Here is a 57,671-nt window from a genome sequence, read left to right on the forward strand (position 1 = left end):
ACAACCCGCCATATACCTTTACCATCAACGACGGGACCAATCCGCCGACCACACAGAACAGCAACCTGTTCACAGGTCTGGCAGCAGGTACATACAACATTACCGTTACCTCGGACAGGGGATGCTTTACCTTGCAAACCGTAACCATTGATGAACCTAATGCTTTAGATGTAAGCGCAACCGTTTCAAGTTTTGCTTGTAATGTCAATAACCAGGCATCTCAGGCCGTGATAACCGCAGTGGGAGCGGGAGGGACAGCTCCATATACTTATAGCATCAACGGAGTGAACTTCTTTAGCTCAAATACCTTTAACATAACCAATAACGGATCTGATAGGATGATAACGGTTACTATAAAGGATGATAACGGATGTACAGATGTTACCACCGTCAACATCAGCGCCCTTAACAAATTTACTGCTACATTGGCCCAGGATGCGGCCATATCTTGTGCAGGACCTGAAGAAGTAACAATAACTGTAAACGACAATGGCAATGCGGCCAATGTTTATACCTATCAGTTGTTACCTGTTGGCAATACCAATGCCACACTAACAGGAAATCCAACTTATAACAGTGCCACCTTTAATTTAACCGCTGTGGGAAGTTATACCTTTAGGGTTACCGATACCACAACCGGATGTTATGTGGATACTGCTGCCTATAATATTGCACCTTATGATTTGATCAAGGTAAGCGCTACAGCAATTACGCCTGTAACCTGTTTTGGAGATAATAATGGTGCGTTGCAAATAAATGTAAGCGGCTATTCCGGCCCTTATAACTATACCGTATATACCAGTGCAGGTGTAGCCACCGCAATTACGGGATCGGCCAACACATCCACTAACCCATTGACCATTAATGGACTAACAGGAGGAAACTATTATGTAAGGGTTACCCAGACCAATGTTCCATTGTGTTTTGAGAATTCCAATACAGTAAAAATAATTTCTCCTGATAGGGCACTGACTGCAATTGTTGATCCAATTGCCAATGTTACTTGCTCCAATGACCAAGGTGAAATAATAGTAGACCCAAGTGGAGGTTATGGTCCTTATGATATTGTACTGACCAATACCACAACCGCAGAGGTATACAATGCCACCGACGTTAACGTAATGGTATTCATCGAACTCTCAGCGGGGAACTACACCGTTCAGATTACGGATGCCAATGGCTGTATCCTAAACGATACCGAAACTTTGGTGCAACCAGCCCCGATTACTGCAGATATCACTCCTTTATCCACAACATTGGATTGCTACGGAGATAGTGATGGTGCATTGACCGCTATAAATATGGCCGGGGGAGAAGGTATATACCAATATCAATTAAATGTTTATGATTCAACAGGCAGCAATATTGTATATACTTCTGGTGGACAAGTTAGTCCAATATTCAACAACCTGAAGTCCGGTATCTATACCATTACTGTATCTGATGGTTGGGGATGTGATGTTGAAACCGTACAGGCCACTATAATAGATCCTACGGAAGTTTATGCCTCTTTGATAAGGACAAGTCCATTAACTTGCTTAAACGACGCAGAATTGTTGTTAACAGCCCATGGTGGAACAGGTCCTTATGAATATAGTTTGGACGATATTAATTATTTCCCAATGAGCGGTGGTAACACACATACTTTCACAGTGCCTGCAGGAACGTATAGATACTATGTTAGGGATTCATTCGGATGTAATTCCATTTTGTCCAATCAAATCAAAGAAGATGCCATTGAGCCATTAACGGTAACCATGGATACTTCTGCGGCAGTTATTAACTGTAACGGTGATAATACCGCTATATTGATTGCCAAGGCAGATGGAGGATTGGGTAATTACCGTTATGAATTGTTTACCGATGCCGCCTTGACCAATAGTATTGCAGGACCCCAAACAAACCGCGAATTCAGCAACCTTACAGTTGGCAGTTACTGGGTCAGGGTAACAAGTGATGATTGTGTAGTGGTATCCAACGAAAACAGAATAACGGAACCAACCCCGTTGGTGGTGGACGATTCCTTTATGAACGTCACCTGTAATGGGGCCAATGATGGTAGTATAACCGTTTCCTTGAGTGGTGGTTCCGGTGGATATCAATATTCCATTTCACCTAACTTGGACAAATTTGATACGGTAAATACATTCACCGATCTAGCTCCCGGTAACTATACTGTAATTGCACAGGATATAAATGGATGTTTTGAACAATTGAGATATACCATAACAGAACCGGCAATTATAACTGCAGTACCTACTACCACACCGGAAATATGTATTGGTAGTGAGGATGGAACCATTTCCTTGACCATTTCCGGAGGAACTGCACCCTATAGTACCAGTATAAACTCTACTGCAGATAGCGATTTTGTCCTGGACAGAACCATGTTCACCAATCTGGCTGCTGGAACTTATGCTGTATTCGTAAAGGATGCACAGGGTTGTATGATCAACTTGGCTGTAACCATTGATCCAGGAGTAAACTTAAATGCAACAGCTACCCCAATCTATGAATGTACGGGCAACATCCCTAACAATTCAATTGATCTGGTATTGGAAGATCCAACTGTTGGCCCGGATGTAATGTATGCCCTGGACTCCACCGATCCAAATGACATGGTCTTGGAGCCCAATTTTGCCAATATTGCTCCTGGAGCCCACTATATTGCCATTGCCCATGCCAATGGTTGTGTATTGACCATAGATTTTGAAATAGAGAACTTTGAACCCTTGGTTCTTACCTTGGCACCAGGGAACATCAATGAAATTTCGGCTGTTGCCACAGGTGGACAACAAGAATACACTTTCTATTTTAACGACAAGGATAATGGTACGGATAATACCCATTATATAACAGAAACAAAAACCCATATCGTTAGGGTTGTAGATGAGAACGGATGTGAAGCCATTGCGGAAATCTTTATGGAGTTCATTGATATAGAAATCCCAAATTTCTTTACCCCTGACGGTGATGGACAAAATGATTTCTGGAGACCTAGAAATCAAGAAGGATTCCCAAAGATACTAACCATAATATTTGACCGTTATGGTAGGGAGGTTTACAGAATGGGTCTCAATGACCAAGGATGGGATGGACTATACCATAACACCGAACTTCCAACCGGAGATTACTGGTATGTCATTAAACTCAAAGGAGAAGAAGATGATAGGGAATTTGTCGGACATTTTACATTATATAGATAAAAAACTTAACCATAAATACAATGCGCAGTAAACTATTAACTTTTGTGTTGCTTTTAAGTACCTTGATCACTAGTGCCCAAGAACTTAATTCACCCCAGCTTTCACAATATTTGGCAGACAATCCTTTTGTACTATCCCCAACATATGCGGGTATTGGTGACCATGTAAAAATTAGGTTGAACGGACTTGCGCAATGGGTTGGAATCAAGGATGCACCCAGGACCCAGTCCTTGGCCGCCGATATGAGGTTAGGGGAAAAATCGGGAATAGGATTATTTCTATACAACGATTCCAATGGCTATACTAAACAACAAGGTGCACGTATATCCTTTGCCCACCATTTAACTTTAGACCGCTATGAGGACGAATTTTTATCCTTCGGTATCTCCTATAATTTTAATCAATTTAGATTGGATGTAGAAGAATTTATAGATGCCGGTTTCGATCCAGGGGTAACTGATGATAGATCCACATCCAACCACAACTTTGATATAGGTCTTTTGTACCGAAAAAATTCCTTTTATTTCAGTGTAAACGCCTCCAACGTCATCAACAAGGATGTATATATTTTCGATCCCATCTATGAACCCAACAAACTTAGAAACTTCTATGCCTATACTGGATACCGATATAAAAAATCCAGAAACAGTAATATGGAAATAGAACCCTCCCTTTTGTACAAAATATTTGAAAGTGATGGTAGGTCAGAAGCGGATTTAAACCTAAAATTTAGATGGTATGATTTTGAAGATTACTATTATGCAGGTGTTACCTACCGTTTTTTAAATGATCAAATTGGACGGCCACTATACATAGCTCCTTTGGCCGGACTTAAAAAAAGTAATTTCTATTTCGGATATTCCTATCAGATCATTCTTAACGAAATATTAGGCTATAGTACAGGTACCCACGTGGTAACTATTGGCGTAGACCTATTCCAGGGTATCAGTAATTGTAGATGTACCTATTAACCCATTGTCCTTGGTATATATAAATGGGAATCTAAATTATTTGTAAAATGTATTCTTTTAAGCTTGGATTGATTTAATTTTGTACAAATTATTAATGTGTTGGGGAAAATAAGGGTAAGCAATATTAAAGTTTATGCCAATCATGGTTGTCTTAAGGAGGAGACTCTTATTGGAAGCGATTACCTAGTAAATGTTGAAGTAGATGCCGATTTAAAAAAAGCATCACAAACCGATGAACTTTCGGAAACGGTTGATTACGTTCATATAAATTATATTGTAAAGGAAGAAATGGCTATTCCTTCCAAACTATTGGAACATGTTGCAAAACGCATTCTAGATAGAATATTTGCCGAAATACCCATAGCAAAAAAAGTAAAAGTTGCGGTCTCAAAAATCAACCCCCCTATTGGTGGGGATGTCCAAGAAGTGACCATAATACTCAAATCCAAAAGATAAAGCTTTTAGTTTTTGAAACATAAAAAAAGTATTACCTTTGCACTGCAAAAAGGCATTGTGGCCGAGTGGCTAGGCAGAGCTCTGCAAAAGCTTGTACAGCGGTTCGAATCCGCTCGATGCCTCCAAAACCTTCATCTTAACAGATGAAGGTTTTTTTATGTTACTTACCTTTCTATTACAGCTTATTCTATTTAATAAGTTCTATTCCCTTTTCTATATTCAATTGATCTTTAGGGAGAAAACCTTTTATTATCAGAACAATTCCACAAATAACAAGTATTATTCCAATGACTTTTTTAACCAAAAGAATTCTTCTTTTGGTCAACTTTTTGCGCAATTGTTTGGCCAATAATATTTTAAAGATATCTGTAACAAAATAGGCCCCGATCATAGCCGAGAAGAAAAGTATTATTCTATTTGGATCATTATCCAAGCTAGGTCCTACGACAATAATAATACCCAACCAGAATACCAAAACACCAATATTTATAAAATTCAGCAAGAATCCCTTGATGCACAAGCTAAAATAATCTCCCTTGGTAATCCTAATTTTATTTTCTTGTTTAACGGACTCTTTCTTAAAGACATTGGTAAGCCCATAAACCAATAAAATGGTACCTCCAAAAACATAGAGACCAGGATGATTACTAAGATTTTCCAACAATTGAAAACTACTGAAATAGGCTAAGGAAATAAAAACAACATCGGCAACAATTACACCAACATCAAAACAAAGTGCAGCTCTAAACCCTTTAATTGCACTAGTTTCCAAAAGAACAAAAAAAACAGGCCCAATCATAAAGCTCAATAAAAAGCCCAATGGAATTGCCGCCTGAATATCCTCTATCATAAAATTTTATTACTTACATTCTGGTAATCTTTCCTCCAAAAACCGTTTTTTCTTCCATTTTGGTAGGATTGCCATATACCATAACCTCTCCACCGGCCTTTACTGCCGCCTTTACATAATCGCTTGCAAACACTTCTGCCCTAGAACCCGCATTTACATTAATAGTACTAAACTTCGTTTTGAAATCCTTACCCTTGTAAATACCTCCTGTATTTATTTGAACGTCTTGAATGTTGGAAGAACCGGAAGCTGAAATAATACCTCCAGTTACACTTTTTATCAGCATTTGATCTACTTGTGCACTGATTATCAACTCTCCACCTTCCTGAGCCTTCAATTCCAAAATGTCCTGCTTTATAGGTTCTTTGGACGAAATCCTGGCATCCTCGTTAGTATCAATAACAACAAGTTTTTCCGTGTAATGGACATCTACAAAAGTTCTATAGCCGCTGAATAGTTTAGTCACTTCCATTCTAATCTTAAGAATGCCATCATTGTTTACAATAGCAACATTGTTAGTATTGGCACCAGTAATTACGGCCTTGTTAACATCAGATTTTATAAGGTTCACGGACAATCCATCAAAAGCCTTAACTTCTTTGAACGGTTGTAAATTCTGAGTTACCTTTTCGTTTTGCGACCTTAGTGATTGGGTAGCAACCAGTAACAAAAGTATTACTATTAATTTTTGATCCATTATCTTAGAGCTATAGTTTATTGGCTAATTATTATTAACCAATAAACATATTTTCCGGAACAATTCCGTGACACATATTTATGCAATGGCAACCTTTCTTTTAACTTAACTTATCTAGTTACCCAGTATAGTTAAACAAATTCCGTTCCAAAACAAAAATTTAGGCGTTTTTTCCGATTAAGGAAAAATCCAAATGGCGTTTTATTAAATCTGTACTCTTAACCATCACAACAACTTCATCACCCAATTGATAGGTTTTCTTGGTTTTTTCACCAACTATAGCGTACTCCTTTTCATCAAAGGTATAATAATCATCCTTTATATCCCTAATTCTCACCATTCCTTCGCACTTATTCTCAATGATCTCTACATAAAGTCCCCATTCGGTAACCCCAGAAATTACACCTACAAACTCCCGATCCTGGTGATCTTCCATAAATTTAATCTGCATATATTTTATGGAATCGCGCTCAGCATTTGCAGCCAAACTCTCCATATCCGAAGAATGCTTACATTTTATTTCATAGGGTTCTGCCTTTGGAGTCTCCCCCCCATCCAAATAATGCTGTAATAATCGGTGCACCATTACATCCGGATACCTTCTAATTGGCGAAGTAAAATGCGTATAATAATCAAAGGCCAAACCATAATGACCAATATTTTCAACTGTGTAAATTGCCTTGCTCATACTACGTATAGCCAAAGTATCCACTAGGTTCTGTTCTTTCTTCCCTTTTACATCTTCCAATAGTTGGTTCAAGGAATTACTTATAGATTTTTTATCCTTGAAGTCGAGCTTATGACCAAAACGTGATATTATACCGTTAAGAGCCATTAATTTATCTTCATTGGGTTCATCATGTACCCTATAAACAAAGGTTTTAACAGGTTTTTGCTTTCCAATATACTGTGCTACCCGTCTATTGGCCAATAACATAAATTCCTCTATAAGCTTATTGGCATCCTTAGATTCCTTAAAATAAACTCCTTCGGGTTCCATTTTTTCGTTGAGATTAAAACGTACCTCAATTTTATCGAAAGAGATAGCTCCTTGCTGCATACGATTATCCCTCATGATCTTGGCAAGACGGTCCATGGTCAAGGTAGCATCAACAACCTCATCACCAACGGTATAAGCATCTTCCCTTATGGATATTTCCGAAGGAATAGATCCCTGCCCGGTCTCTATAATATGTTGTGCCTCTTCATAGGCAAATCTTTGATCGGAATTAATTACCGTACGGCCAAACCATTCATTTTTTATAACGGCTTTACCATCAATTTCAAAAATGGCAGAAAAAGTATATTTCTCCTCATTAGGACGAAGGGAACAGGCATTATTGGATAATACCTCTGGTAACATAGGTACGACCCTATCTACCAAATACACAGAAGTTGCCCTATCATAGGCTTCATCATCCAAGATGGTATCAGGTGTTAAATAATGGGACACATCGGCAATATGGATTCCAATTTCATAATTACCATTTTCCAATATTTTAAAGGAAAGGGCATCATCAAAATCCTTGGCATCCTTGGGATCAATAGTAAAAGTCAAAGTTTCCCTTAGATCCCTTCTTTTAGCTATTTCCTCCTCTTTTATGCTGGTATCCAATGTATTGGCAAACATATCCACCTCCACTGGAAATTCATAAGGCAAACCATATTGGGCTAAAATGGAATGTATTTCGGTATTATGTTCCCCTGGTTTCCCCAATACTTGGGTAATGGTTCCAAAAGGAGAATCCGCATTATCCGGCCATTCATTTATTTCTACAATTACTTTATCGCCATCCTCTGCAGTAGAAAACTTATTCTTTGGCACAAAAATATCCGTATACATTCTATAATCCGTAGGCCGCACAAAAGCAAAATCCTTTTGCATATCTACGATACCCACAAAGGAAGTCTTATCCCTGGAAACGACTTTTGTAATTTCTCCTTCCAATTTTTTTCCCTTTCTTCTAGGAAAAATATATACCTCTACAACATCTCTGTGAAAAGCTTTTTTTAATTTATTGAACGGAACAAAAACATCATCATCCAAACCTTCAACTACAATGTATGCATTTCCTCTTCCTGTAATATCAACGGTTCCAGTATGGTAAGTCTTATTGGAAGCTACAGCTTTGTATGAACCTCTTCCTTCTTCCAATATTCGTTTCTTTTCCTTTAATTCTACCAACCTTTTAATTAGAGTATTTCTATCATTAGCCTCTACAACTCCAATTTTAGCAGCAATTTGCTTATAATTAAAAGATTTTTCCGGCTCCTTTTCAAGAACCGTAAAAATACCTCTGGTTATTTCGTTTTTTCTTTGATTTTTGTTTCTCTTGTTATTCTTTGACATTAACACTTTTATTTTTGGAAAATTACGAATTATAATCCATTGTCCTTGGATTCCAATTTTAAGTTTCCTTCTTCTTTAATAAATATTGTTATCAACATTTATATTATATATATATTTTCTTTTTTCTAAAATTTAAAATAAAATGGTGATTATGATGGCTTGTTTATAGTGGATATAAAAATTTACCTTTAAACTTGCTTTAAACGAATAAATAAGTTTATTGACAATTTATACAGAGAGTAAAGATTATAAATCAAGCTTTTAAATGGGTTATTAATATTTGTTGACAACCCATATGAACATAAAAATATTGAAAAGTTAATGTTACGTGAGTGTTAATTACTTCTTTTAATTATTTAATATCTTTCTACAAGAATCTAAGAAGTAAATTATTCTTTTACGATAACATTTTGTAAAGCAAAATTAAGGCGGATAATAAAAATTTAATATTTACTTTTTATAAGTAGTTTGTTAACAATGTGTCATTATTAGTAAACGACTAAATAACAATGCTTTTGAGTTTTTTTAAAATTTATGTTGTTAATAACCCCATTTCTGTGGTGAAACCATAGGTATTTGTACATTTGTGTGAATAGAACTACTTGTTTTGTATACTTTTTATTTTACTTCATTCATTAATAACCATCCATAAACAATGAAAATAGCTATTGGTAATGATCATGCAGGTACAGAATATAAACTTGCCATAATTGGATTGTTGAAATCTATGGGTATAGAAGTAATAAATCATGGTACCGACGGGTCTGACAGTGTTGATTATGCAGATTTTGTACATCCTGTAGCCACTGAAGTGGAGGAAGGAAATGCAGATTTGGGTATTATTATTTGTGGCAGTGGCAATGGTGTTTCAATGACGGCCAACAAACATCAAAAAATAAGGGCCGCCCTGTGTTGGACAACTGAAATTGTACAATTGGCCAAGGAGCACAATGATGCCAATATATTAAGTTTGCCGGCCAGATTTATTTCTTTGCCTCAGGCATTGGAAATGGTGAAAACATTTTTGAATACTTCCTTTGAAGGTGGTCGTCATGAAAGAAGAATAGAGAAAATTCCCTGTAAGTAAAATAATTATTAATAAACCAATAGTTAAAGGGAGTATTATATAACATTCTTTGCCCAATAATGTGGCTGTATTACTTAAATTTCCCTGGTAAATAATCTATCGGATTTTGTAAAATTAAAGACTACTTATATTATTATAGATATATAAAGTATGAGAATTGAAATAAAAAAATTCCAAGAACTTGATTTACAGGAGTTATATGATGTTTTACAATTGCGTAGCGAAGTATTTGTAGTGGAACAAGATTGTGTTTACCAGGATATGGACTATAAAGATCAGCTTGCCCTTCATATAATTGGGTATAAGGACACAAAAATTGTAGCCTATACCAGAGTATTTAAAAAAGGAGACTATTTTAAGGAAGCAAGTATTGGTAGGGTAGTGGTACGGAAATCCGAACGTCAGTATGGATATGGATTGGAAATAATGAAGGCTTCCATTGAAACTATACACAAGAAATTTGGTCCTACCGCTATACATATTTCTGCCCAGAAATATTTGACCAAGTTCTATACTTCCCTTGGGTTTAAGATTGTTGGTGAGGAGTATTTGGAGGATGGTATTCCCCATGTTGGTATGATCAAGGATTAGCCTTTATATTCCGAAATTAATTTCATAAAAAAAGAGCTGCAAAATACAGCTCCCAATGTATATGATATTAATATTCCAATTTATATTTTAATAGGTGTTTTATCACTTAAATTGATATCCTCCAACATATTGTCGGTAAATTTATAGTGTCCTTTAGTGGTGATAATTTTAAAACGATTGGAATTCATTCGGCTTAGAGTATCCAAAAACAACCATTTGGATTTCAATAATAATGGCCTATCGGATTTTAAACTAATCTCGAAATAGTATTTTTTGCCATTCTTTATAGCCACAATATCAGGGGTAATTTTGGTGTCGCTACCTCTTTTTAAATAGGATTTTGGACAATCATAACCTTCAATATCCGCCTTGATTTTTTCAAAACCGTGCGCTTCCAAGTGGGAAATGGACTTCTTTATGAACTCCTCGTTTGCTGATTTTTCAATTTTTATCATAATTGTAATGTATAAAAAAAATCGATAAAAAGCAAATAAATACGCTGATTAACAGTTATTTAAGTGCATTTTAACAAATTAATGGACATTAAGGGAACTAATCTATTTTGGATCAAGACAATTACAATTAACCTTGGATTTTTTAATTGTTATTTGGAACATTTGTTTTAATAGGGTCCATTAGTTAATTTTTTTAGTAACTGTCCGCTGTATAATCTTGGAAGTGAAACCTGCCCACCAATTGATAAGACTAAGGTTTATCATATTTTTTGTTCTTAGCAATCTTTTTCTGAAGCTTCTAATTCCGGCAAATAATTTTATTGTTTTTCAATTTTTGGTGATACAAATGTCCAAAAACCAGGCAAAAAAGTAAGTGATAACATTAAATATTGAAATTGTGCTGCCCAGCATTCCTTAAATTTTTATAATTTTCCAAGCTTCAAATAAGATTTTGTATTAACCATCATAGATTTTTTAATGAATTGCTGCCGAAAAGAAATAATTTTTATACTAATTACAGGAGTTTTTTTATTTATATCCTGTGAACAAAAGGTTGAAAAGGATGAGCTTACCATTAATAGGATGATGGAAGACATAAAACAGGAATTTGCCCCGGACAAAAGGGTAGCCCTTTTTAATATAGAATATGTTAGAAAGGGTAATGAAACCATACTTAGGGGAGAGTCCAACCTACCGGAAGCTGTTACCAGCTTTAAGCAAAAGCTGGCGGAACAAAAAATAGACTATCTAGATAGCATTCAATTATTGCCTTCATCCAATTTAAATGGTTTTACCCAAGGTCTTATTACAATATCCGTGGCCAATTTGCGTGGTAAGCCTGCACATTCGTCGGAGTTGGTTACCCAGGCTACTTTGGGAACGCCTGTAAAGGTATTGAAGGAAGAGAATGACTGGTATTTGATTCAGACTCCGGATAAGTATTTGTCCTGGGTAGATAGGGGAGGAATAATGCCATTGTCAACTGAAAAATATACACAGTGGAAATCCACTCCAAAAGTTATATACACCAATACTATAGGTCATTCTTATAACGATCCTAACAAGGATTCCCAGGTCGTTTCTGATATGGTTGCCGGAGGTGTTTTGGAACTGATAGGTGATGAAAAGGAATTTTATTATGTGGTTTTCCCAGATGGTAGAAAGGCTTATGTCCTTAAAACTGAAGCCATGGATTATGACACATGGTTGGCGGCATTGGATCCTAGTCAGGAATCCTTGGTAAGTACTTCCAAAACTTTAATGGGCGTCCCATATTTATGGGGTGGTACCTCTACCAAAGGAGTAGACTGTAGTGGATTTACCAAAACCATTTATTTTTTAAATGGGATTGTTTTACCAAGGGACGCTTCCCAGCAAATACATACGGGCAAGGAGATAGATGCGGTTAAGGATTTTGATAAGTTGGAACCAGGAGATTTATTGTTTTTTGGAAAACCGGCAACAGATACCACTAAGGAACGCGTAATCCATGTAGGGATGTGGATCGGTAACAATGAATTTATACATTCTGCCGGAAGGGTACATATAAGCAGTGTGGACAAAGACGCGCCAAATTTTGACGAGTACAACCTAAATAGATATTTACGTTCCAATCGTTATCTCAAGGAACCAAAGGACGGATTGATAGAGCTTGCTAAAACCCCTGTTTTTAAGGACTGACCTAGGCTTATTTGAGATCCACAGCCATTATAAAGTCATCTGCGGTCATATAGAGCCTTTTTTGATCCGTATCAAAAGCACAATTGGCCGTAGCCTGTCCAGTATGGATTCTGGCCAAAGCTTTCCCTTTGGGATTAAAGATCCAAACCCCACCGGGTCCAGAGGCAAATAAGATTCCATTGTTGTTTACTTTTAATCCGTCGGGCAAGCCTTGTTGACCTTCATTTCCAATTAGATTCGTTACTTCATAAAAAAGTTTTTTATCGGCTACCTTCCCAGGTTCCGTAATCTTGTATTGATACCAAGCGGCATGTTCAGGATCTGAATTTGCAACATAAAGGACATTACCATCCGGGGATATTCCTATTCCGTTAGGACGGGAAATTGAGTCGAGCAGTATTAATTCCCCGCTAGTCATTAGACAATAAATTCCTTGGAAATCCAATTCCTTGCCTTCATCATCCATTCGTTTTGGTAGGCCATAGGGTGGATCTGTAAAATAGAGGTTGCCGTTATTATCGAATGTGGCATCATTGGGGCTGTTAAATTTCTTGCCCATATAGGAATCCACCAGAGTCGTAAATTCAGATGAAGGGGAATTTAGGGGTGCATTCATTTTAGCTACTTGACGGTTCCCGTGTTGCATCAGCACCAACTCGCCATCTTTATTAAGCAAAAGACCATTGGAGCCCGGTTCTTCACCAGTAAAATCGGTTCCTGAAAACCCCGAGGGATGCAAGTAGGTGACCGTATCGTTATTTTGGAAATCTAACTTATATATCTTATTATTGGGTATGTCCGAGAACAGCAGATAGTTACCGTCTTTTATCCACAAAGGTCCCTCTGTCCAGGCAAAGCCACTGGCGAGAATTTCAATTTTAGATTTCGGATCAATTATTTGAAGTGCTTCATCATCCAGAATGTCAATGGAAAATGGAGAAGCAATAACTTCGTCGGGTATCGTTTTTTTACTCGATTCTTTACAGGAGGCCCCAAAGAGTAGAATGGAACCTACGGTAATACATGCCAATTTTTTCATTTTAGTGCATTATTTTAACGATTATAGTAATAACGGTCATGGCAGTGCTTCCAAGGACGAATGTACCTGCCGATTGGATCTGATAACCTTGTTTAACGTTCATGCCGGTAAGTTGGGTAAGTACCCAAAAGAAACTGTCGTTTACGTGCGATACAACAGAAGCTCCTGCACCTATCGCCAAAACGGTCATAGTAGCCATAAAGGGATCGTTAAGACCCAAAGCGGGCATTAATGGGGCTATTATGGAGGCGGTGGTTACCAAGGCCACTGTGGAAGAACCTTGGGTGGTCTTAAGACAGGCAGCTAATAAAAAAGGAAGGAACAAACCCAGTTCCATACCGGTAAACTCTGAGGTAATGGTATCGGCAATTCCTGAATTTTGCAACATCTTTCCAAAAATGCCTCCTGCACCGGTAATAAAAATTATAGGGGCTGCCTCCCTTAAGGATTCCCCAAACCAACCTGTGGAGGAGAAAATCTTTTCGTCCAATTTTTTGGGTAAAACAAGGGACAATAAAACTCCGACCAAAAGGGCAATTACAGGCGTGCCCAAAAATGATATGATCGTCTTGAATAGGGAAGGTTCAAAGGTAAATTCAGGATAATCCATGACCGATTTAAAAATAATCAGCAAAATGGGAATCACAATGGCCAATAATGATTTCCAAAGGGCGGGTTGTTCCTGTTTGGTAGTCACTTCTTCGAGGATTATAGGAACATGAATTCGGGATGCGAATTTGGTGGCAAAGAAATAGCAGGCAATTAGTGAAATGCTACTTATAAGCAAGCCCCATATCATAACACTTCCCAAATCTGCTCCTAAAATACCGGCAGCAGCAATAGGTCCCGGGGTAGGCGGTACCATGGTATGCGATGCGGTCAATCCCAACGCCAGTGCTGCAGTGGTACCTGCAAAGGAAACACCTGCCTTGGAGGAGAGCACCTTGTTTAACGGGTTCATTATTAAAAGTGCACTATCTGCAAATACTGGAATAGAAAGTATATATCCTGTAAGGAGCATGGCCAAGTGGATGGATTTTGCACCTATTAGTTGTAAAATCTTGGAGGCGATAACAAAAGCACCACCAGATTTCTCCAGAACCTTGCCTATTGTAACTCCAAACAAGATTATAAGTCCTATTTTACCCATTATATCCCCAAATCCATTATTTATGGAACTGATTATGGATTCTATATCCATCCCGGTCATAAAGCCGTAGGCGATGGCCGAGAAAAGGAGAACAAAAAAGGGATGCACTTTAAATTTGATGATGCCTATGATCAATAGGGCAAGGGAAAGAACTAAGGCGATTAGGTAAGTCATGGTTTTTTTTGGTTGGTTATTGGTATTGTTCGGTTATTATTTTACCATTCTGTAAAGTTTCCATCGGCTCCTCGCCATATAGGGTTGGACCAATTATGGCCAATTTTCTGGCCTTCCCTTAATTTTTCTTCATTCATTTCAACACCCAATCCTGGTTTCTGAAATAACTCTATATAACCATCCTTGATATCGAAAATTTCTGGATTCAGTACATAGTCCAACAGATCAAAGCCCTGATTATAATGTATGCCTATACTGTTTTCTTGGATAAAGGCATTGGCAGAAACAAAGTCGACATGTAATGCTGAAGCCAAGGATATAGGCCCCAATGGGCAATGGGGGGCCAAAGCTACGTCATAAGCCTCGGCCAAGGTAGCAATACGCCTTACCTCGGAAATACCTCCAGCGTGACTAAGATCTGGCTGAATAATGTCTACAACACCCTCTTCCAGAATTTTCTTAAAATCCCAACGGGAAAACATACGCTCTCCTGTGGCAAGAGGGATGCTGGTGTAAGGGTAAATATGTTTTAAGGCATCATTATTTTCGCTAAGTACCGGTTCTTCAATAAACATGGGTTCATAAGGTGCAAGCTCATCTATAAGTCTTTTTACCATGCCTTTATGTACACGGCCATGAAAATCCAGTCCTATGTCCAAATCGGTTCCAAATTCCTCCCTTAATAATCTAATGTTGTTGGCTACCTGTTTCACATCTTTCAAGGTGGAAATCCAGTCCATACCTCCGGTAGCGTTCATTTTTACAGCTTGGAAACCGGCCTTTACCTTTTCGTGCGCCTGTTCCAATAATACTTCCGGGTGATCTCCTCCTATCCAACAGTACATCTTCATTTTATGTCGAACCGCCCCACCCAATAAGTCATAAACAGGAACACCAAGAAATTTCCCCTTTATATCCCATAGTGCCTGGTCTATACCGGAAATGGCACTCATTAGGATTGGACCACCACGGTAAAATCCTCCACGATAGAGTATTTGCCATATGTCTTCAATATTTGCGGCCGACTTTCCAATGATATACTGTTGCAGTTCCATTACACAGGCTGCCACCGTATCTGCCTTACCTTCCACAACCGGTTCACCCCAACCAATAATCCCTTCCTTGGTGGTTATTTTAACAAAAAGCCACCTTGGTGGGACTTTAAAAAGTTCAATTTTTTCAATAATAAGTTGTTCCTTCATAATGATTTTACAAATTCTTTAGCCCTTTGCAGGACATTCTAAAAATCGTTTTTTTTGGTTGGTTATATAGATCGAAGCCTTTCCATAGGCACGTGATTCTATAAACTAATTCGGAATTAAATATAACTAATTGTTATGTATATATAGAATATCGGAATTTTTTAACAGATTAAATTAAAGTATAACAGTTTTTCCAGTTCTTACCGACTCGTCGGCAGCCAATACAATTTTTAGACTATTAATGGCATCCGTTAAATGGGAAGAAAGGTCGTGGTCGTTAACAATGGCATTCAACAAATACTCCTGTTCCAATAGACAGAGTCCGTCATGATCCGGCTCGTCTTGAGTCCTAATAAAATCGTCTTTTTTTACAAAATCCCCTTCTTCGTTTAATTCACTGTAATGAAGTTGTAGACTGCCCGTTTTTGTATGTCCCTCTATATCCTGGGAACTATCTTTGGGGTTGTCCGAAATGGAAACAGCTCCTTTTGGGCCAATAACGTCTTTGATAAACACCGCTGTTTCACTCATCATAGGTCCCCATCCGGCCTCATACCATCCTACGGAACCGTCTTTAAAACGAACTTGTAATTGACCGTAGTTGTACATTTTAGCATCAATTTCTTTACTCAAATTAGCTCCAATGGCACTGACACTAATTGGAATGGATTGAGTCATTAAACACATAATATCCACGTAGTGAACGCCACAATCCACTATGGGCGACATGCTATTCATTAACTGTTTATGGGTATACCATTTGTCCCCAGAACTTTGTTGGTTTAAGTTCATGCGCATTACCAAGGGCTTGCCAAGGGTACGGGCAACCTCCACAAACTTGGTCCACGACGGATGTACCCTAAGAATATAACCTACTACCATTTTTCTGTTCTTTTCCTTTGCCAACGCCACTAGTTCCTCGGCCTCTTCTAACGTGAGGGCAAGTGGTTTTTCTACGAAAACATGTGCTCCTGCATTAAGACTTTTTCTAACATAGTCGGCATGGGTATCTGGATAGGTATTAATGGATACTACATCTGGTTTGGATTTCTTCAAGGCGGTATCAAAATTATCATAGGTAGGCAACCCTCCCAATTCTTCGGATAATTTTTCCCTACTTTCCGGTTTACGGCTTACCAGTCCCACAATTTCAAATTCAGTGAGTTGGTGATAGGCTCTGGCATGGGAAATACCCATATTTCCACAACCTACAACAAGGGTTTTTAGTTTGTTCATATTCCTAAGGATTAATATTTCTTAATTTTTTTATTCCAGGGAAAAGGCAAGGATCTTGTTTCCTTTTTCTGTTCCTAATTTTTCGCCACCACAGGCAATGGCAATATATTGCTTGCCGTTTACTTCATACATGGCGGGTGTTGCAAATGCTGCAGCAGGGAGTTTGTATTCCCAAAGTAGCTTGCCATTGTTTTTATTAAAAGCTCTAAAATATCCGTCTTTTGTGGCTCCTATAAACAATAGTCCGTTTTCGGTAACTATAGCCCCGCCATAGTTTTCCGAACCTGTTTGGGAAAATCCCTGTTCTTTCAAGCTCAATGTTTCCCCGAAGGGAATGGACCATAGGTAATCCCCAGAATTTAGGTCTATAGCATGTAATGTACCCCATGGCGGGGAAATGGCCGGCAGCCCGTTACTGTCCAGAAATTTTTTATATCCGCGGTGTTTATAGGTTGTTTTTATAGGTTTTGTATTGTTCTCGGTAACAATTGGTCCAACTTCTTCCCCATATAAAAACCGTATCAAAGCTTCCATTTCCGTTTTTTCAATTTGAGGGAAACCTGTCATCATGCCTTTTCCTTTATTTATGGTCAGGGCAACTGCCTCTTTATTATGGGTCGATTTAAGGTTTAATAAAGATGGATATCCACTTGCAACATTACCTTTACGGTCTTTTTGATGGCATACAACACAATATTGGTTATAGGCATATTCCCCTGGAGCCATGCTTGTGTTTAGCGTATCCTTGTCCATTTGAAGGAACCAGGCCATTTCATTGGAATTTACGTACAAAATGCCATCTTCGGGATCGGCGGCGGCACCTCCCCATTCCGCGGCCCCGTCATATCCAGGAAGAAGAAGTACCGGTTCTAAACTAGGTGGAGCATAGATTCTTTTATCCGCTTCGTTGAATTGCGTCAGTAATTCCTCCTTGTTTTCGGCGTACGGACTAAGGTCTTTTTCGGTCAATAAATCGGATTGTCTTGCAAAAGGCTTGGGCTTGGTGGGAAATGGTTGGGTTGCCCATGTTTTTTCTCCTTCCAAGGTAGATGGAGGTACAGGTATCTCCTCAATATCAAACAAAGGCTCACCTGTGATTCTGTTAAAAAGAAAAACATACCCTTGTTTGGTTACTTGTGCCACGGCAGGAATTTTTTCTCCCGCTCTGGTAATCGTCAAAAGGTTGGGCGGTGCCGGTGGATCCCTATCCCACAGGTCGTGATGGGTAAATTGATAATGCCAAAGCAGTTTTCCTGTTTGTGCGTCCAAAGCCAATAGCGTATTGGCATAAAGATTACTGCCCTTTCTGTCGCCACCATAAAAATCGGGGGCTGCTGAACCTGTTGGGATGTATAGGATTCCCGTTTTTTCGTCCAATGCCATACCGGCCCAGTTATTGGCAGCACCAACAATTTCGCTTTTATAGCTATCCGGATCTTCCCAGGTTTCGTTACCGGGCTCTCCTGGATAGGGTATGGTGTGAAAGGACCATTCCAATTGGCCTGTTATTATATTAAATGCCATGATATCCCCTGGTGCAGCACCGCTACCTTCCGAGAGGCGAATTGGCATTACAATTAAATCCCGGTAAATGGTTCCAGGAGTGTTGGAGACGACAAATTTATTCCTTGCGCTTGTTGGCAATCCGGAGTGGAGATCAATTTTTCCATTTTCACCGAAAGAAGAAATTGGCGTACCCGTTATGGCATTCAGGGCAAAAAGATTGGGTCCTCGGGTAAACAGAATACGCTTATCATTGTTCTTTGACCAATACGCTACGCCTCTACTAGTGGAATTTGTAAGGTGTAGTGAATCCCCAAATCTCCATATTTCCCTCCCAGTTCCAGCGTGCAATGCCACTGCCCTTAAGGCCGCTGTAACCCCGTACAAAATAGTGTCCACTACAATAGGGTTCATTTGCATTTGACCACTATCGGGAGCAGAGTAGGACCAGGCCACCTTAAGTTCCGTTACATTGTCCAAGGTAATTTGTGATAGTGTGGAGTAATGGTTGCGATCTGGTCCACCTAAATAGGAGGTCCAAGTTGTGTAATTATCGGAGTCCGTTTTGGTGGAATTATCAAGCTGGCAACTTATTAAACAAATTGCCGCTATGGTTATTAGCGATAAATGCTTTGTGGTATTAAGCGACATTGGTAGTGGTTTTATCGCTTAAATTAATTAATTTTTAAGAACTAAGGGGTTATTTCTTTGTTGTACTATAGTCTAATATTTTTGGACAGGGAAACAATCGTTCTTTTCCTTATAGATCCAAATCCTACAAAAGTGGATTGGTTTGAGGTTTAGAAAAGGAATATTTAATTGCGCTATAACCTTTTCAAGGTTTTGTTGAGCACAGGAACAATTAGTTCGCCAAGTTCTTTATATCCCTCCTTGTTATAATGAACGTCCTTATCCCCCAAACCATTTTTGTGGTGGATGGCAATGGATTTTTTGTAGATATCATTGATAATAACACCATTTTTTTTCATTACGGATTTTGCTACTGCATTGTATTTTGCTACATCGTCAGAAAATCTACCCGCTTCATTAACAGGAACATAGGTGGTTGTTACAAAGATTAATTTTGCTGAGGTACTGGCTTTGAGGATACTCACCAACTCTTCCAGATTTTGTTTATAGGTTTGCAATTCATAGGTAATTGTACCCTTAATTTTATCCCTATTGCCATAAACTTTGGAATCTGGATGTCTGTAACAAAGATCCCATAACCCCCAATTAAATTGGATTATATCCCAATCTTCCTGACCTATCCAATCCTTGATTTTCTCCAGTCCTGTTCCTGTGTGTTGTGCGTTTCCAGGATTGTGCATTACTATTGCCTTAGTGGCCAGTGCTTCTTTTACCTTTGAAAAATAACCTATGGAAATAGAGTCGCCTATGATCAGTATTTTAGGCTCTTTAGGTTTGTATCCCAGACAAAGAAAAATACATAAGGTTATTAGGAGGTAAAATTTGTTATTCATGCTTTTAATCTTTACAAAGATGAAAAATAATTAAAAAATTTAGAAAGGGAATGGTGAGGGTGCCATTATGCCGGTATTTTTTGTTTCCTGAAAACCGGATTGCCCATAATCCTGGATGGGATAATTTGCCACCATTCACAATATTTTATGAAGGTCTAGAGAAAATCACTACATTGTTATTGCCAAATAATCAACCATATACAAAATGACAAACGAATCTACCAACCTTTCCAAGAGGTTGTTTTCCTTGGACGTATTCCGGGGATTGACCATGTTTTTATTAATTGCGGAGGCTGCCGGGTTTCATGGTAGCTTTGGGGACTTTACAGAAAACAACACCTTTTTACATCCTTTGGCGGAACAGTTGCACCATCATCCATGGAACGGGTTGCGGTTTTGGGATCTTATACAGCCTTTTTTTATGTTTATAGTGGGGGTGGCCATGCCATTTTCATTGAGAAAGCGTTTGGCTAGTGGATCCCGCAAGGCTGCTACCAAACATATTTTGAGAAGATGTTTTTTGCTTTTTGCTTTTGGGGTATTGTTGCACTGTGTGTATAGCCATGCATTGGTTTGGGAACTCTGGAACGTATTGGTTCAATTGGCCTTTACTATTCTTATAGCTTATGCGATAATGAATCTTCCCCACCGTACACAGATTTTTATCTGCTTGGGAATTTTGATACTTACCGAGATTCTCTATCGGGCTTATAATCCACAGGACCCATACAATCAAGGGCAGAGTTTTGGGTCTTGGGTAGATATGTTGGTAATGGGTAAAATTAACGGCGGGGGATGGGTTTTCATTAACTTCTTACCTACTGCGGTACATACGGTGATGGGTGTTATTTGTGGACAAATATTACTTTCCAACAAATCCGCTAAAGAGAAATTAAATCCCTTATTAATGTGGGGAGCGGCTCTACTTTTGTTGGGCTATGGGATGGATCTATTGGGAATAACCCCTATTATTAAAAGAATAGCGACTACCTCATTTACCTTGGCTTCGGGGGGATGGGCCTTGTTGGCCTTGGCTTTGTTTTATTGGTGGATCGACATTAAGGACCATAAGAACAAATGGCTGAAGATTTTTTCTGTGGTAGGGACCAACTCTATATTTATTTATTTGTTTGCAGAAACCGTAGGGGCACAGTGGTTTAGGGGTTTCGGGCTTATTTTTACCGAAGGAATATTGGCTCCCTTAGGTGTAGAGGAAGGTTTAATATTGGTCATAAATTCCTTGTTTGTGCTCTTTATGTTGTGGTATATCACCTACTTTCTAGATCAGAAGAAGGTTTACTTTAAGATATAGAGGTTCAATACCTAGTCACTATTTGACCGGCATTTTTTTATTTTAGAATATTCGTGTATTTGCCATTGTCATTCAACAGAACGGTAGCGGTCATAATGGCTTCGTCATTTTGTAAATGGTAATCATATAGACCGTCCCTATAGAAATAGCGTTTAAGAATTTCATCCTCCAAATTCTTTTGGATTTCCGCTTTGTATTTATCCAAGGCCATAAGTTTGTTTTTATCCATCTCCAACAACAGCGCTTTATACTGCTCCGTGACCTCATTGCCAAATATGGTACTGTCCTCGCCGGACATGGCCTCTTTTAGTGCTTTTTCGGCCTTAGTCTCAAATTCAAAATTACTTTTGGAGACATAATTTTTAAAAGATGCAAAATCACTATCCTTATAATTGAAGTCCAATACATTTTCTATCTTGTTATTATAATAGAAATCGGTGGCGTAGTCGAAAATAACATTACCGGATAACAGGGCCTGGGTAAGCGTATTTGTTTTGGCTGCAGCAATTTCTATATCTGGCAAAACACCGCCACCATCTTGGACTTTTCGCCCATTTCTGGTTTTAAAATCCCTGAACTGCGTATTCTTAACTGCATTTCCATTCTCATCCCTATTCCAATAATCCAAGGATTGTATACATCTTCCGGATGCTGTATAATATCTGGAGATGGTTACCTTTAGTTGTGTACCATAGGTTAGTTTTAAAGGGCGCTGTACCAATCCCTTTCCAAAACTTCTTGCACCCACTATAACGGCTCGGTCCAAATCCTGTAGACTTCCTGAGACAATTTCACTGGCCGAGGCACTTCTACCATTAACCAATACAACCAACGGTATTTCTGTATCTACGGGTTGGTTGGTAGTTTTATACTCCCTGTTGAATTTCTTGACCTTGGATTTGGTGGTTACCACAAGTTCTCCTTTTGGAATAAAAAGATTGGTTACATTGATGGCTTCGGTCAATAGACCACCTGGATTATCCCTTAGGTCCAAAATAATTTTTTCCGCGCCATCGTTTTTTAAGTTAAGGAGTGCTTCCTTGGTTTGTTCAGAAGCTTTTTTATTGAATTTTGACAAAACAATATAACCCGTGTTCCCTTTGATCATCTTGTAATAGGGTACGGCATCAACTTCTATAGATTCCCTGTTAACTGTTGTTGACTTGGTTTCTCCCTGCCTAACATAGGTAATGTTTACACTGGTATTATTGGCTCCTTTTAAAAGTTCATCGGCGTCATCCTGAATATCCGCAATGGCAATATCACCGATCTTAATAATTTCATCCCCGGCTTTAAGGCCCGCCTTATCTGCGGGGTAACCTTTGTAAGGTTCAATAATAACCACTTTATCCTTGTAACTCCGGACCACGGCCCCAATACCTGAATATTCACCTGCATTGTTTATTTTAAAGGATTCAACGTCTTGTTCATTAAGGAATTTGGTATAGGGATCCAGATCTTCCAACATGTTTTTAATGGCCGTATCCATTAATTCTGCAGGATTGGTTTCATCCACGTAGTTCATGTTCAACTCTTTGAAAAGGGTTGTAAAAATTTCGATCTGTTTGGCAATCTCAAAAAAATCGCCCTTAAAACTACTTCCTGCAATGAGTAGGGCAATGGCGATAATGGGAATAAGTACCCGCTTTTTTATTATCTCTTTCATATGTTCATAAGTTACTTGCTAGCCTTTGCAATTTCATCGACAAATTTCCGCATTAAAGGAATCATGGCATCTGTTATTTTGGATTGCGAGGGCATCTCCTTACCAAGATATAAAAACATAAACGCAAAGTTACTCTCTATGTTGTTAAAAATTAGGTGTTTGTTCAACCTATAGCTTTCCCGCATCAACCTTTTAATTCGATTTCTTTTTACGGCACTTTTAAAATTTCTTTTGGACGCTGTTACCCCAACCTTGCACTTGGAACCATCATCAAAGCTGGTTTTAAGATAAACAAGTTTAATAGGATAATTGGTAATACCAATCCCTTCCGCAAACAACTGTTCAATTAGTTTTTTGCTCTTTAGTTTTTCTTTTTTTGGGAAGCTAAATGACATTTTGCCGTAAATGTAAAATAAAAACCACAGTTATGGGATATGACAACCATCATAGTTCAAAATCCATTTAGCCATTATCTTGGGTTATATTTTTTACAAAACTATAAATAAGGGATTTATGGGAGAATTGAATGTTGAAAAATTGAGGAACAATCCTCTTAAGGCCAGATATATTAAACATTTGTTGGCAGACATTGTGGCCTTGGAACAAATACTGGATAAAAAGATGTTCGAACGAAGTCCAATTAGGATCGGGGCCGAACAGGAATTCTGTTTGGTCGACGAATCATGGCAGCCATCCAATAAGGCCTTGGAAGTTCTTGAAAATATAGATGATCCCCATTTCACCACTGAATTGGCCCTTTATAACCTGGAAATTAATTTGGATCCCATTCCATTATCCGGGAATTGCTTTTCAGAAATGCATTTGCAGCTGGACCATTTATTGGCTATGGCCAATAAGGTTGCAGAGGAATCCGCTACTAAAATTATATTGTGTGGTATTTTGCCCACCATTTCAAAAAGGCATCTGAATATTGAATATTTGACTCCTATTCCCCGATATAAGATTTTGAACGATGTTATTAAGGAAATAAGAAATAATGATATAGAAATTCATGTAAAAGGGGTAGATGAGTTGAATATCCGCCATGACTCCGTGCTGTTCGAAGGATGCAATACCAGTTTTCAGTCGCATCTGCAGATAGACCCATATGATTTTGAGGATACCTATAATTGGTCCCAGGCCATTGCAGGGCCCATTCTGTCCATTTGTACCAACTCCCCAATGCTCTTTGGCCGGGAATTGTGGGAGGAGACCAGAATTGCCTTATTTACGCAAAGTGTAGATACCAGGGCCAGTAATTTTCTTTTGAATGAAAGTGAACCTCGGGTGAACTTCGGAAATAGTTGGGCAAAAGGAACAGTGGTGGATTATTTTAAAGATTCCATAACCGGATTTAGGAGCTTACTTACTTCCGATACCGATGTGGATAGTTTAAACGAATTGAAACAGGGAAAAATGCCCAAGTTAAAGGCGCTGTCGCTCCATAACGGAACAGTGTATGCTTGGAACCGTGTCTGCTATGGTATTACCAATGGCAGGCCCCATATTAGAATTGAGAACAGATATATACCATCCGGACCCACTACCGAGGACGAAATTGCCAATATGATGCTATGGGTGGGAGCAATGATGGGAAGGCCTAAAAAGTTTAATGCCATTCATACCAAGATGGATTTTAGGGATGCGAAAAGTAATTTTTTCAATGCTGCCAGATATGGTATGGCTGCTCAATTTTATTGGGATGGACAACTAATCTCCAGCCAACAATTATTGTTGGATCATTTCTTGCCAATCGCCTTTAAGGGATTGTACAGTATGGGGGTAGCACCAAAAGATGCAGAGCATTACTTAAAAATTATTGAGAAGAGGATTGCCACTAACAACGGTTCACGATGGACGATTCAAAGTTATAGAAAACTGAGAAAGGAGTTTAAGCTTTCAGATGCCCTGAGCATATTAACGGCCAAAATGTACCAAGGTCAACAAAAGGGATATTCCGTAGATGCATGGCAATTGCCAAGGGGTGATGAATTTGTAATTGACAAAAACGAGAGAAAGGTGTACCAAATTATGAGCGTACGAACCATTACTGCTCAGGATAGTGATAGTTCGGAATTGGTGTTGAAAATGATGCAGTGGAAAAATATTCACCATATACCCATTCTAAATGACGATTTGGATTTGGTTGGATTATTGACTTGGACCGATCTTAAAGAGTATTTGAAGAATCCGGACAAGTTTATCGGACCTGTAAAGGATATTATGAAAACAGAACTGATTACTATAACCGAGGAGGAAAGCATGAACAGGGCAAAGGCCTTAATGGAATCGAAAGGTATAAATTGTCTGCCAGTGGTACACGGAAAGAAATTGGTAGGTATTATTACAACCAATGACATATGATAACAACGGAAAACCAAATAGGCAAGAGCCGAACCATTGGTCATTTAAAAGGCGGTAAAAATGGCCCTACAATGATATTCTTTGGGGGTATTCATGGCAATGAACCTTCAGGTGAGAAGGCAATACAAGAAGTTTTCCTGAAAATTGAGAAAGAAAAAATACCTGTAAATGGTAACATTTATGGTATTCGGGGCAATGTTGCGGCACTCTTGGCCAGGGAAAGATTTTTGGATCGGGACCTTAACAGATTATGGACCGATGAAAAGATTGAAAAAATTAAAGCCAAAGCCGAAAATGAACTTCTTAACGAGGACAAGGAGTTGTTATCCATTCACCAAGTCTTATCGGCTATCCTAAAAACAGCATCCGGGCCTTTTTACTTTATAGATTTCCATACTACTTCCAGCAAGACCCTTCCGTTTATTACCATTAATGATGCCTTGATCAACCGGAAATTTTCAAAGCTTTTTCCTGTCCCTATAATTTTGGGGATAGAAGAGTATTTAGAGGGCCCTCTACTTAGTTTTATAAACGAACAGGGCTACTTGTCCGTTGGTTTTGAATCTGGCCAGCATACCGCAAGGGAAGCGGTAGATAACAGTATAGCATTTATGTGGTTGGCCCTTGTCTATGGTGGAGCACTTAAAAGTAAAGATGTTAATGGGTTTGAAGGACATTATCTTCAACTTCAAAATTCGGCAAAGGAGAACGCCAGCTTTTTCGAGATAATTTATAGACATCCTATAGGAACTGGGGATAAATTTGATATGTTGCCCGGATTCAAAAGTTTTGATGTCGTAAACAAAGGAAAAATATTGGCCGAACACAACGATAAAGCGGTATTGGCGCAGCAAAAATCGAGCATTTTTATGCCTTTGTACCAAAGCCAGGGAGAGGATGGGTATTTTTTAATTCGTAAGACGCCTAAGTTCGCCTTGTGGTTATCCGTCCTATTGAGAAAAATAAGAATGCCCGCTTTGTTACCAATTTTGCCTGGGGTTTCGTGGGTAGATAAGGAAAAGGGTACTTTATTGGTGAACGAAAGAACTGCCAGATTTATGGCAAAACCTCTTTTCCACCTGCTGGGGTATAGGAATAGGGTAATCAATAAAAGTGAAATTTTAATGACCAGTAGGGAAGCCACTGCCAAGAACAGGATGTATAGTGGCACATGGTGGTATCAAAATAAAAAATCCGTTTAAGATAGCCATTGTCTGCCATCTTAAACGGATTTAAACATTTAATGTTTTTTACTCTTGGGCCTGCCAAACATTGTTTTCTTCATTTACATCTGCCATAAGTTGGGATGGGTCCAATACAATGGCCTTAACGTTAGTGAGCTCCTTATCCAAGATAAAGTCGTAGTTGGAATATGCCCAGGGCCAATCTTGCAATACGGTTCTTTTTAAATTAGGATATGGATTCTCTTTTTCGCCATGCATCATACGCAAGGGAGCATAAAATGTTTCTTGGGTACCATCATTGTAAAGTACCAAAATGTCTATGGGCATGGGCATAAGACCAATTCGTTCCAAGCTTACCTTGGTTTTTTGTCCCTCTGCCTCAACGGCCTTAATACCGTAATCTATGGTATTGGTCGTTTGGGTCCAATCTGTAAGGTACCAGTCCAACTCCATCCCCGAGACCTTTTCGGCGGTTCTTTTTATATCGTTAGGGGTTGGGTGTTTAAATTTAAAGTCCTGATAATATTTCCTTAGGGTTTCCATAAGCTTATCCTGGCCTATGATATAGCCTAATTGCGATAGGAAAATGGCTCCTTTGCTATAGGCAGCAACCCCATAGGCAAAATTTAGCTCATATCTATCGGAATGGGTGGTTTGGGGCTGTTCTTTGCCGGAAGCCACCAAATTATAATATCCTTGATAGGAACCTGCAAAGGGATTTTCCTTGTTTTGGTCCATGATCTGGTCCATGCACAGGCTGGAGATAAAGGAGGTAAAGCCTTCATCCATCCATTCGTGTTTGGATTCGTTGCTCGCCAGTACATGTTGGAACCAGGAATGTGCCATTTCATGCACCATAACTCCTACCAGGCTTCCAAAATTTCTACCCCCGGTGATAAGGGTACTCATGGCGTATTCCATGCCACCATCGCCTCCTTGTATCACCGAGTATTGATCATAGGGATAATCACCAATATTATTATTGAAGAACTGCATGGCCTCGGCCGTTTTTGGCTGAAGTTTTCTCCAATTTTCTACAATTTCCTTATCGTTTTTATAGAAAAAATGGAGCATTGGTCCATTTTCTACCTTTAAGGTATCGTGAAGGTAATCTGGATCGGCAGCCCACATAAAATCGTGGACCATTGGGGCTTTAAAATGCCAAGTAAGGGTTTTGCCCTTGGTCTTTTTTATTTTTGTTCCAGGGGTTTCATAACCATGACCTATTTCTTCCGGGTTCTGTAAATATCCAGTTCCCCCTACCACATATTTCTTGTCCAGGGTAAGTTTAACATCAAAATCGCCCCATACTCCATGAAATTCACGGGCAATATAAGGATCTGCGTGCCAGCCTTCAAAATCGTATTCCGCCAATTTTGGGTACCACTGACTCATGGATAGCGCAACCCCTTCACTGCTGTTTCTACCACTTCGTCTTATTTGTAAAGGTATTTGCCCATTAAAGGTCATTTCAAAGGTGGTTTTTCCACCAGCGGGAATGGGTTTATTTAATTCAACAACCAAAATTGTACCTTCTTCCACATAGGAAACGGCTTGGTTGTCCTGCGTTAGGGAAGTAACCCTAAGATATCCTATTTCTTCGGGGCTAAGGCTTGCAATCCTACTTTTTCCGTCTGCCATCATTCTACCGTCCGGATCAGCAATACTTTGTAAACGCATGTCCATTTCACTGCCAGGTTGAAAAGCATTGAAAAAAAGATGGTAATACACTCTGCTGAGTTCATCCGGGGAGTTATTGGTATAGACCAATTTTTGGGTTCCCTTGTATTGATAATTGTCAACGTCGACGTTTACATCCATGGAATAATCCACATGCTGTTGCCAATAGGAAGTATTGTTTTGTGCTTCCAATTGTGCTGTTAAGCTGAAAATGGCAATCACTAAACCAAAAAAAAGTCCTTTGTTATGTCTCATACCTTCAATTTGAATAATCTATTTTTTAAAGTTCAAAGGCAGCCTACGTTTTTAGGCTGTGCCATGAGTCTTATTTATCCATTATAGTTTTATTTTCCCTTTGGACACAGCATCTGCCATAACTAAGGCATTGTATGCGTTGACCATTTTACCGGATTTTGAGATTTTTTGAAAATCCATTGCCTTAGAGGCATCACCATCTACCACTACTTTGGATTTGGTAGTAAGTCCGGAATTCAACAATATTGCCTTTACTTGGGAAGCTGATAATTTGGGATAAAAAGATCTTACAAGGGCAGCGACTCCTGCAACAGCAGGTGCGGCCATGGAAGTACCTCCCTGAAAATCGTATTCATTGTTGGGCATTGTGGAATAGATATCGTCACCAGGAGCAAAAACATCTACGTTTATAAGGCCATAATTGGAAAATGAGGCCACCATTTCGGAACCATATTTGCTTGTCAAAGCCCCCACGGTAATCACATTATCTGCCATCTCAGGTCCGTTATTGATTTGATCGTTGGGGAAATTTGGGTTATTTGGGTCATCAAGATCTTCGCCGGAGTTTCCTGCTGCATGTACAAAAAGAACATCATTTTCCGCTGCATATTTAATGGCGTCATAAACCCACTCGGCATTTGGAGAATAGGCTTTTCCAAAACTTCCATTAATAATTTTGGCTCCGTTATCCACGGCATATCGTATTCCCAAAGCAATATCCTTATCGTATTCATCTCCATTGGGTACGGCCCTGATACTCATAATTTCTACATTGTCCGCAACCCCGTTAGCTCCAAGACCGTTATTTCTTTTTGCTGCAATAATACCGGCAACGTGGGTTCCATGACTTTCATCATCAACCCTGTTTTTTGGATTTCCGTTTCCGTAGCCCCTATCGTCAAAATTATAAGGATCGTCCCCTACCATTTTTCTACCATCAAAATCTACATTTAAATTATAGTTCAGTTGATCGGTAAAATGTTTAATGCCATCCTTAAGTTCTGAAATAACTTCTGGAATAGTATCCTTTATGCTCAACATTTGCATTAAAATACTAACGTTTCTCTGCATAGTCTCGTCATTGGATTTAATTTCGGTCAGGTCTTTTTTGTTATAGCTATCCTTCCCCAAAAGCTCCTTTACCTCTTCATCCGCATTTTGGACTGCTTGCAGTATTTGTTCGTACTGCCCTTTATTTTGAAGAGCTTTTTGATAATCTTTGTCCAGGTCGCTTTTGGCCTTGGCCTGAAGGGAGGCATCCCCTAATTTTTTGGCCACAATTCTGGCCATTTCCAATTGCTCGTTGTAGGATTCCCCTAAAAAGTTGTAACCGTGTATATCGTCTACATAGCCATTATTGTCATCGTCTTTATTATTCCCGGCAATTTCTCCTTTGTTAGTCCAAAGGACATCCACCAAATCCTCATGGGTAAGGTCCATTCCTGAATCCAGCACAGCCACTATTACCTTTTCCCCTTTTTTATTCCCTATTATTTCGGAGTAGGCCTTGTCTACGCTCATCCCAGGAATGGTATCGGTAAGCAGGTCCGTGTGTCCCCAATTCTTTTTTTGAGCCTCGGTTAATTCCGATATTTTTAGGGGCAGGGTATCTATATTTTCAATTGGGGTGGAAACTAGCGCAGTACTACCACAGCCATAAAGTAAAATAGAGGCCGACACGGCCAAAATAGTTCTGTTCAATGTTAGTGTCATTTATTTATAGTGTTAGATTAGAATGTCTTAATTATTTGATTTCCAGGAAATTTTGCTGTGCAGCCATGGTCTGCCGTGTATAGGAGTTTACAATTGATCATATTATTCAAAAAGCTGGGCAAAGGTATGTATTTCTTTTAAACGTATTCCCTTGTCCGTTGTTTGTAGGGTACAGATTTGGTTGTGGGCATCGTGTTCCAAAAACAGATAGTAATTGTCTTTTACGGCCTTTTCCAAAAACAGCGTTTTTTCTGAAAGTGTTAATAGCGGCCTTGTATCATAGCCCATAACATAGGGCAGTGGTATATGACCTGCCGTGGGGAGTAGGTCCGCCGCAAAGACCAGGGTTTTGTCCTTATATTTAATATGGGGTATCATCTGTTTTTCCGTATGTCCGTCCACAAACAAAATGCCAAAATCCAATTCCGATTTTTCCGAGAAAGTCTTTTCCGTTCTTTCAACAAATCGCAACTGTCCACTTTCCTGCATGGGCATTAGGTTTTCTGTTAGAAAGGAAGCTTTTTCCCGTACATTGGGTTCCGTGGCCCATTGCCAATGGGTTTCGTTCGTCCAAAAAACGGCATTTTTAAAAGCGGGTTCGTAACCGGTTCTATCCTTGTTCCATTGAATACTTCCCCCACAATGGTCAAAATGTAAATGGGTCAGGAAAACATCTGTAATATCATCCCTGTGAAAGCCGTATTTTTTTAGGGATTTATCCAAGGAATGGTCTCCCCACCTATAGTAATACCCAAAGAATTTATCGGATTGTTTATTGCCCATCCCTGTATCTATTAGGGTAAGTCGATCGCCATTCTCGATTAATAGACACCTAGCGGCCATATCTATCATATTATTTGAATCTGCCGGATTGGTCCTGTTCCATATCGATTTTGGAACCACACCGAACATGGCTCCTCCATCCAACTTAAAATTTCCAGATTCAATAGGGTATAATTTCATAGATAACCTAGCGTAAAGAAGGTGCAAATTAACAAAAGCACTAGGGATATTTCTTGAAACTTGGTTTTATTAGAGGTTTTTTAACACTTTATCAGCAATTTATCTGTGGTGTTTAGCTACTGGAGGTAGACAACACTTTCCTTGGGTTTTATAATGTCTTTGTAATGAAATGGTCGTTTCAGGCCATTTTCATCGAGAATTAAAATGGGTAGGATATCCTTATTTTGGGCATTGTTTTTAAACCAATTTCTAGTGGAGATCTCCTTTTCCATTTTTTCGGTCTTTTCCTCAAAATTGTTCGTGGTAATTTTATAGGACCAAGGTACCATATCGGTTTTATTGGCAAACAAGGAAGAGGCATCCATGTGATCCAATAGATTTAGACCTACCCCATTTTCAACTGGGGAGACAAGTACTATTCTGTTCGGGATATAAAAGGAGTTGTAGGCCAATTGTGCGGAAAGAAGATTAATTTCACTATTGCCCGTTAGTGCTATAAAGGTATTTTTATTTAAGGCGTTTGCCTCTTCAAACGCGTCTTCCCTAAGTCCGTTTCCATAGATTGCTTTTACCCCCTGTGCATTGGCTTCGTTTACTAAATCCTTATTGTAGTCTATAAGGATTACTTCGTTCTGTTCGGCCAGTTGCTTGGCGATGTAAAGTCCCAAGGGATTTGCGCCTAATATCAGGTAACCATTTCGTGCGTCCTGTTTTACCAGTTTTCCGCGTTTTTTGAGCCAATTGGTGGTCCAAGTAAGGAACACCGGCACCGTAAGGGTAGTAGAAATGGCCATAAATACCAAAATTGAAAAAATTTCTTGTGAAATAATGTTCATTTGAAGGCCTATCCCTGCAATTATTATCTCTACAGCTCCCCTTCCGTTCATACCGGTACCAATAGTGAACCCTTCCCGCCAGCCGTAACCGCTGGGTAAATAAAAAAGTGTGGTCCCTAATATTTTTCCGACGACGGCACCTGTAATAACACATATCAAAAGGGCTAGGTCCGTCTGAAATACATCCAAAGTAACATGAAAGCCGGCTGTAACAAAAAAAATGGGAGCTAGAAAACCTATGGAGATATCATGAAAGACAGCTGAAACGTCCTTAAGAATATGCCTAGAAAACACACTATCCCTTATAAAGAGTCCGGCCATAAAGCTTCCCAAAATACCATGAAGTCCGGCAAGTTCGGCCAATTCTGAAAAACCCAACACCATAATAATTAAAATAGTAAAGAGTATTGTCCGGCTTGTTAGCTTGGCCTTGGTCAGTAATTTACCCAAAAGAGGAAATAAATAGATGCCGATTAACAGGGCAATGGAGAAAAAAAGAATTGCTTTCCCTGCCACCCAGGCCAGCCCTGCGGTATCAATACTTCCAGCTTCTACATAACCTATAATTCCAGCAAAAATAATAAGCGCCAAGGTGTCCGATATTAGGGCTCCGGCCATAAGCACATAGGCTATTCGTGTATCCAGAAGTTTAAGGTCTACAAGAATTCTGCTCTTGGTGGCCAGGGAAGTTACCCCAACAGCAATACCTACAAATAGTCCGGCAATTTGGGTGCCCCCAAAATGCAAAATGGTGTAATAACCAAGACCAAAAGGAACTACGAATCCACCAATGGCTGCAAGTAGACCTGCCCATGAGGCTTTCCCCAAATCCTTAAAGTTGATTTCCATGCCGATATAGGCCATAAGGAAGAGAATTCCCACTTCCGCCAAAATGTCCAAGTCAGCTGAAGTTTCCAATACGGCCAACAAAGCAGGACCAAAAATGATTCCAATTAAAAGCTCACCCAAAATGGAGGGGAAACCCATACGTTTGGCCAAAATCCCCCCAAGCCAGGCGGCAGCCAATACCATCAATAAGTTTACTATATTCAGTTCTACCATAGCAGAGAATTATTGGTGGGAAAACCGATGATAAAATACCTAAAAATTGGTTAATCCCAAAGAAACCAGGGACTTTATATTATTACCCCCAAAAGTCGGCTTTTTTACCTTATCCTTTAAAATAAATTGCCTATTCCAGATAGGGAAAACGGGTATTTTTTAATGAGGTGCCAAGGTTTTTTTTCCTTAGATGGATTTTTTCTATATTAAAACTTATCTTGCTTCAAATTTTTTTATGGTAGAACTAGCGGGAATAATTGTTCTTGGTATCATTGCACAGTGGGTGGCTTGGCGCTTTAAATTACCGGCCATTTTGCCCCTGATTCTTATAGGTTTATTGGTAGGACCTATATCTACTTTGTTTACAGAGGACGGCACAAAATTAATAAGGCCTATCTGGAATAAGACAGAGGGCTTGTTTTTAGGGGAGAGTCTTTATCATTTTGTATCCCTGGCTATAGGTGTTATTCTATTTGAGGGTGGCCTTACCCTGAAACGTTCCGAGGTAACCAGAGTAGGCCCTGTTATTACCAAGTTGATTACCTTGGGTAGTGCAGTTACCTTTTTTTTAGCAGGTACAGCCGCACATTTTATATTTGATTTGCCTTGGCAAATATCCTTTTTGTTCTCTGCTCTCATAATTGTTACAGGACCAACGGTGATTACCCCGATTCTTAGAAATATTCCTTTGAAAAAAGATCTATCGGCGGTACTGAAATGGGAGGGTATTTTGATAGATCCCATTGGTGCACTTGTGGCGGTATTGGTCTTTGAGTTTATCAGTATCGGCGAAGGCCAAGGGTATACCCAAACCGGTCTTTTGGAGTTTGTAAAGGTGTTGTTATTGGGTTTCACCTTTGGTTTCTCTTTTGCACATGCTTTGACCTTGGCCATTAAAAAGAATTACGTACCTCATTATTTGTTAAATGTGGTATCCTTATCCGTAGTGCTTTCGGTTTTTGTTATTTCCGAGCTTTTTGCACATGAATCCGGGTTACTCGCCGTGGTAGTTATGGGCATGGTCATGGGAAATACCCAGCTGCCCAATATTAAGGAGCTGCTCTATTTTAAGGAGTCCCTAAGTATACTTTTGATTTCCATGCTTTTCATTTTACTTTCGGCAAGTATGAATTTACCCGAACTGGAATTGTTGTACAGCCCTAATACGCTTATACTTTTTGCTATTGTAGTTTTTGTGGTAAGACCTTTGGGGGTATTTTTGAGTACCATGGGTTCCAATCTTAATTTTAGGGAAAAATTGTTTATTAGTTGGGTTGGTCCCAGGGGGATTGTTGCTGCAGGGATTGCCTCATTATTTGGTTCCAAATTAATTTTGAGGGGAGAACCTGGAGCGGAATATATTACACCATTGGTTTTTATGATCGTTTTGGGAACAGTACTTCTCAATGCTTCAACCGCAAGGTTCATGGCAAAATTACTTGGGGTATTCTTGGAAAAGTCCGAAGGCATTCTCATTATAGGTGCTTCCAAGGTGCCTAGATTAATAGCCAGTTATCTTAAGAAGAATAATAGGCATGTGGTATTGATAGATAATAACCAAAACAATATTGAAAAGGCCAAAAACCTTGGGCTGGAGGCCTTTGTAGCCAACATCTATTCCGATGCCCTGACGGACAATATAGAATTGAACGATGTTGGATATTTAATGGCATTGACGGGTAACTCGGACATTAATGAATACGCCATAGAAACTTTCAAGAAAGAATTCGGGGAACAGGGTTCATTTAGATTAGTGAATTCTGATGAGATGAACGACCCTGAAAATAATCCAATGGAGGGTCTTTTTTCGCATACCGATGATTTTATTACCTTGACCGAAGCCGCTAGAAGTAATCCTGTAATTCATGAAATAGAATTAAAGAGCAAGGAACATTATGAGGGCCTTATAGAAATTACCAAAGCGGATAAGGATATTGTTCCAATTTTTATTAAGACCTTGGATGGGGACTTAAAAATTATTTCTTCGTTTAGCAAAAATTTTGAAGACATTAAGGAAGGTAGTAAGTTGGTGTATCTTGGAAAGTTATTGGAGGCTGACAAGCATGATAAGAAACAGAAAATTTAAGTGGCCAGTTACAATACATGGGCGTGTAGCCCATATGGCCTTTCCAAAAATAATTGTTGAATAATACCAAATAGAAAGAATACTTTTAGTTTTAATTTAATCCATCTGTATTGAATCCACTTCTAGTTTTAGCGATCATTTCCATTTATTTTGTTTTGTTAATGACCATTTCCTATTTCACGTCAAGAAATAGAAGTGACGAGTCTTATTTTACCGGGGATCGGCAATCGCCTTGGTTCTTGGTGGCTTTTGGAATGGTGGGCGCCGGGCTTTCGGGAGTAACCTTTGTATCCCTTCCGGGAATGGTGGGCAATAATAATTTCTATTTCTACCAATTCATACTAGGGAATGTTGTGGGCTATCTTTTCATAACCTTTGTCCTGATTCCACTGTACTATAGATTAAGGCTGGTATCCATTTATGGCTATTTGGATCAGAGATATGGTGTAAAAACGTATAAGACAGGGTCGCTTTTCTTTTTGGTTTCACAGTCCTTTGGAGCTGCCCTGAGACTATTGTTGGCCTCAAAAATTCTTCAATTTGCACTATTTGATAAGCTGAATATTCCGTTTCCCATAACGGTAATCATCATCTTGCTTTTGGTTTGGTTGTATACCAATAAGTCGGGAATAAAGACCATTGTTTGGACAGATACCTTGCAAACGACCTTCTTGGTCCTTGGGGCCATAATTACGATCTATACCATTACCTCGTCCTTAAATCTGTCGTTTTCGGGAGCTATTCAACAGGTTACGGAGCATAAGTATTTTGAAGTGTTTAATTGGGAAAACAAATCGAGCAATAATTTTTTCAAACAGTTTATTGCCGGTATTCTTGTGGCCATTGCCATGATAGGATTGGATCAGAATATGATGCAGAAAACATTGACCTGTAAGAATCAATGGGACGCGCAAAAGAACACTTTGACCTACAGTTTAATTTTGGCCATAACCCAATTCTTGTTTTTGGGATTGGGCGTCCTATTATATATTTATGCAGAGAATAATGGCATTATTTTGGCCACGGGCGAGAACGGGGCACTTTTGGATACCGACAACCTGTTTCCCGATCTGGCACTGAACCACCTTGGCGTTTTTGCAGGGGTTAGTTTTTTGTTGGGAATCATTGCAGCATCATTTTCCAGTGTGGATTCATCCCTAACTGCACTAACCACTTCTTTTACCTATGATTTTCTGGATATCTCACATAAATCCAGTGCTGATAAAAAAAGACTTAAGAACTGGGTCCTACTTGGTTTTTCGGCAGTCCTATTTTTAATAATTATGCTTTTTGCAAACAGTAGGGGAGATGTGGTATCGCTTATATTCAAAGTGGCCGGGTATACCTATGGCCCGTTGCTGGGCCTGTACATGTTGGGGATGTTTACCAAGATTGCCGTTAAGGATAAATGGGTACCCCTTATTTGTGTGTTGGCTCCGGTACTTACCTATTTATTGAGTGTGTTCTTTGCCCAATCCTTTAATTTCGACTTTGGATTTATCAATATAGCCGTTAATGCCGGGCTTACTATTTTAGGATTGTTATTGGTAAAACGTAAGGCGGAAACCGCTTGATTTCCAAAGGCTAGGGCTATTGTTCACTATTTGGGGCATCGCCCCAGAATGTTTTGACCCCTTTATTGACCCTGTTATTGAAACAAGTACAATTCCTTTTTTGTTTAATCGTTTAGCTTAAGAACTGCCATAAATGCCTGTTGTGGTATTTCTACATTTCCAACCTGACGCATACGTTTTTTACCCTTCTTTTGTTTTTCCAACAATTTTCTCTTTCGCGAGATATCACCACCATAACATTTGGCGGTTACATCCTTTCTCAACGCCTTTATAGTTTCCCTGGAAATTATTTTGGCCCCTATTGCGGCTTGGATAGGAATATCAAATTGTTGTCTTGGAATCAGTTCGCGCAGCTTCTCGCACATTTTTTTTCCAATATTGGCAGCGTTGTCTGCATGTATTAAGGCAGACAGGGCATCTACAGGTTGTGCGTTGAGCAATATGTCTACCCTTACCAACTTGGAGGTTCGCATACCAATGGGTGCATAATCAAAGGAGGCATATCCTTTGGAAACCGTTTTTAACCTATCGTAAAAATCGAATACAATTTCTGCAAGGGGCATGTCAAAATTTAATTCCACCCTTTCTGTGGTCAAATAAGTTTGATTGGTAATCTGCCCTCTCTTATCAATACATAAGGACATAACATTCCCAACAAAATCGGCCTTGGTGATAATCGTTGCCTTAATGTACGGTTCCTCTACGTGATCTAGAGTTGATGGATCCGGTAGATCGGATGGATTATTGACGATAATAGGCACTTCTGGATTCTTACGGGTAAAGGCATGGTAGCTAACGTTTGGTACGGTGGTGATCACCGTCATGTCAAACTCCCGCTCCAAACGTTCTTGGATGATCTCCATGTGCAGCATTCCCAAGAAACCACAGCGAAACCCAAACCCAAGGGCAGCACTACTTTCCGGTGTAAATACTAAAGAAGCATCATTTAACTGCAACTTTTCCATAGAGGAGCGCAGTTCTTCATAATCTTCCGTATCAACAGGATAAATACCGGCAAATACCATGGGCTTAACATCTTCAAACCCCCCAATAGGGTTCTTTGTAGGGCTCGCAGCATCTGTAATGGTGTCCCCTACTTTTACTTCCCTGGCATCCTTTATTCCGGTAATGAGATAGCCAACATCTCCGGCTTTTATACTTTGTTTGGGGTGTTGTACCAGTTTTAGGGTACCCACCTCATCAGCGTAATAGTTTTTGTCCGTAGCGACAAATTTTATTTTTTGACCTTTTTTTATTTCCCCGTTAATAACCCTGAAATAGGTTTCAACCCCTCTGAACGGATTGTATACGGAATCGAATACCAAAGCCTGTAGGGATTCATCCGGATTGCCCTTTGGAGGCGGTATACGTTCTATAATGGCGGTCAAAATTTCTTGGATCCCAAGGCCCGATTTAGCACTTGCCGGGATAACGTCCTCTGGTTTACAACCCAATAAATCGACAATATCATCGGTAACTTCTTCGGGGTTGGCACTGGGAAGGTCTACTTTATTCAATACAGGAATAATTTCCAGATCGTTCTCCAAAGCCAAATATAGATTGGAAATGGTCTGTGCCTGGATGCTCTGTGCGGCATCTACTACCAATAAGGCACCCTCACAGGCCGCTATGGAACGCGATACTTCATAGGAAAAATCCACGTGTCCCGGAGTATCTATAAGATTAAGTATATATTTTTCGCCTTCATGCTCATAATCCATTTGAATGGCATGGCTCTTAATGGTGATCCCACGCTCGCGTTCAAGATCCATACTATCCAATAATTGGTCTTGCTTTTCCCGTTCCGTTACCGAACCAGTAAAGTCTAATAACCTATCGGCCAAAGTACTCTTGCCGTGATCAATATGTGCAATAATGCAGAAATTCCTAATGTTTTTCATTTATGCTGAATTTACCCGATCTGAATTTACCTTGTCAAAAATAATAGTTGCAAAAGGCATTTCAAGCTCCATTTTTCTATGATTTGTACTCCAATAAACCGTCGTACAAACCAAAGCAACTGCAAATATAGGCTTTATCCATGATTTTTAATGCAAAAATCTCCAGTGTGGTTTTTATGCTTCTACAGGGATATAATTTGGTAGTTATTAATAGGGAATGTTAAAAGCCAAATTTAAAATTGGTGGATTTTTACTACAAATTTTGGAGAAACCATTGTGGGTTGTTAATAATAAGTTAACTTTAAAAATTTTTATAACGGATATGCCACTGTTTGTGACAATGTTAAAGGTTTCGACCCTATTCTTACTTCTATTTTGCATCCCTGTTATGGGGCAAGAATACAAGGTTTCGGGCCATGTTAAGCAAACAGATGGTGCTGAGGTTGCCTTTGCAAATATACTGCTTTATAAAGTAAGCGATACCAGTTTTTATAAAGGTGCCGCATCTGATGAAAAAGGTTTTTTTTCTTTCCATAATATAATCCTCAACCAATACTTGATACGCGCCAGTTATATTGGGAGCCATTCCAACTATAAATTGGTAGAGGTAAATTCCGATTTGGACATAGGTCCACTCTATATAGATGATAAAGGCCAGGAATTGAATGAGGTGGTCGTAGTCTCCCAAAAGCCAACATTGGAACAAAAGGTAGATCGTTTGGTCTTTAATATTGAGAACACAGCGCTTTCAGATTCGGACTTATGGGATGTTCTTAAGAGTACTCCTACCGTATTTGTTATGAACGATGAGATTAAGGTGAAAGGGGAAAGCGGAGTGCAAATAATGATAAACGACAAGAAAGTGAACCTTCCACCGGAGGATATTCTTAATCTTTTAAGTGGCACTTCGGCAAAAGGGGTACAGTCTATCGAGGTAATAACCACACCACCGGCTAAATATGATGCCGAAGGTGGGACCTTGATCAATATCAAAATGAAAAAGAATTTAATTGCGGGCTACAACGGAGCCGTATATAATAAATATAGTCAAGCGGTATTTCCACGGCAAATGCTCGGTACCAGCCACTTTTTTAAGAGTAAGCAATTGGAAGCCTCTTTTAATTACAGTTATACACAAAACAAGATTTTAACAAATTTTACGGATATCACCAATTTTATTGAGGATGGGCAAATTAGGGATACCTGGACTTCGGATCTGGAGGTTATTTATAGAAGCAAAAAACATAATACCAGTGCCTTTTTAGATTATGCTTTTAATGACAATAATACCATCAGTTTTTCTTCCGTCGCTACCTTTACGCCATCTTATTTGACAAGGGATTTATCGGACACTCAAATAATGGACGCTGATGATGGCAGTACCTCAGGTTTTTACACCTTGAATGATGGCAAACTTGAATCGATCAACGCAGCCTTTTATTTGGATTATAAACACAATTTTAATGACCATGGCTCCAATTTAGCGGCGAATTTACATTACACCCATTATGATTATGATAAAAACCAGGAATTGGAAACCGATTTTTACGATGGCAACCGGGCTATAGTCGGGGAGAACAATTTTAATACCTTTAATCAGCAGCACACCCATTTATACAGTGCACAGACAGATTTTATTTCTCCTATTGGGGAAACTGCCAATTTTGAATCAGGAATAAAGTATGCACTAATAGATTCTGAAAGTTATATTGTCCAAGAGGGTTTTGACCGGGACCAGGAGGGCATAGAGTCCACGGAGGAAGGCACATTTTTTTACGACGAAGAAATTTTTGCGGGCTACGCCAGTTTTGATGCGAAATGGAACAATTGGACGTTGAAATCCGGGTTGCGAGCTGAATATACGAATACTAAAGGCGATTTTAGTTTGAGTACCGACAAGATAAAGAATCATTATTTGGAATTGTTCCCTACCCTATTTTTACAATTTAACCCCAATGTAAAACATAGATTTGGTGCCAGTTATAAAAGAAGCATCATTAGGCCCAGCTACAATAAGATTAATCCTTTTCAGGTATTTCAAAGTAATAATTCCGTGGTAGAGGGCAATGTAAATCTTCAGCCGTCCTTTAAGAATTCGGTGATACTCTCCTATACGTATGATAGGGATTACACCTTGGAGCTTTTTTATAGATATCATAGGAATATTATGCGTCTGTTGACCTTTCAGGACAACGAAAGCAATCTACTGAGATTTATTACGGATAATGTTGATAGGGAGTTGGCCTACGGAGTGGATTTTATTTATAGGAACGAGATATCCAATTCCTGGGACACCTATTTTTTATCTTCCTACTACTATGGGGCAGAGCGTTTTACCGATATTCTATCGCAACAAAGCTTGGACCAGGGCCAGTGGACGCTTTTAATTCAATTAAATAATAATTTTACCCTGCTGGAAGACCGTTCTTTAACGGCCAGCCTTAATTACAGCTACGTTTCTCCTATCGTTATTGGGAATTCCAGACAGGAGTACTACAATGAATGGGGAATTTCCTTGAAAAAGAATATTTGGGGTAAAAAAGGAACCATAACTATGGGCCTTACCGATGTTCTTAAGCAGTTTAAACTAACAAACACCCGTAAGTACGGCAATCAGGACAATACATCCATATATAAACCGGACGGGAGGGTATTTTCACTTGGATTTAGGTATAACTTTGGCAATATGAAGATTAGGGACAACTATAAATCCAAAGATACGGATGAACGGGACAGGCTCTAAAATCCGCCCAACAAGGCTCCACAAACCCCAAGGCTGACCAGCATATAAACTCCGGCCAAAATAAATAATATCTTGCCGGCTTTTTTCTTCTGCTTGGACCGCAATATAAAGCCGATTATTATTAATAGAATGGCCGGACCGAACATAATCAAAAAAAGGATTGCCACTAGTCCGTCTAGGTTACCTACTTCTAAAGGAAGGGATAAAATATACATAGCTAAAATTGAAGATTAAATATACCATAAAATTATATTAGACCTTGGAGAAAAATGGGGTCACATGTAATTTTCACAATAAAGATTTACCGCACTACCCACTTTATGCCAAACCATGGACTGTAGGGTTATTGAGGAGAAGGAATCTTATATTATTTAATTATTGGTTGTGTTCCGCTTCCGCTTTTAGTTCGTTTAGACGTTGTATTTTATCGTCCCGGTAGAAGAGGTTCATGGTTTCGAAGGGTATAATTTTATAATCTTTGTTAACGATGTGTACGCAAGACTTTTTAATGGCCCGAACGTCAAAATTATAGGCATCTATAAATTGCATGATAATAATTCTGAATAAATTGTCGTAGCCCATATTGGGGGCATCGATTTCGGGAAGACAGCACATGATGGATTTTAAATTTTCCGAAGCTTTTTCAACCGAGTTTCCTGTGCTGAAAAGCTGTATCATTTTTTCGTGTAGCTGTTCGTCCTGTTCATAGATAATGGTATTCTTACCACTATTTAGCAGGTCGTCCGGATTTATAAATCTTGTCAAAGGTGTTACCTCTTCCCCAATCTTTAGGGCATATCCCATGACCAGTGCATCTGGATTGCAGGGAACGGGAATTAGGTCGTCCGGTTCAAAAATTGGAGATTGTTCCAAAATCTTGCGTCTAACCTCGGTAAGGGTAATCCTATTTTCATCGACCTGAAAATTTTCCAGCCTTCCAGCAATTTGGGTAGGCTGAAAAGTTACTCCACGAATGCATTTTTGTTTAAGTGCAAAATCTATAGTGGAGCCCATTTCATGGTCGTTCAAACCTTTCTGCAAGGTAACCACCAAGGTGGTGGACAGGTTAAGTGCATTTAGATGTTCAAGAGCCTTTAGTCTGGTCTGTTTTAAATCGGCACCGCGGAGCGTTCTTAGAACTTTATCGTCCAAAGAGTCGAACTGTAGATAAATTTCAAAGTCCGGAGCGTAAGTGGCCAGCCTTTTCGCGAAGGCAAAATCCTTGGCAATTTCAATACCGTTTGTATTTACCATAAGATGCCTAATGGGTAACGACTTGGCATAATCCAATATTTCGAAAAATTGTGGATGTATGGTAGGTTCACCGCCGCTGATCTGTACCACATCGGGCTCACCTTCGTTTTTTACAATAACATCCAACATCTTTTTTATTTCTTCCAGTGTCCTATGTCTTCCGTAGTGTGGCGAAGAGGACGCATAACAGGTAGGGCAGCTAAGATTGCAGCGGTCTGTAACTTCTATGACGGTTAGGCAGGAGTGTTGCTCATGGTCGGGACAAAGTCCGCAATCATAAGGGCAGCCATAATGGGTTTTGGTGTTAAAGGTCTTTGGGTATTCGGAAGCCTTGTTGTAGTTCCGTATATTTTTGTAATACGCAATATCATCGGCAATGATCACTTTTGATTTTCCATGCTCCCTGCAATTTTTAAGCATGTATACTTTTTCATCTTCAAAGACGATCTTGGCATCTACCCGTCTTAAGCATTCGGGGCAAAGACTTAGGGTAAAATCATAGTAGGTATAGTTTCTTGTAGGCATAACGAATGGCTTCTCCAATGGATTTATAATAATACAGCAAACAAAGTAAACATAAATATTGAATGCTGCTCAGGCCAAATAGGAAATAGGAATTGGGTTTTAAAAATTCTAACATAAACCTAAAAGAAAAGTACCCGATCATGAAAATTTTGAAATGGCTACCATTTTTAAGGGGTTGTCTAGATTTCTGAAGTTGTTGGATCAGGAAGAACAGACCTAGTAAAAAAACTATCTCATAAAGCGCAATAGGATGTCTGGAAAGTCCGTCCCCTAAATCCATACCAAAATAAAAGTTAGTTTCTTTCCCGAAGGTAAATTCCTTTGTTCCTGCCAAAAAGCAGCCCAATCTACCTATTATGATACCAACAATAATGGGTAAGGTGAACAGATCCCCGGAAGACTGCTTTTCCCCGATCACTTTTTTTACCAGCTCCACGCCCAATAACCCACCAAAGAGTCCGCCCATAATAGTTTTGTTGTTAAGGAGGGATATTATGCCTTGGGAATAGTGTAGGGGTGGGTTTTCTAAAAAGGCCATAAGTCTTGAAAAGAATAATGCCCCGAATATGGCACCAATAATTATGGACAAACGGTTATTGGTGGAGATGGCGTCCGTTGTGCGCTTTCTTAAATAGAGATAATATCGGAAACCAACAAAAAAAGCCAAATATTCCAAAACCAAGTGCATATTGACCTTTATGCCAAACAGAATTGCTCGTATGGTAAGGAAATAAGAGATAACATGAGGGCTAATTTACTCTATAATTAAATCTCCCTATGCATTATTAAGATCAAAGTGTATTTAAAATTGAACTGTGTCATTCGTTCCGTTTAGCTGTTAAACTATTCTTATCCCTTGAAATTTAGGATTATAGAATTTTTCAGTAATTTTGCAGTCCCAAAAATTAAAGGATATATACTGTGCCTAAAATAGGAGACATTCAATTACCGGATTTCCCATTGTTGCTTGCACCAATGGAAGATGTTAGTGACCCACCTTTCCGTGCCTTGTGCAAGGAGCAGGGAGCAGATGTGGTGTACACAGAATTTATCTCCTCGGAAGGCCTTATCCGGGATGCTGCCAAAAGCGTTATGAAGTTGGATATTTATGAAAAGGAACGTCCGGTAGGGATCCAGATTTTTGGGGCCAACCTGGACTCCATGCTACAATCTGTAGAGATAGTGGAAAAGTCCGGGCCCGATATTATCGATATCAATTTTGGATGTCCCGTAAAAAAAGTGGTCTGTAAAGGTGCCGGGGCCGGAATCCTCAAGGATATAGACCTAATGGTTTCCTTGACCAAGGCTATGGTAGAGCATACCAAGTTGCCCGTTACTGTAAAAACGCGTTTGGGTTGGGATTCCGATTCCATTAAAATAGTTGAGGTTGCAGAGCGGCTACAGGACGTAGGTTGCAAGGCCATATCCATTCACGGCAGAACTAGGGTACAGATGTACAAGGGAGAAGCCGATTGGAGACCTATAGCAGAGGTAAAGAACAACCAGCGTATGCATATTCCGGTATTTGGAAATGGTGATGTGGATTCTCCTGAAATGGCCATGAAAATGAGGGACGAATATGGCTTGGACGGAGCCATGATAGGTAGAGCCAGTATAGGGTATCCTTGGTTCTTTAAAGAAGTGAAGCACTATTTTAAAACAGGAACACATGCCGCTCCCCCCACCATGGAGGAACGGGTTAATGCTGCCCGTCGTCATTTACAAATGGCCATAGATTGGAAAGGGGAACAATTGGGTGTTTTTGAAACCCGCAGGCACTATACCAATTATTTTAAGGGAATACCAAATTTTAAGGAGTACCGTATGAAGATGGTCACCAGTGATCATTCGGTAGATGTCTTTGAGGCTTTTGATGAGGTAATGGAAAAATTCGGAGATTTCGAATTTGTAGGCTAGTGTGCTATTAATTTTTTATTGATCCTACTGCTGGCGATCAAGGAGGCAATTATGCCCAAGACAATAATGGTGGCCAATACTATCAAAACATTGATCAAGCTGTATTCCACTGGATAGGACAGGCTAGGCGTTATTTTTAACCATCCAAAGGCCAATTGGGACCATATTAACAAGGAACCCAAAAATACACCGATCAGGCCGCCCAATCCGGTTACCAATATACCCTGTACAAAGTATATTTTTCGAAGTGCCTTTATGGTAGTACCCAAGTTATACAAGGTCTTGGAGTTCTGCTGCTTGTCCAGAATCATCATGATGATGGCGCCCACCACATTAAAAAGGGCAATGATAAGTACTAGGGTAAAAATAAGATAGGTGGCAAGGTTCTCCGTATTTAACATTCTATGCAGGGTACTGTTCAATTCCCTGCGGTCTTTTAGTACGACCTGACCTGGAAAAATAGCTTCAATTTGCTGTCTCAGATCAGCAATATTGGCGGCGTCCTTGAATTTAAAGTTTATACCGGATATCTGGGTACTGTCCTTTTCCAACAGGGCCTGTACCATGGGCAGGTCCGCGAAGACATATTTTCTGTCCAGTTCCTCCTCAATCTGGTATATACCACTTATGACCAGGTTGGTCTCATTATAACTGTCCTTTAACAAGCGTTGGCCCAAGAGGCCCTTTCCCGGCTTGGGGACACGAATGACCAACGGACTCCGAAAATTGTTGATGCTCAATCCCAATAGATTAACAATTCCTTGTCCGGCTACCCCCTGTAAGCCGTTTATGGCCCAATCTCCATAAAAGTACAGGCTACTATCTATGGGCGTAGTTTTTAAAAAGGTAGAATCTATTCCTTTTATATAGGCAATATGGGCCTTTTGGTCATGGGTCAGGTAAACCTTTTCCTCAATTTCCTTGGAATAGGCCACAACGCCATTCAGTTGTTGAAGTGCCTGGTCCTGGGATTCCGATACGCTAAAGAGTTTGCCGGTTAGCGGTAATGCCTTAAGATCGGGATCTACCATGTTGGTATAGGAAAGGCTAAAGGTTTTTAGTCCGGCAAAACCGGAGAGCACAATAAAAAGGGCTGCCGATCCAATTACGATGACCAGAAATGTAATAAAATTGATGATGTTTACGGCATTTTGGCTACTCTTGGAACGTAAGTACCGCTTTGCTATGTATAAAGGGAAGTTCAATCTTATGATTTTTTCCTTTTTTCCAACAGATCAGGATTCTTAACAGGGTTTTCTTCGCCCTTTAGCGATTTTTCAATGCCGTCTATATATTCCAAGGAATCGTCCAAAAAGAACAAAAGTTCTGGAACCCTCCTTAACTGATGCCTAGTACGTTGCGCCAGTTCGTGCTTTATCATGGGCTGATTGGATTTAATGCCTTCCAATAATTCCTTGCCCTTGGTGGCTGGAAAAATACTCACATATATTTTGGCAATGGAAAGGTCTGTGGTGACCGACACTTTGGATACCGAAATTAACGTACCTTTTAGTCCGCCATCGGTGGCCGCACGTTGTAAAATATCGGCTATATCTTTTTGTATGACCCCGCCTATTTTCTTCTGTCTTTGTGTCTCCATGGCACAAAAATACGATATATTTATATAGATTCTATGATTGGGTACCGATTAGCTTTGGATTATGGGTAATGTGGTATTTTTGAAAGAAAGGGCAGGAGGGGCCATTACGGAATCCAATGAATTTGGGATAGTATAAAAAGGGTGAATATGAACAAAATTGAACATTTGGGTATAGCGGTACATGATTTGGAAACCTCCAATGCCTTGTTTGAAAAAATATTGGGGGTGCCCCATTATAAAATTGAGGAAGTAGCATCGGAAGGGGTAAGAACCTCTTTTTTTAAAGCTGGTCCCAATAAGTTAGAATTGTTACAAGCGACTGATGACAATAGCCCTATAGCAAAATTTTTGCAGAAAAGGGGAGAAGGGGTGCACCATATTGCTTTTGCTGTAGACGATATAGAAGCTGAAATAAAGCGTTTGGCCAAAGAAGGATTTACGGTTTTAAATACAATTCCCAAAAAGGGTGCGGACAACAAATTGGTGGCCTTTTTACATCCTAAGGGTACCAATGGGGTGCTGATAGAGCTTTGCCAGGAAGATTCCTCTGCAACTCCCCAAAGCGGAGAGGAATGATATTTGCGGCGGTAGTGTATAGCTAAGCCCAATTAAGCTTGTAATTTTGTTTGCAGCGTTGAAAAATAAGTAGTAATATTGCATCCGCAATTTGCGGTTCCCGATTGCTTTTTCAAATAAGCGTATTTGAAGCTGGAAGCAAAAAAGGAAATGGTCCTATAGCTCAGTTGGTTAGAGCACCTGACTCATAATCAGGTGGTCCCTGGTTCGAGCCCAGGTGGGACCACTTAATAATCAGACAGTTACATGAATTTGTAGCTGTCTTTTTTGTTTTACTGCGTGCTTTCTGCGTGCTTTTTTGGAATCCATTTTACTTTTTTTTTGTATGTAACATAATTTTAGAGTTAGTAAATCTTGACATGCTGTAATGTATAATTTGCTTGAATTATTTTGTAATATGATATAAATCAAAAATTGTTGCTCTTCAAATAATAATTTCTAATATTCTTATAACTGAATTATCAGTATACTTAGGATCTAGTGCGTGAGGTGTGAGAGTTCGAGTCTCTCCGCCTGCACAAAGTGGATATTCTGGTGATGTTGACCCCTTAAACTAAACTTCTGTTGCTGAAATGCTTTCTAGACCTCACATGCCTTTTTAAGATAAGGGCAGTAAAGCTATTTTGTATCAAAATGTATTTGAGAAAATTATTCTTCATGTTATTTCTTATCATTTGATTTTTTAGATAATGTCTGTCTAACAGACTCCTTCAATCTTAACAATTCCTTTTTCTGTTCCTCAATGAGTTCTTCTAAGTCATTGAAGATATGATTGAACCGCTCCTCAATAGAAGTTGTTTTGACCTTGTCAGAGTCTAATGAGCTACTTCCTTTCATCGCTATCATTATATCCAATTGAGTAAGGAGTTCTCTTTCCTCTTTGGTTAAAAATTCTTTATGTTCATTTAACCATTGTTCATCTTTGAACATCAAATCGCTATTCAAATGTATCTCTATTGATTTATTGAAAATATTTTCAGTATTACTTTTGACTATATAAATAAAGTTTGCCCAAGCATTATCTCTTGGTAATGGCCGATATTCAAGCCATCTAGGGGAAATTAGATAGTCTCGTTCTTTGAAAATTTCAAGGATTTCCAGTATTGGCTGTAAATTTTCTAGGGGTTTAGTTATAGGGAGAAATTCTTTATTACTCCATAGTTTGAGGATTAGTTCGCAACATTCTTTCTGTAATTGCTTCTTTCTTTTAGGGGAGCTGCAATTTTCAATATTATCTATTAGTTCGGCAAGGTAGTGAACTAGCCATCGAGCTAACGTATTAACCGAATACTCAAGCTTCAGTTCTTGGATTAACTTTTTTCCTAATTTTAAAATCTCTTCCTCCGAGTGTTTTGACGATGCCATTTGGTTTTATTAAATAAATTTTCACGTTGTTCTTTATTTTCAATTCCCATCTATCCTGACCATAGATTCGTTCTTTTAATTGTCTATCTATTTCGCACTTAATAATCATGCACTTATCAACTTTAGTGAGGAAATCTAGAAGAAAATGAATGTCTACTCTAAAGAGCACTCCGTCGCTTTCAACTTGACCGTGATGTTTGTATTCTGTTATTTCACTCCAATGTTGATATTCAGCTATAAGCTTGTTTTTCAAAAAAGTTTTCTTGTAGGATTCTTGTAAAGTGATATCGAATGAATCTCTTACTATTTTTCCGAACGTAATATAGTCTTTTACAATGTCTGATGCCAAAGGGTCGTGATTGTCTAAACCATCCACTTCTGACCTTGGGTTGCTTAACCATCCAAAATATTCAAACCCACATTCATTTATTTCGAATCTATCTTCATCCTCTTCGAAAGGTATACGATAATCATGACTATCTGTTGCTGATTGAAAAGCTCTTAATAGGGCATCAGAACCTCTTGAAGTTACCAGGGCCGACCTTATAGAAACAGATTCATAGTTTTCGCCAAAGTGTCTTGTGCCGCCCGAAAAAGCACTTATTTGGTCTTTACCAAAGTAATGATTGAACCCTACTTCATAATCATATTTTTCTTCATCAATATTGTCTCTCCATTCTTTATCAAACTTACTATACTCGATATGCCAATATTTTTTTTCTAAAGGTAAAGGGTCTCGTGAATCAGATAACCAATAATTATCCCAGGTATTGGCTTTAGATGGCAACCAAGATTCCCAATTTTCCCAGTTCCAATCACTTTCAATAAGAGAGTATTTACTCAGCAGTTCAGTTGCGGCACAGAACATCGCGTGATACTCATAATAGGTTTGTAAATCTTCGATTGTTGGTTGGTTACTATGACGTTTACTCAAAAGTGGATAATCACGCTGATCGGTCTGATTTCTGACATAATCGTCATTATTTACATTTCCTTTATAACCCCAAATGTTTGTTATTATGTTGTCACAAAAATCAGCTACTTCATATTCTGAAATATTAAAAAATTCTCCTAGTCTATTAAAAGAATAGGGCAGGGTATCCATTATATCAAAGTCAAATTTCCATTCCTTTTCAGAAGACGACTTTGCCTTTCTTTTATGCTTTCCAGATTTTTCTTCGCTTATCCTTGGAAGCCTGCTACTTAAAGTATTATTAATATTCTTGACTTCCACAGAGGAATAAATCGACTCGTCAAACTCATATAGTTGCAGACAAGTTTTTTTGATAAAGAACTGTATTAAGGTATGTGGTAATTCATCATTCATCAATTCCTTGTAAAAGCAATCTTTTAAATGGATTAAGACTTTTGGATTTTCGCTGCTGACTCTTTCAATTGCAATCCACAAGTAAAGTTTAGCCGACATCCAGTAGTAGGTATATTCCTTGTTTTGAAATGGGTAGCACGTAGTTTTGTTCTGTGCATTCAACAAATTGTCTAGAATTCCAACTTCCCCGACATTAATGAGCCTTCTTATCGCATGAACGGCCCTCCATCTCAATCTCTTGTCAGGATTTCCTAAAACAAATCGTAATATCCCAGAAACGGCTAGGTCAGAGCTAGCTGGGGGCGACAGGTCTTCGTTCCATTCTCCATCGGCTATCTTTCTATCTATTTTAGCTGTCCAGCGGTTAAGAACCCATGTTATTGTTTTTTCATTTTCAGTTTTATCGAGTGTTTTGTTCATTAATGAAAACGAACCGTAAATAGACTCATCTGAAAGGTTTTCTATTTTTTCTGGAAGTAGGTTTCTCATTGTCACGGCAAGATCAGAATCTTTGAGAGAAAATAATTTTGCAAAGGAGTTAATATGGGATAGTAATAAATAATCATCTTTATTGAACTCGCTAAACCATTTTGATAGGATATATTTAAATCTTTCCTTTTTCCATTTTCTCACTGAAGGATGAATACTCCATTCATTAAGACACCTTTTTAAAGCATTTTCAAAAGCATATAAGTTTAATAATTCTGAAGATATGTTTATCAAAGCATCAAGATGTTTTACATAATTTTTTGGGGTGCAATTTTCTTTAACTTCGGCCAAAAAATTCTCAACTATCAATCTGGTGCCATAATCATTTCCGGCTTGGTTTATCTCCATGATCGCTTTCTCAAGGTCTTGTGTAGACAAGAGGTCAATTTTAGCTAAATCTATAGGATGCTTATAATCTTCTTCCTTATATTTATTTTCGTATTCGGATTTTTTCTCATTCTTAAGGTCGTTTCTGAAATCCTTATACTCTTCAATTTCTTGAACTAGATTTGGAAACAGCTTATTACTATCCTTTACTTCATTGTACAACGCTTCAATCAAAGCTAAGTTCTTATCTAGCTTTAAGTTTCTAAATATTGTCTTTGTGAAGTACGTTAGGTTTTTATTATCAGTATTCAGCTTATATTGGGAGATGACCTTTTTATAGATTTCAATTATCTCATCATGACAATAATGGGTGTTTAGGGGTAGCAAAGCTCCAGCTATATTATGGCTTATGATTCCGTTCTTTAATGATGTATTGATTATGGGTATAATGTAACGGTTTAATTCAATAACATTTCTATGATGCCAACGGCTAACGGTTGAGAAGGCGGAGCTAGGGTCGAGGTTGAAAATACCCTTTATACCTTCGCTATATGGAAAGTGTTTCTTGTCATAATAGCCCAATTTTTCATCTGCATATTCAATATAACGAGCAAAATCATACGCAAGTTTTGAATTGCGACTTAGTATCCCGTTTTCAGTTAATCCATATAGACATCTAATCTGATAAAATGCTTCATAGTCAACATCTGAAACTGCCTCAATTGCTTTGTCAAAATAGTATTTGCCCACGGTAGCATCAATTTTAGATGCTATAACGGAGCACTCAAGAAACAAGTCTGTTGCTTCTGTTGCCGACATTGTCTTATCAGAAATGATTTGGTCTAGTTCATCTAAAATTTTAAGGGATAGTTTGTGAAGAATGGACTGATGCAATATTTTTTCAAGCACAATAAGTCTTAATCGTATCTGGTTAGATTTATCATTCAAAAATGAGTTAATGATTTGTTCTATGTACCCTTCATTTTTATTTAATAAGAGAACAAACTCCAATAGAGAACCGGCTAAATAATTTAGCCTGTCGTTAGCCCAATGAGAATAATGTCTAAACTTCCAATCATCTTTTATGTTATTACAAATTTGAGAGAATTTTGAAACACACTCTTTTGTATTTAATCGACCAGTTAACTTGTCTGCCTTAAGCTGGAAAATAGGGATAGCATGTTTGAAGAAACCTGTGAAATCATTTTTGTCATTTTCAAGACTTCTTCTTTTTTCATAGTCTTTAATTTTATCAATGTCCTTAAATTTTATAGGATATAAGTCTTCAAGAAGAATGGCCTTTTTGCTCAATGAGGATTTCAAAGCCTCTAGTTTGAGACTGATTTCAAACTCCAATTGAGAATCTTTGTGGTGGTCATAGGTAGTAGAGAAATGAGGAACGCGGCTTGGAATTTTGTAGGTAATGGAATCCAAAATCTCTGATACTTCTTCCTGAGAAACATCTGTTGCAGCGGTTAATATTTCACAAAAGTCAACTATTGTAGCATAAAATGAATTTTCAAAATCTATCTTTTTGTTCAGAACTTTTTTCAAAAAATCAACGATAAGTTCAAAATCAAAATGACCGATTGACCTATTAAACTTGAAGAGTTTATTGATTAAAAAGATTTTAGCCAAAAAGGGTAACTCCAAGTTATTTGTCCATTCTTTTATTTCCTTTTCCTTAGAATTGAAGATGGTATTTTCCAAAAACAAATCACCGCTAGATACGTGGATTGACTTAGGTATCCATCTACATAATGAAACAAATGCTTTTCTTGTTCCAAAGTTTCTTAGTATTGACTCTGTTTCAAAAGCAATGTCTTGAAGACTAATTGGGTACTCATGTCGTTCATCTTCATTTAAAGAATTGTATTTCCAGTTCAACCATTTATGAGCTGTTTGTAAATGATTTTTGCTGATTTCTTTTTTACTTGGAATTCTAGAATAGATACCTGCTAACTTAAGATGGAATGAGCCACCCCAAGTCTTACCCTCCGAATTATTACTTAATTTCAACAATGAAGAATCATCGCCAAACTGGATTACCAAATCTGGATTATTTATTAAAAGGTTCGTTAGTGCCTTATCATTTTTTGATTCTTCAGCAGCAATAAAAAGTAGCTTAAAAAAAGTAATGTTATCTGTGTCACTATCCGCAACCTTTAATGCTAACTTTGTTCTACCTATATAGGTTTCCTTATTTCGAACAGGGTCGATTGGTAGTGAGCGAAATTTTTCTTCGAGAACTATATTCTTTAAATCCTCTTTAAGCCCTGCTTCAAATAACATATTTCCAAGATTAATCGAAGCATATTCATCCTCATCTGACTTTTCGATAAATAGTTTAGCAATTTTATTAAGATCAGAATCGTCTACAATGTAAGCTCCTCGGACGTAGTTTTCAAAGTCCTCATCTCTAAAACTAAATTTATCATTGTCCAATACTAGACCATGCCATATATCAGATGCTAAATCATTAAATAGCTCTACGGGTTCATCAAGGAGTCTCGATATATATGATACGGGTACCGGCCTTGGAAGGGTAATTAGATTAACAAAGAAAGTATCTATTAATTCTCTACCGTTAGAGCCAATTTTTTTGATTGCTTCATTTATTCTTTCTTCAATAATATCTTCAACTACTTTACCATTTGGCCGTAAATAATTGATGATTTCACTAATTCCTTCCTGTTTTAAGCCTATTGAATAAGTTTGGACTCTGGGAATACCCTTTGTTAGCTTATGAAAATCAGAGACTTCTTCATCCGTACTATCAGGTATAAAGTATTTTAAGTGAATTTCGGTCTCGTCATTGGTAAAGGGAGATATTTGTATGTCACAATATTTATGAGGTAGTTTAAGTGTGTTTTTTCTGTGAGTTCTACATGTGACAACAAGATTGCATTCTACAGGGAATGTTTCTTCTAGCATATCATGAACAAAAGAATTCTCTTCCCTCTTTTTTGCTGCCGTAACATTATTGTCAGCAGCATCAATGATGATTACCAAATAAGCATTTTTATTTCTTTGTTTTAAAATGTTTAATGCATCATTTAGTCTTCTTTTGAACTCTTTGATATAAGTTTCATCAGATTCATTTTTCGAGATTAAAAAATCTACACCTGTCTTTTTTGCAATTTCATTTGTGACTTGTACTAATGCATTTCTATGCAAATGTCTACGGTCAGAAGAATCTAAATATGATCCATTGCCGTAGCAATCATAGATAACACATTCACAATAATCTGGAATATGTTCTTTTATCTGCTGAACAATTGTTGATTTGCCTATTCCTGCACCTCCATGAAGGCAAACAGGGATGCCTTTTGAACTCTCGATTGTGCTTATAATATCATCTAATTGTTCTCGTTTGATTGACTTTTTTAATTTCTCAAATCTCTGTGGAACTGGAAAAATATTTTCTAAACTACCATTATTGAATCCAAGGTTCGCAATAACATCTATTAAAGTAATTCTTGTATTTGACTTGGATTCAGGCATCATTTTTTTCCAAATCAATCTTGCGAAGCTATCAAATTGATGTCTAGAAGATACGGATGTGTTGCTGATGGCCATTATTAGCTCTTTTTCAAGTAAGTTCCTTGAACTGGCTCCGCAATCATCAAAATCAAGTAATGCCAAAAAGTCGGAAAATTCAGTCGTATTTAGCTCGGATGCTTTAAATAGGTTCTCGAACCCGTTCCGATATTTAGGGAGATTCTTAAGAATCTTATTAAAGCTTAATTTATTTTTTGATGTTAAGGATAGTTTTTTCTGAACATCTAAAACGGTCTTTATCTGAGTGGGGTTTATATCCCTATTACTGATTAATTTGATTTTTACCTTCTGTAGAACTAAATCTCTACCGAACTCAGTCAACAGCGCCTTGTATATACTGGCAAGTCTATGAATGATTGAACCTTTATGGGACTTATTTTTCTTCCCTTTATATAATTGGTAAAGTGTCCAGTTTTCTGATGTCCTTCTAGTACTATATTTGAGTTGAGAGATAACAACTTTGTTAGCTTCGGAAAAATTTTCTCCGCCATGATATTCTATTAAATCAATCCCTAATAATTTTTCTCCATGGGGATCAATTTTATTAGATAATGATTTTTCAACTCCCTCAATGCCTAATGCTTTCAGCCCATTTTCATCAAAGTTTAAAAGATCAAGTGATTTTTTAATTGCCCAAAGAATATGGAAATCGTCACCCGCGCTTGATAAATCGGCATCAGGGATAGTTGTGTACTTAGCCATTATAAATTTACTTCCGTTAAACCCTCCTTAAACTCCTCCAAAAGTTCCACGGCATACTCCAAACCCCAATCTTTATTCTTAACCCATTGCTTCGCAATCGATGATTCTGCAGGGTCAATAATATTCTCATTTATTGTTTTTAATATTCTATCGTTAATTGGTTTCGAAATAGTTAAAAACTTGCTAGCATTTCTTCCCAAAACCCTTGCAGAAACTTTGAGTTGGTCGAGTTCGTCATTCTCTGGAAAAGTATCATTATGATGTTCCACTATTTCGTCATAGTTGTAATCAAAGTAGTGCTCGATTATTCTTAGGATATCATACAAGTCATTGTCTCTTTCTTCAGGCCTATCGCTCCATGCAATTAGCTTTAAAATTACCATGCCATGTAGAGAAGGTATATTTATGGATTTCTCTTCTATTTTGACACTGGTCGATTCCTCTAGGACTTCACTAAACCCAAGAACATGTAAATCGGTGTAACGCTCGTTAAAATTAATGGTAAAGTTTTCTTCGATTTCCCCAAAAGGTAATAGGTCAATTACTATATTAAATTGGGGATTGTACATGGTCCAAGGAGCTTCGACTTTGTTAAACCCATGCTCTGTCAATTCGCTCACAACGGCTTCAAATTCTTTGATTGATGATATCATTATAGCAAAGTCAATATCCTTTGTTCCTCTACTTGGTTTGACACCATCTTTTAGCAGTTCTAATGCAATTGCACTGGCACCTATTAAGTAATAGGGGATTTTCAATTTTTTCATTACTTCATCAATACAATCAAAAACTTCTTTGAAGTATGGAATGGATAACTCTTTATATGTTTGGTTTGATTCGGTCATCAAAAATCATTTTTGCGGTTTCTTTACATCTTTTGCCATTGATAATCATAAGGTCGGTATAGACTAATTGATTTGGGACAGTTTTATCATTGAACTTAGTATTCCAGAACATTTCATACACGAATATTTCTCCGTCTTCATCAGGTACTAGTTTATAATTAATCATTAAATCCTTATTTGTTTCTGTAGTATATAAAGCGAAGTTTTCTGGACGTAAATGATTGGTCAAAATATCTCCTGCTGGTTCTCCTCCCCATAAAGTTTTATCTGTATTTAGGTGAATTTCCCTCCAGTTTTGATCTCGGTTTTGAAATCTGAACCTTTGTTTAAATAGTGTAGGTCGTAGCGTCTGAGCATACTCGGTTATCCATTTATCCAAAAGTTCTTCATAGTCATTGATTATGTATTCTTTTGTGTTCAACTTTAATAGGTGATGAGTTTCCAATAATCCATTAATTACTTGAGGAATATTGCCCAATCCAACATCCGCAATCTCTGCTATTTCTCTTTGTGTTTGATTAATTAGCTCTGGATTTAATAAGAAATGAAAAACTACTTTTAATCCAGTTTTGGTAAATGCCCTATTTCCTTTTTCTTTTTGAGTTTTTAAAGGTTTGTTGGTGTCAATAAAAATATACACATCATTCTTGTTTATATAAGCATTCCCATTTGCTTCTATATAGTTTATACCATTATCGCGCAGATCTTTCTTGGTTTTTGGATATAGTTTCTCCGCAACTAAGAGAAAATCTTTGAAGTGATTTTTATTTTCAATCAGATTATAGAGTTGATGATTCTTGACATCCTTCTTAACCTCTACTTCGAATTTGAATTTGTGATCATTAAACAAGAATTGTAAAACCCCATCTATATGCATATCATCTTTTTTCTCCTTAGTTTCCCAATTCAAAAAGATGACGATATTTTTATCTAATCTATCGAAAGCTTTATATATTATTTCCTCTTCTTCCATGACATCATTCTTTTTTTGTTCACTTTTTTATATTGTTCATTATTCGTGAACACGATATGAATGTGAACAAATATAATAAAAATATAGAAACCCTATATATCTATATAATTCTAATATGAACTATATAGTCAAAATATGGACACACCTAGAGCAGACTAGCAAATATTTCAATTTAAAGGCATGGAAGAATTCAAATTGGAATAACTAGTGTATTTATAGAAAAGAGAATTAATACTATAAAAATAATAGCTATTGGTGTTAAATGCATAAATTGACGCCATCAAAGGATTGAGTGATTTGGAATAAGTCTTACTCATCCAAGCCCCTGCGGAAGTTAAAAAACCTTCAACTCAAAACACCAGAGCGGACACTCTTCTCCAATCTGCATTCAGCATCTTTCGGTTTACGGTTTTTCAACCCCCTCGGAGCCGCGCAAAAGAACAAGCGGCAAAAAAGCCGCTCGACCTTTTTTTCCCTGCCCACAAAAAAATGGATATTTCCATGATTCCTTAATTTTTTTCAATACCATATTGGACCAGATTAATTTTCCCTCTGTACCCATTTGAACTCATATGATTCCATATGGTACATAAGGCTAAATAGTTGATTGTTAGTTTTTTGTGTTCAATATCGATCGGCTATATTTATCCTTGGAAAGGATAGCAAGTTATGTTTTACGCAACGCAAAACCCCTACTTCTTACGAAGTGAAAACCCTGTCTTTGGCAGGTAAGTGATATA

41 protein-coding genes and 2 tRNA genes (1 of these 43 running past the window's edge) are annotated in these 57,671 nt (G+C 38.3%); 16 read left to right on the forward strand and 27 right to left on the reverse strand.

All coding sequences use genetic code 11. The features are described 5' to 3' along the window. The 4 genes from MWU82_RS21435 to MWU82_RS21450 form a co-directional block, all read left to right on the forward strand. Nucleotides 1–3,206 (forward strand): T9SS type B sorting domain-containing protein (locus tag MWU82_RS21435; protein WP_247097852.1); only part of this gene is annotated, 3,206 nt, incomplete at its 5' end. Between the two features lie 20 nt (nt 3,207–3,226). Continuing rightward, nucleotides 3,227–4,177 carry a type IX secretion system membrane protein PorP/SprF gene (locus MWU82_RS21440; RefSeq protein WP_247097853.1) on the forward strand — a complete coding sequence of 317 codons (951 nt, stop codon included), beginning with the start codon at nt 3,227–3,229 and terminating at the stop codon, nt 4,175–4,177. A gap of 99 nt (nt 4,178–4,276) precedes the next feature. Next, nucleotides 4,277–4,633 carry a dihydroneopterin aldolase gene (folB, locus tag MWU82_RS21445; protein ID WP_215949992.1) on the forward strand — a complete coding sequence of 119 codons (357 nt, stop codon included), beginning with the start codon at nt 4,277–4,279 and terminating at the stop codon, nt 4,631–4,633. Nucleotides 4,634–4,684: 51 nt separating this feature from the next. Beyond that, a tRNA-Cys gene (locus tag MWU82_RS21450) sits at nt 4,685–4,758 on the forward strand. Between the two features lie 62 nt (nt 4,759–4,820). Here MWU82_RS21450 and MWU82_RS21455 read toward each other — a convergent pair. From MWU82_RS21455 to rnr, 3 genes are all read right to left on the reverse strand, one after another. Then, nucleotides 4,821–5,483 carry a LysE family transporter gene (locus tag MWU82_RS21455; RefSeq protein WP_247097854.1) on the reverse strand — a complete coding sequence of 221 codons (663 nt, stop codon included), beginning with the start codon at nt 5,481–5,483 and terminating at the stop codon, nt 4,821–4,823. Nucleotides 5,484–5,496: 13 nt separating this feature from the next. Continuing rightward, nucleotides 5,497–6,180, reverse strand: a complete 684-nt coding sequence (locus tag MWU82_RS21460; RefSeq protein WP_215949962.1) for a head GIN domain-containing protein — start codon at nt 6,178–6,180, stop codon at nt 5,497–5,499. A 160-nt stretch (nt 6,181–6,340) separates the two neighbouring features. Continuing rightward, nucleotides 6,341–8,530 carry a ribonuclease R gene (gene rnr, locus MWU82_RS21465; protein WP_247097855.1) on the reverse strand — a complete coding sequence of 730 codons (2,190 nt, stop codon included), beginning with the start codon at nt 8,528–8,530 and terminating at the stop codon, nt 6,341–6,343. 655 nt (nt 8,531–9,185) lie between these two features. Between rnr and rpiB the strand changes: the two genes are divergently transcribed. After that, a complete protein-coding gene (gene rpiB, locus MWU82_RS21470) occupies nt 9,186–9,617 on the forward strand; it encodes a ribose 5-phosphate isomerase B (RefSeq protein ID WP_215949964.1) in 432 nt (143 codons plus the stop codon). Between the two features lie 150 nt (nt 9,618–9,767). After that, entirely contained in the window at nt 9,768–10,208 is a 441-nt protein-coding gene (locus MWU82_RS21475) for a GNAT family N-acetyltransferase (RefSeq protein WP_247097856.1), read from the forward strand. A gap of 80 nt (nt 10,209–10,288) precedes the next feature. Here the strand turns inward: MWU82_RS21475 and MWU82_RS21480 are convergent, their stop codons facing one another. Then, nucleotides 10,289–10,663 carry a hypothetical protein gene (locus MWU82_RS21480; RefSeq protein WP_215949966.1) on the reverse strand — a complete coding sequence of 125 codons (375 nt, stop codon included), beginning with the start codon at nt 10,661–10,663 and terminating at the stop codon, nt 10,289–10,291. Nucleotides 10,664–11,140: 477 nt separating this feature from the next. On the opposite strand from MWU82_RS21480, the gene MWU82_RS21485 reads away from it, so the two are divergent. Beyond that, a complete protein-coding gene (locus tag MWU82_RS21485; protein WP_247097857.1) occupies nt 11,141–12,343 on the forward strand; it encodes an SH3 domain-containing C40 family peptidase in 1,203 nt (400 codons plus the stop codon). 7 nt (nt 12,344–12,350) lie between these two features. Here the strand turns inward: MWU82_RS21485 and MWU82_RS21490 are convergent, their stop codons facing one another. The 6 genes from MWU82_RS21490 to MWU82_RS21515 form a co-directional block, all read right to left on the reverse strand. Next, entirely contained in the window at nt 12,351–13,382 is a 1,032-nt protein-coding gene (locus MWU82_RS21490) for an SMP-30/gluconolactonase/LRE family protein (protein ID WP_247097858.1), read from the reverse strand. Nucleotide 13,383: 1 nt separating this feature from the next. Next, nucleotides 13,384–14,706 (reverse strand): GntP family permease, encoded by a 1,323-nt coding sequence (locus tag MWU82_RS21495; RefSeq protein WP_247097859.1) that lies wholly within the window; start codon nt 14,704–14,706, stop codon nt 13,384–13,386. 41 nt (nt 14,707–14,747) lie between these two features. Beyond that, a complete protein-coding gene (gene dgoD, locus MWU82_RS21500) occupies nt 14,748–15,908 on the reverse strand; it encodes a galactonate dehydratase (RefSeq protein WP_247097860.1) in 1,161 nt (386 codons plus the stop codon). A gap of 174 nt (nt 15,909–16,082) precedes the next feature. After that, the gene (locus MWU82_RS21505) at nt 16,083–17,144 is read right to left on the reverse strand and encodes a Gfo/Idh/MocA family oxidoreductase (RefSeq protein ID WP_247097861.1); all 1,062 of its coding nucleotides are present in this window, start codon (nt 17,142–17,144) and stop codon (nt 16,083–16,085) included. Nucleotides 17,145–17,174: 30 nt separating this feature from the next. Further along, a complete protein-coding gene (locus tag MWU82_RS21510; RefSeq protein WP_247097862.1) occupies nt 17,175–19,298 on the reverse strand; it encodes a pyrroloquinoline quinone-dependent dehydrogenase in 2,124 nt (707 codons plus the stop codon). A 173-nt stretch (nt 19,299–19,471) separates the two neighbouring features. Beyond that, entirely contained in the window at nt 19,472–20,131 is a 660-nt protein-coding gene (locus MWU82_RS21515; protein ID WP_215949973.1) for an SGNH/GDSL hydrolase family protein, read from the reverse strand. A gap of 205 nt (nt 20,132–20,336) precedes the next feature. On the opposite strand from MWU82_RS21515, the gene MWU82_RS21520 reads away from it, so the two are divergent. Continuing rightward, nucleotides 20,337–21,443, forward strand: coding sequence for a DUF5009 domain-containing protein (locus tag MWU82_RS21520; RefSeq protein WP_247097863.1), 1,107 nt, complete (start codon nt 20,337–20,339; stop codon nt 21,441–21,443). A 37-nt stretch (nt 21,444–21,480) separates the two neighbouring features. Here MWU82_RS21520 and MWU82_RS21525 read toward each other — a convergent pair whose 3' ends face one another. Together MWU82_RS21525 and rnpA are read right to left on the reverse strand one after the other, a co-directional pair. Continuing rightward, complete coding sequence (locus MWU82_RS21525) at nt 21,481–23,109, reverse strand: S41 family peptidase (protein WP_215949975.1); 1,629 nt, start codon at nt 23,107–23,109, stop codon at nt 21,481–21,483. An 11-nt stretch (nt 23,110–23,120) separates the two neighbouring features. Next, nucleotides 23,121–23,504, reverse strand: a complete 384-nt coding sequence (rnpA, locus tag MWU82_RS21530; protein ID WP_215949976.1) for a ribonuclease P protein component — start codon at nt 23,502–23,504, stop codon at nt 23,121–23,123. Between the two features lie 118 nt (nt 23,505–23,622). Here rnpA and MWU82_RS21535 point away from each other — a divergent pair, with 118 nt between their 5' ends. Both MWU82_RS21535 and MWU82_RS21540 read left to right on the forward strand, forming a co-directional pair. After that, complete coding sequence (locus MWU82_RS21535) at nt 23,623–25,473, forward strand: CBS domain-containing protein (protein WP_247097864.1); 1,851 nt, start codon at nt 23,623–23,625, stop codon at nt 25,471–25,473. Continuing rightward, nucleotides 25,470–26,675: a succinylglutamate desuccinylase/aspartoacylase family protein gene (locus MWU82_RS21540; RefSeq protein ID WP_247097865.1), complete on the forward strand. Its 1,206-nt coding sequence runs from the start codon at nt 25,470–25,472 to the stop codon at nt 26,673–26,675. The genes MWU82_RS21535 and MWU82_RS21540 overlap by 4 nt, the downstream gene beginning before the upstream one ends. A gap of 48 nt (nt 26,676–26,723) precedes the next feature. On the opposite strand, the gene MWU82_RS21545 is transcribed toward MWU82_RS21540, so the two are convergent. The 4 genes from MWU82_RS21545 to MWU82_RS21560 all read right to left on the reverse strand — a co-directional run bounded on the left by MWU82_RS21545 (nt 26,724) and on the right by MWU82_RS21560 (nt 33,166). Beyond that, nucleotides 26,724–28,592: a M1 family metallopeptidase gene (locus MWU82_RS21545; RefSeq protein ID WP_247097866.1), complete on the reverse strand. Its 1,869-nt coding sequence runs from the start codon at nt 28,590–28,592 to the stop codon at nt 26,724–26,726. A gap of 81 nt (nt 28,593–28,673) precedes the next feature. Then, the gene (locus tag MWU82_RS21550) at nt 28,674–30,305 is read right to left on the reverse strand and encodes a S8 family peptidase (RefSeq protein ID WP_215949980.1); all 1,632 of its coding nucleotides are present in this window, start codon (nt 30,303–30,305) and stop codon (nt 28,674–28,676) included. 102 nt (nt 30,306–30,407) lie between these two features. Beyond that, nucleotides 30,408–31,268, reverse strand: a complete 861-nt coding sequence (locus MWU82_RS21555) for an MBL fold metallo-hydrolase (protein ID WP_247097867.1) — start codon at nt 31,266–31,268, stop codon at nt 30,408–30,410. Between the two features lie 116 nt (nt 31,269–31,384). Further along, the gene (locus MWU82_RS21560; RefSeq protein ID WP_247097868.1) at nt 31,385–33,166 is read right to left on the reverse strand and encodes a cation:proton antiporter; all 1,782 of its coding nucleotides are present in this window, start codon (nt 33,164–33,166) and stop codon (nt 31,385–31,387) included. 235 nt (nt 33,167–33,401) lie between these two features. Between MWU82_RS21560 and MWU82_RS21565 the strand changes: the two genes are divergently transcribed. Together MWU82_RS21565 and MWU82_RS21570 are read left to right on the forward strand one after the other, a co-directional pair. Then, the gene (locus MWU82_RS21565; protein WP_215949983.1) at nt 33,402–35,252 is read left to right on the forward strand and encodes a sodium:proton antiporter; all 1,851 of its coding nucleotides are present in this window, start codon (nt 33,402–33,404) and stop codon (nt 35,250–35,252) included. Nucleotides 35,253–35,362: 110 nt separating this feature from the next. Further along, entirely contained in the window at nt 35,363–36,826 is a 1,464-nt protein-coding gene (locus tag MWU82_RS21570; protein WP_247097869.1) for a sodium:solute symporter, read from the forward strand. Between the two features lie 104 nt (nt 36,827–36,930). On the opposite strand, the gene lepA is transcribed toward MWU82_RS21570, so the two are convergent. Next, a complete protein-coding gene (gene lepA, locus MWU82_RS21575; RefSeq protein WP_215949985.1) occupies nt 36,931–38,727 on the reverse strand; it encodes a translation elongation factor 4 in 1,797 nt (598 codons plus the stop codon). 388 nt (nt 38,728–39,115) lie between these two features. On the opposite strand from lepA, the gene MWU82_RS21580 reads away from it, so the two are divergent. After that, entirely contained in the window at nt 39,116–41,470 is a 2,355-nt protein-coding gene (locus tag MWU82_RS21580; RefSeq protein ID WP_247097870.1) for an outer membrane beta-barrel family protein, read from the forward strand. On the opposite strand, the gene MWU82_RS21585 is transcribed toward MWU82_RS21580, so the two are convergent. From MWU82_RS21585 to MWU82_RS21595, 3 genes are all read right to left on the reverse strand, one after another. Beyond that, entirely contained in the window at nt 41,467–41,685 is a 219-nt protein-coding gene (locus tag MWU82_RS21585; RefSeq protein WP_247097871.1) for a hypothetical protein, read from the reverse strand. The genes MWU82_RS21580 and MWU82_RS21585 overlap by 4 nt on opposite strands. A gap of 160 nt (nt 41,686–41,845) precedes the next feature. Further along, nucleotides 41,846–43,249: a radical SAM protein gene (locus MWU82_RS21590; protein ID WP_247097872.1), complete on the reverse strand. Its 1,404-nt coding sequence runs from the start codon at nt 43,247–43,249 to the stop codon at nt 41,846–41,848. After that, nucleotides 43,221–44,003: a prolipoprotein diacylglyceryl transferase family protein gene (locus MWU82_RS21595; RefSeq protein ID WP_348647006.1), complete on the reverse strand. Its 783-nt coding sequence runs from the start codon at nt 44,001–44,003 to the stop codon at nt 43,221–43,223. Before MWU82_RS21595 ends, MWU82_RS21590 begins: the two co-directional genes overlap by 29 nt. 167 nt (nt 44,004–44,170) lie before the next feature. On the opposite strand from MWU82_RS21595, the gene dusB reads away from it, so the two are divergent. After that, entirely contained in the window at nt 44,171–45,166 is a 996-nt protein-coding gene (dusB, locus tag MWU82_RS21600) for a tRNA dihydrouridine synthase DusB (protein WP_215949989.1), read from the forward strand. On the opposite strand, the gene MWU82_RS21605 is transcribed toward dusB, so the two are convergent. After that, nucleotides 45,163–46,371 carry an FtsX-like permease family protein gene (locus MWU82_RS21605; RefSeq protein WP_247097874.1) on the reverse strand — a complete coding sequence of 403 codons (1,209 nt, stop codon included), beginning with the start codon at nt 46,369–46,371 and terminating at the stop codon, nt 45,163–45,165. The two genes, dusB and MWU82_RS21605, sit on opposite strands and share 4 nt — an antisense overlap. Before the next feature lie 2 nt (nt 46,372–46,373). Next, nucleotides 46,374–46,766: a 30S ribosome-binding factor RbfA gene (gene rbfA, locus MWU82_RS21610; protein WP_031446071.1), complete on the reverse strand. Its 393-nt coding sequence runs from the start codon at nt 46,764–46,766 to the stop codon at nt 46,374–46,376. Nucleotides 46,767–46,913: 147 nt separating this feature from the next. Between rbfA and mce the strand changes: the two genes are divergently transcribed. Next, nucleotides 46,914–47,342, forward strand: coding sequence for a methylmalonyl-CoA epimerase (mce, locus tag MWU82_RS21615; RefSeq protein WP_247097875.1), 429 nt, complete (start codon nt 46,914–46,916; stop codon nt 47,340–47,342). 152 nt (nt 47,343–47,494) lie between these two features. Next, nucleotides 47,495–47,568: transfer RNA gene (locus MWU82_RS21620), tRNA-Ile, on the forward strand. 434 nt (nt 47,569–48,002) lie between these two features. Here the strand turns inward: MWU82_RS21620 and MWU82_RS21625 are convergent. The 5 genes from MWU82_RS21625 to MWU82_RS21645 form a co-directional block, all read right to left on the reverse strand. Beyond that, nucleotides 48,003–48,707 carry a hypothetical protein gene (locus MWU82_RS21625; protein ID WP_117021110.1) on the reverse strand — a complete coding sequence of 235 codons (705 nt, stop codon included), beginning with the start codon at nt 48,705–48,707 and terminating at the stop codon, nt 48,003–48,005. Further along, entirely contained in the window at nt 48,634–55,113 is a 6,480-nt protein-coding gene (locus MWU82_RS21630) for an ATP-binding protein (protein ID WP_247097876.1), read from the reverse strand. The genes MWU82_RS21625 and MWU82_RS21630 overlap by 74 nt, the downstream gene beginning before the upstream one ends. After that, complete coding sequence (locus MWU82_RS21635) at nt 55,113–55,958, reverse strand: nucleotidyl transferase AbiEii/AbiGii toxin family protein (protein ID WP_117021112.1); 846 nt, start codon at nt 55,956–55,958, stop codon at nt 55,113–55,115. Before MWU82_RS21635 ends, MWU82_RS21630 begins: the two co-directional genes overlap by 1 nt. Continuing rightward, a complete protein-coding gene (locus MWU82_RS21640; protein ID WP_117021113.1) occupies nt 55,933–56,931 on the reverse strand; it encodes a type IV toxin-antitoxin system AbiEi family antitoxin in 999 nt (332 codons plus the stop codon). Before MWU82_RS21640 ends, MWU82_RS21635 begins: the two co-directional genes overlap by 26 nt. Nucleotides 56,932–57,630: 699 nt before the next feature. Further along, a protein-coding gene (locus tag MWU82_RS21645) for a hypothetical protein (protein WP_247097877.1) crosses the window boundary here: on the reverse strand, nt 57,631–57,671 show its end. 337 nt of this gene lie beyond the right edge of the window; 41 of the gene's 378 nt are visible here — the last part of the coding sequence; the start codon falls outside the window, past its right edge — the gene reads right to left on this strand; the stop codon is at nt 57,631–57,633.

This window comes from Arenibacter sp. S6351L (assembly GCF_023016025.1).
Lineage (GTDB): Bacteria > Bacteroidota > Bacteroidia > Flavobacteriales > Flavobacteriaceae > Arenibacter > Arenibacter algicola_B.

Coding starts and splice junctions, on each gene's coding strand:
- MWU82_RS21440 (WP_247097853.1), top strand. CDS start 3,227: ATGCGCAGTAAACTATTAACTTTTGTGTTGCTTTTAAGTACCTTGATC.
- MWU82_RS21455 (WP_247097854.1), bottom strand. CDS start 5,483: ATGATAGAGGATATTCAGGCGGCAATTCCATTGGGCTTTTTATTGAGC.
- MWU82_RS21460 (WP_215949962.1), bottom strand. CDS start 6,180: ATGGATCAAAAATTAATAGTAATACTTTTGTTACTGGTTGCTACCCAA.
- rnr (WP_247097855.1), bottom strand. CDS start 8,530: ATGTCAAAGAATAACAAGAGAAACAAAAATCAAAGAAAAAACGAAATA.
- rpiB (WP_215949964.1), top strand. CDS start 9,186: ATGAAAATAGCTATTGGTAATGATCATGCAGGTACAGAATATAAACTT.
- MWU82_RS21475 (WP_247097856.1), top strand. CDS start 9,768: ATGAGAATTGAAATAAAAAAATTCCAAGAACTTGATTTACAGGAGTTA.
- MWU82_RS21480 (WP_215949966.1), bottom strand. CDS start 10,663: ATGATAAAAATTGAAAAATCAGCAAACGAGGAGTTCATAAAGAAGTCC.
- MWU82_RS21485 (WP_247097857.1), top strand. CDS start 11,141: ATGAATTGCTGCCGAAAAGAAATAATTTTTATACTAATTACAGGAGTT.
- MWU82_RS21490 (WP_247097858.1), bottom strand. CDS start 13,382: ATGAAAAAATTGGCATGTATTACCGTAGGTTCCATTCTACTCTTTGGG.
- MWU82_RS21495 (WP_247097859.1), bottom strand. CDS start 14,706: ATGACTTACCTAATCGCCTTAGTTCTTTCCCTTGCCCTATTGATCATA.
- dgoD (WP_247097860.1), bottom strand. CDS start 15,908: ATGAAGGAACAACTTATTATTGAAAAAATTGAACTTTTTAAAGTCCCA.
- MWU82_RS21505 (WP_247097861.1), bottom strand. CDS start 17,144: ATGAACAAACTAAAAACCCTTGTTGTAGGTTGTGGAAATATGGGTATT.
- MWU82_RS21510 (WP_247097862.1), bottom strand. CDS start 19,298: ATGTCGCTTAATACCACAAAGCATTTATCGCTAATAACCATAGCGGCA.
- MWU82_RS21515 (WP_215949973.1), bottom strand. CDS start 20,131: ATGAATAACAAATTTTACCTCCTAATAACCTTATGTATTTTTCTTTGT.
- MWU82_RS21520 (WP_247097863.1), top strand. CDS start 20,337: ATGACAAACGAATCTACCAACCTTTCCAAGAGGTTGTTTTCCTTGGAC.
- MWU82_RS21525 (WP_215949975.1), bottom strand. CDS start 23,109: ATGAAAGAGATAATAAAAAAGCGGGTACTTATTCCCATTATCGCCATT.
- rnpA (WP_215949976.1), bottom strand. CDS start 23,504: ATGTCATTTAGCTTCCCAAAAAAAGAAAAACTAAAGAGCAAAAAACTA.
- MWU82_RS21535 (WP_247097864.1), top strand. CDS start 23,623: ATGGGAGAATTGAATGTTGAAAAATTGAGGAACAATCCTCTTAAGGCC.
- MWU82_RS21540 (WP_247097865.1), top strand. CDS start 25,470: ATGATAACAACGGAAAACCAAATAGGCAAGAGCCGAACCATTGGTCAT.
- MWU82_RS21545 (WP_247097866.1), bottom strand. CDS start 28,592: ATGAGACATAACAAAGGACTTTTTTTTGGTTTAGTGATTGCCATTTTC.
- MWU82_RS21550 (WP_215949980.1), bottom strand. CDS start 30,305: ATGACACTAACATTGAACAGAACTATTTTGGCCGTGTCGGCCTCTATT.
- MWU82_RS21555 (WP_247097867.1), bottom strand. CDS start 31,268: ATGAAATTATACCCTATTGAATCTGGAAATTTTAAGTTGGATGGAGGA.
- MWU82_RS21560 (WP_247097868.1), bottom strand. CDS start 33,166: ATGGTAGAACTGAATATAGTAAACTTATTGATGGTATTGGCTGCCGCC.
- MWU82_RS21565 (WP_215949983.1), top strand. CDS start 33,402: ATGGTAGAACTAGCGGGAATAATTGTTCTTGGTATCATTGCACAGTGG.
- lepA (WP_215949985.1), bottom strand. CDS start 38,727: ATGAAAAACATTAGGAATTTCTGCATTATTGCACATATTGATCACGGC.
- MWU82_RS21580 (WP_247097870.1), top strand. CDS start 39,116: ATGGGGCAAGAATACAAGGTTTCGGGCCATGTTAAGCAAACAGATGGT.
- MWU82_RS21585 (WP_247097871.1), bottom strand. CDS start 41,685: ATGTATATTTTATCCCTTCCTTTAGAAGTAGGTAACCTAGACGGACTA.
- MWU82_RS21590 (WP_247097872.1), bottom strand. CDS start 43,249: ATGCCTACAAGAAACTATACCTACTATGATTTTACCCTAAGTCTTTGC.
- rbfA (WP_031446071.1), bottom strand. CDS start 46,766: ATGGAGACACAAAGACAGAAGAAAATAGGCGGGGTCATACAAAAAGAT.
- mce (WP_247097875.1), top strand. CDS start 46,914: ATGAACAAAATTGAACATTTGGGTATAGCGGTACATGATTTGGAAACC.
- MWU82_RS21625 (WP_117021110.1), bottom strand. CDS start 48,707: ATGGCATCGTCAAAACACTCGGAGGAAGAGATTTTAAAATTAGGAAAA.
- MWU82_RS21630 (WP_247097876.1), bottom strand. CDS start 55,113: ATGGCTAAGTACACAACTATCCCTGATGCCGATTTATCAAGCGCGGGT.
- MWU82_RS21635 (WP_117021112.1), bottom strand. CDS start 55,958: ATGACCGAATCAAACCAAACATATAAAGAGTTATCCATTCCATACTTC.
- MWU82_RS21640 (WP_117021113.1), bottom strand. CDS start 56,931: ATGGAAGAAGAGGAAATAATATATAAAGCTTTCGATAGATTAGATAAA.